We start from the raw sequence: 55,632 nt of genomic DNA on the forward strand, positions 1-55,632 counted from the left end.
GCAGCTAAAACAAAGTGTCTTGTGGCCGATTGTGATTCTAGGTGCTGGCCTGCACATTCAAGGTCTACGGGATATCATATTATGGTATTCCAAACTTTTGGCAAGAGGCGAAGGCGACCGGCCATCACTCCACCTCTGCAAACATCCCAACGCTGTTGGGTGTAGGGGCGGTGTCAGCCTTCCACACCGGGTTCGAAGGGGATGCTCTGCACCACTTCCAGCTCATACCCCGCCAGCCCGGCGTACTTCAGCGGCGGCCCCAGATGGCGCAGCTTGCCCACGCCCAGATCCTGCAGAATCTGCGCCCCGGTACCGACCTCCGAATACACCTTGGACTGCCCGCGCTGGTAAGGCCGCACCGGTTGGGTCAGTTGCGGCACGCGTTCGAGCAACGCCTGCGAGGATTCATGGTTGGCCAGGATCACCACCACGCCGGTGCCTTCCTCGGCCACCTTCTGCAGCGCCGCCCACAGCGTCCAGTTGGCCGGGCCTGCATATTCGGCGCCCACCAGGTCGCGCAGCGGGTCGATCACATGCACGCGCACCAGGGTGGGCTGTTCGCGGCGGATATCGCCCATCACCATGGCCATGTGCACACCGCCTTCGATGCGGTCTTCATAGGTGACCAGGCGGAAGGTGCCGTGCACCGTGGGCAGTTCGCGTTCGCCGATGCGCTTGATGGTCTGCTCGGTGCTCAGGCGGTAGTGGATCAGGTCGGCGATGGTGCCGATCTTGATGCCGTGCCGTGCTGCGAACACTTCCAGGTCCGGGCGGCGGGCCATGGTGCCGTCGTCGTTGAGCACTTCGACGATTACCGAAGCGGCGCTGAAACCGGCCAGGCGGGCCAGATCGCAGCCGGCTTCGGTGTGGCCGGCGCGGGTCAGCACACCGCCTTCGCGGGCACGCAGGGGGAAGATATGCCCAGGCTGCACCAGGTCTTCGGGGCGTGCGCTCGGCGCCATGGCCGCAGCCACGGTGCGTGCGCGGTCAGCCGCGGAAATACCGGTGGTAACGCCTGTAGCGGCTTCGATCGACACCGTGAAGGCAGTGCTGAACACGCTGCCGTTGGCCGGCACCATCTGCTCCAGGCCCAGGCGCTGGCAGTGCTCGTCGGTCAAGGTCAGGCAGATCAGGCCACGGGCTTCGCGGGCCATGAAGTTGATGGCCTGGGCGTCACAGCGCTCGGCGGCGATCAGCAGGTCGCCTTCGTTTTCTCGATCCTCGTCGTCCACCAGCAGTACCATTTTGCCTTGCCGGTAGTCTTCGAGGAGTTCTTCGATGGTGTTGAAAGCCATGTTGCACGCTCGCTGTGATGGGGTGATTATTATGGTATACCATCATACACAAATAGATTTGCAACAGGAGATCAGCGGATGAAAGCGTATTGGATCGCCCACGTGGACGTGACCGACCCTGGGCAGTACCAGCAGTACACCCAGCGTGCGCCTGCCGCCTTTGCGGCTTTCGGCGGGCGGTTCCTGGCCCGGGGTGGGCGCAGCGAGGCGATGGAAGGCAGGCAGACGCCGCAGCGCAGTGTGGTGATCGAGTTCGAATCGTATGAGCAGGCGCTGGCCTGTTACCGGTCCGAGCTGTACCAGGACGCCTGCGGCCATCGCCGAGGTGTGGCGAAAGCTGAGGTCATCATTGTCGAAGGGTTCGAGCCCTGAGCGGATGAGCGCTGGCGTTCTTGTAAGGGAATTCTGATTTTCCTCGAACCAGGTCTGTACATGTTTTTCCAGTGCTAGCTTCCAGCTTTCTACGGCCGGAGGCTATTCATGACGCGCATATCGATACATGGAAAAGGGCAAGCGCTGGATGGCGATATCACCACCACAGGCGCGGTTTGCATTGCCAGCAGTACGAACTTCCGGGGGCACAACCGACGTGCACTGCGCCTGGGCGATGCCACGACCGAGTGCCCGAACTGCAAGAAGACCGGGGTCATTGTAGAAGGGGTGAATTCTTTCGTCATCGGAGGTAAACCGGCTGTTGTCGATGGGGCGCTGGTCGAGTGTGATTGCCCAAATGGCAGCAACCGGGTCATCGCGCAGTCAGCCATACACAGAGCAGGTAGCCATTCTGCTCAGGCTACATCGCCTGCCTCTTCCGGCCGTCACTCGGCTTCTACATCAGGGCAAAGTCCTGCACAGGCGTACCCCGCATTTCCCGTCGGCTCATCGTCTGTACTTGAGCCTGGCTTCCATATTGTGCAACGCAGCATGTCGTTCGAGCAGGTGCTTCAGAGCCTTGGCGCGACGCACAGCCCTTTGCCAGTGGCGTTATTGCAGCGCTTGAATCCTACGTACCCAGAGGGTTTCAAGGCGGGTGAAATTTTTGTGCTCGGCAGCCCCCACAGCGGGTTTTCCTGCAGTGCAGCGGAGGCCGAATTGATTATGGTGGCGGAGGAGGCAAGAGCGTCGCTGGCGATCCTTTCCGAGGAGGAGGCAAACTTCATGATGAAGCACATCGGTGAGATTGCCGGGGTGCTCAATGGGGCAAGTCAGTCAATGGGGGTGGGTAAGGACATGCTGGAGCGGGGGCTGTCGCAGGTGAAGGATACGTTGAAAGGCATCGAAGCCTTACACCAACGCCAATTTGCGCTCCATGGTCATCTAAATAGCCCTGAGTTTTTTGCGTTGCGCAAGGAGCTCCACAAGCAACTGGATGGCCAATTGCGCACGGCGTTTTTGAACAAATCGCTAGGTTTGGGAAGCTACGATAATTTACGACGTGATCTCGGGATCTCTACCAAGAGTGTGGTGCATCACTGGAAGAAAGCGGGTGTACCAGGGCAGATCCCGGGTTACGTGACGCATCTGGACGAAGTGGCAAAGGTCTCAAAGTATCTGAAGTATGGCGGTTGGGTTGGGATCGGACTTGGCGCCGGTGCTTCCTACCTGAAAGTACATGAAGCTTGCCGTGCAGGTGAGACCGATGAGTGTAAGAAAGTACGTTTTACGGAGACCGGCAGTTTCTCAGGTGGGCTTGCCGGTGGGGCGTTGGGCGCGGGGGCTGGAAGAGCAGCTGCTGTAGCCGTGTGCCAATTTGGAGTTTGGGGTAAAGCTGCCTGCGGCATAGTCACAGTTGGCGCCACAGCCTTTGGCGTATCTCAAGGTGTAGAGGTAATCGGCGAAAAGGCGGGGGAGCAAATTTATGAGTTTATATATAACTAGGTTGGAGGATTGGTCGATTTATGCTCGTTTGGCCTTCTTGTGCTCCCCTCTGGTTATGATTTTTATAGGGTTAGCGATTGATTTCTACATTGCAGGTTCGCGGCATTTCATGGTGATGTGTCACGCGTTCAGGCGCAGTTCGTTACTGGTAGAGGAGACTCAGTTTTCAGGAACACTGAGCCTACGTGCGAGGTTCATGGTTGTAGCAGGGATGAGCAGTGCAGTTCTTTGGCCTAACCTCTTCATCCGCCGGGGCCAGTTACATCCTGAGGATAATGACCAATTCCCCGAATATTTGCGGCGGCGAATGAGCGTAGCAATGGCACTGATGGTTGCTGGTGCAATATGGTCAGTGCTTGGTGTTATTTTCGTAGAAATGTAAAGCATTATGCAGCTGCACTGAGGGTAGAAAACCGCTATAAAGCGGCGGACTGTCATCAAGAGCGAGACAATGAACCCCTACGAAGACATGCGTATCTTTGCCCAGGTCATGGAAGCCGGCAGCTTCACCGCTGCCGCCGACCGCCTGGGCATGTCCAAGCAATCGGTCAGCCGGCGCCTGATGCAGCTCGAAGAACGCCTGGGCGTGCGCCTGCTCAACCGCTCCACCCGGCGCCTGGACGCCACGCCGCTCGGCCAGCACTACTACCAGTCGGCGCTGCGCCTGCTGGGCGAAGTGCAACAGGTGGAGCACGACATCAGCGGCCAGGCACAGGCCCTGCGCGGCACCTTGCGTCTGAGTGCGCCGCTGTCGTTTGCCATGTCGCACCTGGGCTGCCTGCTGACCGAGTTCCTGCGCTTGCACCCGCAGCTGGATGTGGAGGTGGACCTCAGCGACCGTGCGGTGGACCTGATCGGCGAAGGCTACGACCTGGCCCTGCGCATCGGCGCGCTGGAGGACTCCAGCCTGATCGCGCGGCGGATTGCCAGCGTCGAGCGGGTGTATTGCGCCAGCCCGGCGTATCTGGAAGCGCGGGGCGTGCCGCAGCGGCCCGAAGCGCTGGCCGAGCATGACTGCCTGCCCTATGGGCATTCTCGGCAGGTGCAATGGCAGTTCACCCAAGGTGGCAAGGCTCAGGCCATCGCGGTGACCGGTCGGATGCGGGCCAACAATGGCGAGCTGCTGAGAGACGCGGCGATTGCCGGGATGGGGGTGACGTATCTGCCGACCTTCATTGTCGGGCAGGCGTTGGCCGATGGGCGGTTGGTAAGCCTGCTGCAAGGCTGGACACCGCCGGCGTTGCAGTTGTCGGCGGTGTATCCGCAGCACCGGCAGGTGGCCAGGCCGGTGCAGGGGTTTGTCGAGTTTCTACGGGAGCGATTGGCGCAACTTCAAGTGCTGAACGGCCTGTATTGATCGTGTGGACTTGTTTGGGGATTCATCCGACAAGCCGCCCATCGAACTCCGCCATGGCATCCAGCATCGCCTCGCGGAAATAGGCCAGCGAAGGCCGATCAAACAGGATCTGCAACCGCGGCACCCCCTCACTGGCCACGTTCACCACAATCACGTTGATCCGCGCCGCCGATGACTGCGCCACGGCACCGACCGGAAACGCCTCTGCACGCAGGTCAACGCCACACAGCTTGGCCATTACCGCGCTGCAATGCTGCCCCGACAACTGCAGCCAGGCATGGCTGTCCTGGCGCGGCAGCAGGTAGTTGCGCTGGGCGTCCTGCACCCAGTCGGCCTCTTGCGCGGCCACCCTCGCGCCCTGGTCGCTGAGGCTGCCCAACAGCAGGTACTCACTGGCCGACAGGCGCGCCACCCAGCCACCGTCGTCCTGGCGCAGCGCCTGGTTAGGGAGCGATGGCAAATGGTAACCGTGCGCTTGCAGGTAGCCCGCGCTGTCGCTGCCCCGAAAACCGACCCGCGGCAAATCGGTGAGGTCGGTCAACGCGCAGGTCTGCGGGCCGTTTGAGAGGAATGCTTGCGTGTTCAGGTTGGTCATGGCTCAGCGTTCCTGGCGCAGGTTGTCGGGGTCGTGGAAGGGCAGTTGCACCACCTTGGCATTGACCATTACCCCGTCCTCGACGCGGATCGGGATGTGCATGCCAGGCGTCGCCTGATGGGCGCCGGCGTAGGCCAGGCCGATGATCTGCCCGAGGGTTTGCGAGTACTCGCAGGAGGTGACGTTGCCGCTGATGTCCGGGCCGTCCAGCACCAGGTGGCCTTCCAACGGCTGCGGGCTGCCCTTGGGCAGGGTGAAGCCGACCAGCTTGCGCTTGAGCGGCTGCGCTTCGAGGATCTCGATCGAACGTTTGCCGACGAAAAACGGCTTCTTGCGACCGATTGCCCATTGCATGTCGATCTCGGCCGGGTGGGTCATGCCGTCGGTGTCCTGGCTGATGATCACATGGCCCTTTTCCAGGCGCAGCAGGCGCTGTGCCTCGACGCCGAAGGGGCGGATACCCAGCCCGGCGCCGGCCTGCATCAAGGCGTCCCACAGGCGTTCGGCATGGCGCGTCGGCACATGCACCTCATAGCCCAGCTCGCCAACGAAACCGACCCGCAAGATGCGCGCCGCGATGCCGGCCACCTTGCCCAGGCGCACGCCCAGGTAAGGGAAGGCCTCGGCCGAAAGATCCACACCCTCGCACACCGTGGCCAGTACCTGACGCGACAGCGGGCCTGCCAGGTTGACGGCGGCCAGGGCGGCGGTGACGTTGGTGATGTCCACGTCCAGCCGCCACTGCGCGTTCCACTTGAGCATCTGCTGGTAGATGCGGTCGACGCCACTGGTGGTGGCGGTGACGTAGAAATGCTGCTCGCTCAGGCGGGCGCAGACGCCATCGTCGATCACCACGCCATGCTCGTTGGTCATCAGCGCATAGCGAGTGCGGCCGATGGCCAGCTTGGCAAAGCCGAAGGTGTACAGGCGTTCGAGCAGTTCGGCGGCGTCGGGGCCGCGCACGTCGAGGCCGCCCAGGGTGGAGACGTCGATCAGGCCGACCTTTTCGCGCACATGGCGGGCTTCTTCCTGCATGCAGCGTTCGCGCTCAACGGGTTTGCCATAGTACGCAGGGCGCTGCCAGGTGCCGGCGGGCATCATTTTTGCGCCCGCCGCCACATGGCGGCGGTGCATCGGCGTCTGCCGGTACGGGTCGAAGGCACGGCCAGCGACATGCGCCAGCTTCTCGGCCTGAAAGGGTGGCCGGGCGGTGGTCACGCCGGTTTCGCTGATGCTGCGCCCGGTGGCCTGGGCCACCAGGCGCGCGGTGGGTAGCGCCGAATGCCGGCCCTGGGACGGGCCCATGCCCACCGTGGAGAAACGCTTGACCAGTTGCACGTCGCGGTAGCCACTGCGGGTGGCGTTGACGATGTCGCGCACCTGCAAGTCTTCATCGAAATCGACGAAGTCCTTGCCCTTGGGGTGCGGGAAGATCGGCCAGGGGAAGTTGACCTTGGCCTCGGGGCCGAAAGCCGTCAGCGCGGGCGCTGGCAGGCCCAGCGCCGTGACCGCCTCGGCAGCGGCGCGGGTCGCGTCGGCGAGCACGTTGTCCAGGTGATGCCGGCCATTCACCGAACCTGCGATAGCCAGACCGACTGGCAAGTTGCTGAGGCTGAACGCATCACGGTCGACGTCGTAGGCCAGCTTGCCGCCTGCCTGGCACAGCAGTTGATACACCGGCATGTAGCCGGCCGACATGCACAGCAGGTCGCAGGCCAGGCGCAGGCCTTGCGTACCCACCTTGCCCTGGCCGGTGATGGGGCGGATGTCGACGCCGCTGACATGGCGCATGCCCTTGTCGTGCAGGGCTTCATAAACGGTGCTGCCCAGGTGCAGAGGGATGTCGCGGCGCTTGAGCTCGCTGGCCAATGCGGCGTCTGCCGGCGCCCCGCGCATGTCCACCAGAGCGGCGACGGCCACGCCTTGATCTTGCAGGTCGAGGGCGGCCAGGTAGCCGTCGTCGTGGCCGGTGAGGACCACCGCACGCTGCCCCGGCTTGACCGCGTACAACTTCATCAGCCGTTGCGCGGCGCTGGTCAGCATGATCCCGGGCAGGTCGTTGTTGCGGAACACCACCGGCTGGTCGAACGCACCGGCCGTGACCAGGCAGCGAGTGGCACGCACCTTGTACAGGCGTGTGTGCTGGATCACCGGCAGGTAGTTGTCGGTGAACCAGCCATTACAGGTGGCCTGCAGCAGCACCTGGATGTTCGGGTGGGCCTCGACGGCATCGAGCAATGCCTGGCGCAGGTGGTTGGCGCGGGTGCCGGCAATGTCGAAGCGGGCGTAGGTGAGCGAACCGCCCAGCACGGGCTGCTGCTCGATCAGCAGCACCTTGGCCCCGGCAGCGGCCGCGTCCAGCGCCGCGCGCAGGCCAGCAGGGCCGCCGCCAATCACGGCCACGTCGACAAACAGGTAAGCCTTGTCGTGGTACTGCGGCTTGAAGCCCAGGTCGAGCACGCCAAGGCCGGCTTTCTTGCGGATCAGCGGCTCCCAGACCTTCCACATGCCTTTGGGCTTGTAGAACGACCGGTAATAGAAGCCAACCGGCATGAACCGCGAGAACTTGCCCAGGTAGGCATCACGGTCGTGCTCCAGGCTACCGTTGAAGTTCTGGCCTTCGACCACCTGGCCATCACGGGCCGCCTCCATATCGGCCAGCACGTTGGGTTCGTCGGGCAGTTGCACCAGGGTGTTGGCATCTTGCCCGGCCAGGCTCAGCGGGCCACGCGGGCGGTGGTACTTGAACGAGCGCGACAGCAGCCAGCGGCCACTGCCGAGCAGGGCGCTGGCGATGCTGTCGCCCGCAAAGCCCTGGCAGGCCTGGCCATCGAAGATAAAGCGCAGCGGCCGCTCGCGGTCGATCAAAAGGCCCATGGGGGCGGGGAGGCGAGTGAGGCTGTTCATCCGGCAATCTCCGGGTTGGCGGCTGGGGTGAACTCGACACGGCGGTCGAAGATTTCGTTTGGGTCGAAGGTGCGCAGCACCTGGTCGCTGACCGTGTGGCGCTCGGCCAGGAACCAGTAGCTGGAGGCGTTGTGCAGCCACCATTCGGTGACCACACCGGCAAGGTTGTCGCTGTTGAACACGTAGTCGGCCCATTCGACGTCGCTGCAACGGGCCGGGTCGGGCATTAGCTTGAACTCACCGCCGTAGGTGAATTCGCTGATGTTGCGCGGGCCGTTCAAGGGGCAGGTGAGAATCTTCATCGTGCTTTCCTCTAGTGGCTGGCCGCCGTGGCGCCCATCTCGTTGACTTGCTGGAAGCGGCTGAAGCGCTCCAGGGCGAACGGCGCGATCATCTCTGGCACCTTGCCGCCACTGGCGACCAGCTCGGCCATGGTCTTGCCGCAGATGGGCGTGGCCTTGAAGCCCCAGGTACCCCAGCCGGCGTCCAGGTAGTAGTTGTCGACCGGCGACAGTCCCATGATCGGGCTGTAGTCCGGGGTCATGTCGGTGCTCCCGGCCCATTGGCGCATCAGCTTGGCGTTGGCCATGAACGGGAACATCTCGATGGCGTGGGCCAACAGGCTTTCCTTGAGGTCGAGGGTGGAGCGGGTGTTGTACAGCGGGTACGGGTCGGAGCCGCCGCCGAAGACGATTTCGCCACGGCTGGTCTGCTGCACGTAGCAGTGCAGCGCCGACGAGCTGACCAGCGGATCGAGAAACGGCTTGAACGGCTGGGTGACCATGGCCTGCAGCGGGTAGGTGTGGATCGGCGCGCGGATGCCGGCCTTGGCCATCAACAGCGAACTGGCCCCGGCCACCGCCTGCACCACGCAACCGCACTGCACGGTGCCGCGGTTGGTCTTGACCGCCTCGATGCGCCCGTTGCGGATCAGCAGTTCCTGCACTTCGGTCAGCTGGTGGATCTGCACACCGCGCTTGGCCGCCTGCTTGGCATAGCCCCAGGCCACGGCGTCGTGGCGCGCGGTGGCGCCGTCGATATGCCACAGCCCAGCCAGCACCGGCAGGTGGCCGGGGTCGAGGTTGAGGCTTGGCACCAGCTCGCGAATCTGCTGGCGGTCGATCATCTCGGTGCGCCCGCCGAAGTGCTTGTTGACCTCGGCCCGCTGGCGGAAGGCCCGCACGGTGGCGTCGGTGTGCGCCAGGGTGAGTTGGCCGCGCTCGGAGTACATGATGTTGAAGTCGAATTCGTTGGACAGGTTCTGGAACATCCGCACGGATTCTGCGTAGAAGCGCACGCCCTCGCTGGTGAGGTAGTTGGAGCGGATCACCGCCGTGTTGCGTGCGGTGTTGCCGCCGCCCAGGTAGGCCTTTTCCAGCACCGCAACGTTGGTGATGCCGTGGTACTTGGCCAGGTAATAGGCGATGGCCAGCCCGTGGCCGCCGCCACCGATGATCACCACGTCGTAGTGGGGCTTGAGTTCGCAAGGGGGTGGCAGGTCCACCTCCACCGGGTAGTCGGCGCTCAGGCCGTATTTCAGCAGGGCGAAAGGCATGCGGTGCGCTCCTGTTGGGCGGCCTGTTGTTGCAGGTCGAGGGCGAGCAGGGTGTTTTTCATCAGGTAGGCGATGGTCATCGGGCCGACGCCGCCGGGCACCGGGGTGATGCCGGCGACCTGGGGCAAGGCGGCGGCAAAGTCGACATCGCCGACCAGGCGGCTGCGGCCGTGTTCATCGATGCGGTTGATGCCCACGTCGATCACCACCGCGCCGGGCTTGAGCCAGTCGGCACCGATCAACCGTGGCTTGCCGACCGCCGCGACGAGGATGTCGGCCTGGCGGCACAACGTTGGCAGGTCGTGGCTGCGCGAGTGCACCACGGTCACCGTGCAGTCGGCCTGCAACAGCAACGCGGCCATGGGTTTGCCGACGATGTTCGAGCGGCCGACCACCACCGCATGCTTGCCGCGCAACTCACCGCAGGCATCGCGCAGCAGGCGCATGCAGCCACTGGGCGTGCAAGGGGTGAGCACATCGCGGCCCTGGGCCAGGCCGCCGACGTTTTCACTGTGAAAGCCATCCACGTCCTTGAGCGGGTTGATGGCCTGCAGTACGCGGTGTTCGTCGATATGCGCCGGCAGTGGCAACTGCACGAGGATGCCGTTGACTGCGCTGTCGCGGTTGAGCCGGTCTATGAGGGTCAGCAGGTGCGCCTGGGAGGTGTCGGCGGGCAGGCGATGTTCCAGCGAGTGGATGCCCACTTCCTCGGCACGCAGCACCTTGTTGCGCACATACACCTGGCTGGCGGCATCTGCCCCCACCAGCACAACGGCCAGGCCCGGTTGCACGCCGCCCTGACGCAAGGTCTGCACCTGCTCTCGGACTTCAGCCAATACCCGCGCGGCGGTGGCCCTGCCGTCGATCAGTTTGACGCTGGGGCTCGTGTTCATTTGAAGATCACCGTGCGGTCGTGGTTGAGAAACACCCGGTGCTCCAGGTGGTACTTCACCGCACGGGACAACGCGATGGTCTCGGTGTCACGACCGATCGCCACCAGGTTTTCGGGGGCGTAGGCGTGGTCCACGCGCTGCACTTCCTGCTCGATGATCGGGCCTTCGTCAAGGTCGCTGGTGACGTAGTGGGCGGTGGCACCGATCAGCTTGACGCCCCGCTGATAGGCCTGGTGATAGGGCTTGGCACCCTTGAAGCCGGGCAGGAACGAGTGGTGGATGTTGATTGCCCGGCCGGACAGCTGGCGGCACAGGTCGTCGGAGAGGATTTGCATGTAGCGCGCCAGTACCACCAGCTCGGTGCCGCTGTCTTCGACGATGCGCATCAGCGCGGCCTCCTGCTCGGCCTTGGTCTCCCTGGTCACCGGCAGGTAGACGAACCGGATGCCCTGGCGCTCGGCCATGGGGCGCAGGTCGAGGTGGTTGGAGACCACCGCGGTGATGTGCATGTCCAGCTCGCCCTTGGCGTGGCGGTAGAGCAGGTCGGACAGGCAGTGGTCGAATTTGCTGACCATCAGCAGCACGCGCATCGGGCGGGCGCTGCTGTGCAGGCTCCAGTCCATGTCGAAGCGCTGGGCAACGTCGGTGAAGCCCGCTTCCAGTTGCGCTGTGTCGCCGCTCACGCCGGTGTTGTAGCGGAACACGGCGCGCATGAAGAAGCGGCCATTGTCCTCGTCGTCGAACTGCGCCATCTCGCTGATGTAACAACCGTGCTCGGCCAGGTAGGTGGTCACTGCGGCGACGATGCCGGACACGGCCGGGCAGCTGACGCGCAAGATGAAATGATCGGGAGCGGGGTGCATGTCGGGGCCTCGTGGTGGAGTGGGGCAGGTCGGCACAAGGGCAAAGAGGTTCGCGGGGCGGCGAATATTGTTTCTTAGTAGGAATATTAATTTCCTTTGGGCGATTTATAGGCGAAGAGGTGGGTCGCGGTCTAGGGGTTTGTGAAACTTTTTATCCTGGCAGGAAAGTTTTTAAGGCTGCGCCCTCCCTGTCAGGGTGGGTGTACCCGCGAAGAGGCCGGCACGCGCTATGCTTGGCCCATGAGCACAGCATCCAGCCTTCGCCAACCTTGCCCCCCTGGTGCCTGTAACTGCGGCCGCGAGCACCTGGCCGAGCACCCGCCGGCGGCGCAGCGCATCCTCCTGCTTACCCGGCAGGAAGAAAAACGCCTGATCGAGCGGTTGGAAAACCTCAAGGACCTGGATGACTTGCAGCGGCTGCAGCAACGGATGTACGAGAACCTGGGTATTCGTGTGCGCATTGCGCCTGGGTTCAACGAAGTGCGGACCATGCGCGGGATCGTGATCGAGCTGGATGAGCAACCGGGGTTGTGCCGCAAGACCCGGCAGTTGATACCGGCAGCGATTCGGCGGGGGTTGGAGCGTAATCCGCAGGTGGCTTATCGGTTGCTTGATGACCATGACCTGCTGCGGGGGGCTTGAAGCGGGATCGGTGAATTGGCTCACAGGCGCTGTAAGGCCCCCGTCATGCACCCCAAATCCCCTCTAATTTTTCCGCATCGCCCTACGTCTACCTAAGAGCCGCCCTACGCCATACGCGTATCGGCATCTATCACTCAAGGAGACAGGCAATGACTTCCGTTTTCGACCGCGACGATATCCAGTTCCAGGTAGTGGTCAACCACGAAGAGCAATACTCGATCTGGCCCGACTACAAGGCCATCCCCACTGGCTGGCGTGCAGTGGGCAAGAGCGGCCTGAAAAAAGACTGCCTGGCCTACATCGACGAAGTCTGGACCGACATGCGCCCGCTGAGCCTGCGCCAGAAGATGGCCGAAGCCGCAGCGCAGTGACCACGCTGAACCTGCTGTGCCTGCCGTACTCCGGGGCCAGCGCCATGGTCTACAGCCGCTGGCGGCGCAAGCTGCCAGCCTGGCTGCAGGTGCGGCCGGTGGAGTTGCCTGGGCGCGGCGCGCGCATGGGGGAAGCGCTGCAAACCGACATGCAGGCGCTTGCCCGGCAATTGGCAGCCGAACAGCGTTTGGCGGCCAGCGCGCCCTACGCACTGCTTGGCCATAGCCTGGGAGCGTTGCTGGCCTTCGAGCTCGCCCACGAGCTGCAGGCGCTGGGTTGTGCGCCGCCGTTGGCGTTGTTTGCCTGCGGCACCGCCGCCCCTACCCGGCGTGAAGACTATGACGGCAAGAACTGGCGCGACCCTAAAAGCGACGATGAGCTGATCAGCGAGTTGCGCGAGCTGAACGGTACGCCAGAGGAAGTACTCGGCAACGCCGAGCTGATGAGCCTGACCTTGCCGATTCTGCGTGCCGATTTCTTGCTCTGCGGCCGTTATGCCTATCGTCAGCGGCCTGCGTTGCAGTGCCCGCTGCACGTGCTGGGTGGCGAGGATGACCGAGCCAGCGAGGAGCAACTGCTGGCCTGGCGCAAGGAAACCTTGGGGGACTTTTCGTTGGAAGTGTTCCCGGGCAGCCACTTCTTCATCCACGAACACGAAGACCGCGTACTCGGCGTGCTGGCTGCGTCGCTTGAGCCGCATCGCCTTTCTGCCTGATTGACGTCACCGCTTGCCTGGGGGAGGCTAGGCCTTTTCCCAGGCAAGGGGCAGACAATGCTGATCGATCCACACAAGGCCACGCTGCTGGTCGTCGACATCCAGGAAAAACTCATCGGCGCCATGAGCGACCCTGAAGGCACCCACGCGCGGGCGCGCTGGTTGTTGGCGGCGACTGCCGAGCTGGAGCTGCCCACCGTGGTTTCCGAGCAGTACCCCAAAGGGCTTGGCCATACGTTGGCAGAGCTGATTGCGGCGGCGCCCGCTGCCGAGGTAGTGGAAAAAAGCCATTTTTCCTGTGTGGCCGCCGAGTGCCTGCCGGCCAGCCTGATGGCGCGTGAGCAGGTGATCGTCTGCGGCATGGAAACCCACGTTTGCGTGTTGCAGACCGTGTTCGGCTTGTTGGCGTTGGGCAAGCAGGTGTTCGTGGTCGAGGATGTCTGTGACAGCCGCACGGCCGCCAGCAAGGCTGCAGGCCTGGCGCGCATGCGCGCAGCCGGGGCGCACATCGTGACCCGCGAGATGGTGCTGTTCGAGCTGATGGGCAGTGCCAGCCATCCGCTGTTCCGCCATATCAGCAAGACCTACCTGGTCGGTGAGCAGCCCTGAACGCGCGGTTACTGGCGGCGGGGCTGATGGCCCTGGCGCTGCTGCAAGGCTGTGCCGGGCGCCGTGAAGAAGAACCAGAAGCAGACCCGGCCAAGGTGCGTGCGCAGTTGCTGCGGCTTTTACCCGCTCAGGCCAAGGACCGTGAGGGCTGGGCCAAGGACATTCAGCAGGCCTTCGAAGCCCAGCGCATTGCCCCCAGCAAGCGCAACTTGTGCGCGGTACTGGCGGTGACCGAGCAAGAGTCGACCTTCAATGCCGACCCGCAGGTGCCCAACCTGGGGCGTATCGCCCGTGACGAGATCGACCGCCGCGCCGCGCGCCTGCACATCCCGCGCTTGCTGGTCGACGGTGCGCTGAAAACGCCGTCCGGCAACGGCCAGACCTACCAGCAGCGGCTGCTCGCGGTACGCAGCGAGAAGCAGCTGAGTGCACTGTTCGACGAGGTCATCGACCGCCTGCCATTGGGCAAGACCTTGCTTGGCGGGCTCAACCCGGTGCACACCGGTGGGCCGATGCAGGTGAGCATCGATTTTGCCGAACAGCATGCCAGGGACTACCCCTACACCTATGACGGCACGGTACGCCAGGAAGTGTTCAGCCGGCGGGGGGGCATGTATTTCGGTATTGCCCACCTGCTCGGCTACCCGGTGCATTACGACCGCCAGCTGTACCGTTTCGCGGATTTCAACGCAGGCTGGTACGCCAGCCGCAATGCGGCGTTCCAGGCTGCGCTGAGCAAGGTGGCGGGTGCCAACCTGGCCTTGGATGGGGACTTGATTGCCCCAGGCGCGATCATGCCAGGGAGCACCGAGCAGGCCGCGCGCAAGTTGGGGGTGAAGCTGGGGTTGCGCAACCCGCAGATTCGCAGCCAGCTGGAATTGGGCGACAGCCTGGCCTTCGAAGACAGCAAGCTGTACAGCGGGGTATTCGCCTTGGCGGATGCTGCGGCGGGCAAGCCGCTGCCGCGTGCGGTACTGCCTGGGATTCAGCTGAAGAGCCCGAAAATTACCCGCAAACTGACCACCGCGTGGTTCGCCGGCAGGGTGGATGAGCGTTATCAGCGGTGCATGAAGCGCTAGCACTAAAACCTTGGGTAGGAGCGCCCGGCAAGGGCGCTTCTACCACCAGGCGTCAGCTTTCGGTCAATGCTCCAACCACCTGCTCGACACTGGCCTTCAACCCTGCCACAGCATCATCGGCATCACTCTCCACCACCAACAGCGTCGCCCCAGAGGCCTTGATCACCTCGGCCACCGCGGCATCCGGCTGGCGGTGGTCGAGCACCAGCGCCACATCCTGATGCTTCAGGTTGTCCCCCAGCGCCTTGAGCGCCGTTTCATCCCACTTGCCCTCGGCCGGTAGCGCCTGCTCCACCACATCCAGGTTCAACCCGCTGGCCAGGTACCCCAGGCGCTCGGACAGGCTCACCACCGTAAGGTTGTCGACCTCGGCCAGCTGGGTCTGGCTGTTGGCCGTCAACTCCAGCAACTGACGCTTGAGGCCTGCCAGGTTGCCCTGGATCTTCGCCTTGTCAGCCGGCGACAAGCGCTCCAGGTCATTGGCCACCACATCGGCCATGCGCCCGAGGTTGGTCGGGTTGAGCCAGGGGTACGCGCCGTAGGCATCGTCACCGGTCACTGCAATCCCCGGCAGGGCACCGTCCACCGGCCGCGCCGCATCGATTTCGACGATGCGGATGTTGCTGCGCCGGGCCATCGGGTACAGCGGGTCGTCACGCCAGATCGAGCGCACGCCAATGACGGCGTCTGCCTGTTGCGCAGCCTTCTCCAGGGTGGCGCCGCCGCGGCCACTGAAGTAGGACGGCTGGCGGCTGGCCGGCAGGTTGGCGGGTGCGGCGCGCTTGAGTTGCACCGAGGTGCCGTCGAGCAGCGCCGTGGCCAGGCTGTGGGTGACGGGCAGGGTGGTCAGCACTTGCGTGGCGAAAGAGAGCGAGGGCAGGCCCGCCAGGGCCAGTGCCAAGGTCAGCTGTTTCAGGTTCATGCCGGGTTTCCTTGCAGGCGTGGAACGAGGGCGCGGGCCAGCGCGGCCAAGGCGAAGCAGATACCGGCCACCAGGATGATCGCGGCGCCCGAAGGCACCGGCAGGTCGTAGACGATGGGCAGCAGAATGCCGAACAGGGTGCTCAGCGTGGCGATCAGCACCGAAATGAAGAAAAAGCCCTTCAGTGACTGGCTGACCAAGCGTGCGGCCGCCGCCGGTATCACCAGCAGCGCGCCGACCAGAATCGCCCCGATCACCTTCACCGAAGCCACGGTGACCAGCGTTACCAGTACCACGAACAGGTAGTCCAGGGTCTTTACCGCTACCCCGCGCACCGCCGCCAGTTGCGGGTTGAAACTGGCCAGCATGATGCGGTTGTACAGGGGCAAGGCCAGGGCCAGTACCAGCACGGCGACGATACCCAGCACCATAAGGTCCTGGGCACTGACGGTCAGTACCGAGCCGAACAGCACGTTCTCAAGGATGTGCACGTTGATCTTGCCCGCCAGCATCAGCAGCAGGCTAGCGCCCAGGGCCAGGGACACCGACAGGAACACGCCGATCAGCGTATCCGGCGACAGCCCGGTGCGGTTGCGCAGGAAGTTGAGCAGGATGCCGAACAGCAGGCAGTAGCCGAACAGGCTGCCGTAGGGGCCGGTATACGGCTCGCCCAACAGGATGCCGATGGCCACGCCGGTGAGCGCGGCATGGCCGACCGCCTCGGAGAAGAAGGCAAAGCGCTTGACCACCACCAGGGTGCCCAGGCCGCCCAGCACCGGGCCGATCATCAGGCCGGCCAGCAGGGCATTGACCACGAAGCCGTAGGCCAGTGCCTCGGGCAGGTAGCCGGCGTTGGCCCATTCCTGGACCAGTTGGCGAAATGCTTCAAAACTCATCAGGCAAGGCTCTCGCTGCGCGGGTGAACGGAGAACAGGCTGAGCAGGCGCTCCGGGGTCAGGGCCTGTGCCGGTGGAGCGTCGAACAGTACCTGGCGGCTCAGGCCGGTGACCCGGTCGGCCAGGCGCAGCACGGCTTCCAGGTCGTGCTCGATCCACAGCACGGTGGTGCCGGACTGGCGCCAACTGTGCAGCAGTTGTTCGAAGACCTGGATGCCCGCTTCATCGAGGGCCGACATGGGTTCATCCAGCACCAGCAGTTGCGGCTCGGGGATCAGGCCCTGGGCCAGCAGCACCCGCTGACGCTCACCGCCAGACAACGCGCCCATGCGCCGTTTACGCTTGTCGAGCATGCCGACCCGCGCCAAGGCGGCATCGATGGCCGGTTGCACGCGGCGCGACAGCCCCAGAAAGGCCGGCCGGCGCTGGCACATGGCGGCCATGAAATCGTCCACGGTCATCGGCAGGCCACGGTCGAACTCCAACGCCTGGGGTACATAGCCGATCACCTCAAGGGCGCTGGGCCAGTGCAAGGTCAATTGGCCCTGGTGGGGCATCTGCCCGAGCAGGGTCTTGATCAGCGAACTCTTGCCGCCGCCGTTAGGGCCGACGATCGCATGCACGCTGCCAGCCGCCACGTTGAAGCTGACCTGCTCAAGAATGCGGGTACGCCCGAGGGTCAGGTCGATGCCGGCGAATTCGATGCGCGGGCCACTGGGCGCGTCGAGGTGGGCGGCGGCGGTCATGCGCGGTTCTCCTGGATGGCGCGGACCACGGTGTCGAGGTTGCGCTTCATCTCTACCTCGTACTTCTCCTTGGTGTAGTCGCCGTAGGAAATGTGCGTCAGCGGGTACAGGCGCACGCCCGACTCGCGCTGGATGGTTTCGACATAGGCGGACGGGAAGTCCATTTCCGAGAAGATCACCTTGACGTCCAGCGCCTTGAGCTGGTCGATGGTCTTTTTCAGCTGGGCCGGGCTGGGTTCGATGCCATGGGCCGGCTCGACCACCGCCGTGACCTCCAGGCCGAAGTCACGCACCAGGTAGTCGTAGGCTGCATGGATGGTTGCCACGCGGAAGGTGGCGCTGGGTGCTTCGGTGACCTTGGCCAGGGCTTCGGCACGCAGGGCACGCAGGCGCTTGGCATAGGCGCGGGCATTCTGTGTGTAGAGCTTGGCGTTGTCGGGGTCGAGCTTGCCCAGTTCTCGGGCAATGTTGTTGACCTGGGCGATGGTGGTGCTGATCGACAGGAACGTGTGCGGGTTGACCACCTTGCCGGCACCGCGGGCGGCGATACCGGTGGCGGCTAGCAAAGGCACGTTCTGGTTGGCTTCAATGGTGGCGATGCCGGGCTTTTCGCTGGCAGCGATCATGCGGTCGGCGAAATCGTCATGGCCGACACCGTTGAGTACCACCACATCCAGCGTACCGATGCGTTTGATGTCTTCGGCCCGTGGCTCGTAGGCATGCGGGTTGAACCCCGCCGGAATCAGCGGCACCACTTCGGCCTTGTCGCCGACAATGTTGCTCACGTAGCTGTAATACGGGTGCAAGGTAATGCCGATGCGCAACGGCTTGCCGTTATCGGCCAGGGCCATTGCCGGCAGGGCAAGGGCCAGAAGCAGGGCGAGGGCGGAGCGGAACATGGGGAAGTCCTTGGGTTCAGTGACGGTGTTCGCGGGTAACCCCGGCGTCGTAGTGGCTGACTATCTGTTGCCAGCCGGCGGCGATCAGGGCGGCGTGGCCCAGGTCATCCGGCGTGACGGCGGCGCTGTCGCGGCGTAGCCAGACATCAGCCTGGCCGCTGCTGTCGCCCGGCAGGATCAGCAGCAGGCTGCCCGCTACCTGCGGGGCCTGGCTGCGGCCCAGGTAGGCGCCGGTTTCCAGCCATGACCACTGGTGGCTACCGCGGCTCTGGCTGCCTGCGTCGACCACGAAGGGTGGCAGGCCTTCGTCGGCCAGGGCTTGCACACTGGGCACGGCGGCGGTTTCTTCACGCAGCAGCTGGATCTCGTCGAAGGCCACGCGCAGGTCGGTGTAAAGCCCCTGTTCAGCGGCGGTGAGGTCGCGGCGGGCGTCGATCTGGTGGCTGGCGATGGCCTGCTCGTCCTCGCGTTCGCCGCGCAGCATCACCACGGTAGCGGCAAGAATCACGATCAGCAGGCTGACCAGCAGCACGTACAGGGTTTCGTGCCCAGCACCAGCCGGGCGTACGACCTGGGCACGGCTCATGGTAGGCGTGCTCATGGTTGGCCAATGTCGGCGTAGTCGACTTCCACAACATGCCCAGGGCCGGCATCGAACAGCACGTAGAATTCACCGTCGGGGCGCTTGAAGGTGAGGGTCGAGTCGTCGCCGAGCTTGCCGCCAACCAGCACCTGCTCGTCGTAGCCGATCACATCCAGGGTTACCCCAGGGGCGCCGCTGCCATCCGAGAAGCCGCCGGTGCATTTGACCTGGCCGCTGGCGACCTCTTCGCATTCGCACATCGGGTTGTGTGCCAGGGCGGGGCCGGCGGCCAGCACCAGCAAGGGCAGGGCGAGCTTGCGCATCAGGTGTTTCATTTCTTGCCTCCTTGTTTTTCGAGCCACGCCACGGTGGCGGGCGAAGCCTTGGCCAGTGGCACTGAAGCCTGGTGCATGCTGCCGTCCCAGCCTTCGAGGGTGATCCAGACTTGGGCATCAGGCTGAGTGCGTGGCGGTATCGGCAGGTTGGTGCCCATGCGATACGGTGCGCCGAAGAAGATGGTGCCGGCGGCGCGCAGGCTGCGCGGTTTGCCAATGCGCAGGTAGACCGCCTTGACGTCATTGATGCACGCCTTGCACAGCGAGGCATTGAACGACTTGAAGTGGCCCGCCGGGCCGTCGGCGCGTGGCGCCTCGTCGCGCATTTCGGCCAGGTCGAGGCTGTAGGGGCCGACCTGGATGTCGCTGATCACGTTCACCCCAAGCCCCGCGTCGCCGCGAAACAGCTTGGCGTCGGCGAAGTACTTGGGCATGAAGCCCAGCGGGATGAGGATCAGCAGGATGTTCAGGTGGAAGCGCCACTTCAGCCACCACTGTTTGAGCGGGCTGGCGGGCAGGGTCTGGGCCTGGCTCATGGGCGGATCTCCACGGTGGTTTCACGGCTTGCCACGCGTGGCGCACGCTCGCTGCGCTTGAGGGCGGCGGCGGTCGCCTGGGCGGTGCGTTTGGTCCAGATCAACAGGCCGCTGAATACCATCAGGGTGAGGACCAGGCCGAAAAAGAACCAGATCAGCTTGATCGGCAGGCCGCCAAAGTCGCCGGTGTGCAGGGGGCGCATGGACTCGGTGACAAACTCCAGGGCAGAGCGGTCGCTGATCAAGAACTGGCTGTCGACGGTGCGGGTGTAGGGGTTGACGGCGGCGGACTGGAACATCAGCGGGTACCAGCCGCGGCCACCCAGGGTGACATGGCTGTAGGCAGTAGCAGGCAGTGAGACGGAACTGATCTCCAGGCCCGGGATCGCCAAACCGGCGATGCGCGCCGCTTCATCCACATCAATGCGCGGTGCCTGGCTACCATCGGCTGTTTGCGGCACATCCTCACGGGCGATGACCGGCACGATAGGTCGGCTGGAGATGCTGATGTTGTTGTCGAACAGGAGCGCCTGGATCAGGAACCAGGTACCGGTAATGGAAATGACCGCGATGAACCAGATCGACCAGACCCCGGCCAGCCGGTGCAGGTCACCCCAGAAGATCCGCGAACCATGGCCGGTGCGCACTGGCTTGAAGAAGCCCTTCCAGAATTTCTTGTAGACCACCAGGCCCGTGACCAGCGAGGCCAGCATCGGCAGGCCAAGGATCGAGACGAGGTACCAACCCCAACTGAAACCACTGGTGAAGGGCACCAGCCACCAGCCATGCAAGGCGCGGGTGAAACCTTCGAAGTTGAAGTCCGGGCTCTTGCCCTGGATGGCCCCGGTGTACGGGTTGACGTAGAGCGTTGGACTGGTGCCGTCAGGGAAGGTCACGTCGGCGGTCAGCGCGAAGTGCGAGCCATCCGGCTGCCTGAGCGACTCCACGGCCATGTCCGGCTCGGCCTTGTGCAAAGCGTCGAGCACCTGCTGATAACTCAAGCGCTCGGCATCGCCGTCAGGCTTGCTGGCGCGCACGTCCGGGTTGGCCAGCCAGACGATCTCCTGGCTGACCACGGCGAGCATGCCGGTAAAGCAGACGATCAGCACAAAGAACCAGATCGGTAGGGCGAGCCAGCTGTGGACCAGGAACCACAGCTTGGATTTGGATTTTTTCGGTGATTTGGCCATCTGATCGTCTTCTGAAATGTGTAGTCGAGCTTATGCCCAACCTAGAGGGCTGCACCTATAAAGACGAATGAGAATGGAAATCCTGCCGTTTAAAATGAAAGCAAATGTTTCAGAAAACGCAAACCGGCCTGCGCGCGAGGCGTCAGGCCGGCTTGAAGAGGCGGGCAATCAGGCGCGGGTCAAGGCGACAGCCGGTTGCGTACGGCCGTTCAGGCGCGCCAGGTCCTGGTACAGCGACTGGCCGATTTCGGCGGCGCGGGAGGGCAGCACCGAGAGCAAGGTATCGCTCAGGCCATGGCTGTTTTCGCAGAAGCCTTGCAGGTAAACCGAGGCCTGCAGGTCTGGGCTGGCCAGTACCCGGTAGTTGCGGTCTACGCTGAAGTCGTCCAGGTAGCCTGCCAGCGGCGCCAGCAGGTCGCGGTGCGAGCGGCGCTCGTAGCCGGTGGCCAGGATCACCGCGTCATAACGGTGGGTCTGCTGCTGGCCGGTGGCCAGGTCGCGCAGGGTCAGTTCCAGGCCTTCACGGGTGGCCACCACCGCTTCTACCTGGCGTCGGCACAGCACGTTGTGGCGGAACTGGTGCGCGACCTTCTGGCGATAGAGGATGCCGTAGATGCGCTCGATCAGGTTCAGGTCGACTACCGAGTAGTTGGTGTTGTGGTACTCGCCCAACAGCTTGCTGCGTTGATCGGCCGGCTCGTTGTAGACCAGGTCGGTGTAGCCCGGCGAGAAGATCTCGTTGACGAACGGGCTGTCGTCGGCCGGCTTGAGGGCCGAGCCACGCAAAATCATATCGACCTTGACCGACGGGTAGCTGTCGTTGAGGTCGATGAACGCCTCGGCGGCGCTCTGGCCAGAGCCGATCACCGCGATGCGCATCGGCTTGCCTTCGGTGCACGGCAGCTTGTTCAGGCTGCTCAGGTATTGGGAGTGGTGGAAGACGCGCGGGTCGTCCTTGAACGCGCCGAATTTTTCCGGGATTTTCGGCGTGCCGCCACTGCCGACCACCACCGAGCGGGTGCGGCGGCTGTATTCGCGGCCCTGTTGATCACGCGATACCAGGCGCAGGTGCTCGACCCGGCCGGCATTCACCTCGGGTTCGATGCGCACCACTTCCTCGCCATACACTGCCTGGGTGGCAAAGTGTTCGGCGGCCCAGCGCAGGTAGTCGTTGTACTCCAGGCGGCAGGGGTAGAAGGTGCCGAGGTTGATGAAGTCAGCCAGGCGCTGCTTCTGGTGCAGGTAGTTGACGAAGCTGTAGGGGCTGGTCGGGTTGCGCAGGGAGACCAGGTCCTTGAGGAACGAAATCTGCAGCTCGCTCTGGGTGGCCAGGGTTTCGCCGTGCCAGCGGTAGTCTTTCTGCTTGTCGATGAACAGCGCGTCCAGGGCGTGGCCCTGGGTCTGAGCGAGTTCTTCCAGGGCGATGGCCAAGGCCAGGTTGGAAGGGCCGAAGCCCACGCCGATCAGATCTTTGATTGTTTCCTGGTGTGAGGACTGGCTCATGGCTGCGATTCCCTGAATGGTCGAATGTGGACGCCCGCCGGGGCTCCGGCTCCTGCGCAAGTACATTTCTTGGAACGAGCCAGGCAGGGGGGAATTTAAGCGGGCTAAAGAACTGCATGGGGCGGCCGATAGGGGGTTACGGTAAGGACCTATCTTTCAGGCAGGGAATCGACATGAGCGGGATATCGGCAAGCAACCTTATGATCAACGGCGTCTCGGCGCAGACGCTGAGCGCCAATGCAGCCACCGAACGCGCGCAGGCACAAGAGGCCGGTGAGGCACTGGGGCCCTTGAGCATCAGTAGCGACAGCATGAAGATTGCCGGGGCTGGGCAGGCGCAATCCACGGAGGCTGACAACGGCGACTCGGACACCGTGAAGGAGTTGCGTCAGCTGATCAAGGACCTGCAAAAGCAACTGGTCGAGGAACAGAAGCAGCTGGCCGCGCTGCAGAACAGCAAGATGGACGAGGCTGCCAAGGCGGCTGCTGTGGGCGCCAAGCAGGCAAGCATCGCCACCCTCAACGGGCAGATCATGGCTGCCACGGCGCAGTTGCTGGAGCTGCTACAGCAAGAGGGTGGCAGCAGCGCGGGCGGCATGGTCAGCGGCACGGCCTAGCAGGCCGTGCAGCCTTGGGTTATGGCTGTTACTCGGACGCCAGGCGGCCCTTGACCTGCCGATCGGCCTTGTACTGCATGGCCACTGCCGGCGCTGGCTTGGCTGCCCCGGTTTCCAGCCACTGACGCATGCGGCTGGCATCGGCGAAGTGGGTGTATTTGCCGAACGCATCGAGGATGACCATGGCCACCGGGCGGTTGTCCATTCGGGTCAGCAGCACCAGGCAATGGCCAGCTTCATTGGTGAAGCCGGTCTTGGTCAGCTTGATGTCCCAGTTGCTCTTGTTCACCAGGTGGTCGGTGTTACGGAAGCCCAGGGTGTAATTAGGCTTGCGGAACGCCACGGTCTTCTCGCGGGTGGTCGACAGCTCGCTCAGCATCGGATACTTGCGCGACGCCATCAGCAGCTTGGAGAGGTCGCGGGCAGTGGACACGTTCAGCGTCGACAGGCCAGTCGGCTCGACATAGCGGGTGTGCGCCATGCCCAGGCTACGCGCCTTGGCGTTCATGGCCTTGATGAACGCCGGGTAACCGCCCGGGTAATGGTTGGCCAGGGTGTTGGCGGCGCGGTTCTCCGAAGACATCAACGTGATCAGCAACGTTTCATGGCGGTCCAGTTGGCTCCCCAGGCGCACGCGCGAATACACGCCCTTCATCTCCGGGTTGTTGGCGATGGTCATGGTGAGCATCTCATTCATAGGCAGCTTGGCGTCCAGCACCACCATCGCCGTCATCAGTTTGGTGACCGAAGCGATAGGGACCACACGATCGGCATGGCTCGAATACAGTTCCTGATTGGTATTCAGGTCGATCAGCAGTGCGCTGCCAGAGGCCAGGTGCAATTTGGCCGGGTCGCGTTGCACCTGGGCCGGGGGTTGTGCAGCAGCAGTCGACGGGAGGGTCGCGGTACCTGTGAGCAACAGCAGCAGGCTGAGGATAGACAGGGATGTTTTCACGTTGAGGCTCACTAAAGGTTGGTATGTCGTTGGCTGTGCAAGGGTTTTCCCCCAAAAACCGCTGCATTCTGGAGTATGGCTGAATTGCTGTCGAATGCCTTATGACTAAAGGGCGCAACGTGAACGAAATTTAATCCTGTACCCATCCTGTACCCATTACCTTCGTTTCAAGCGTGGCCAACTCGGACCCATTACCGGTCGTATTCCGACACTTCGCAGAGGTGGGATGGAGATGATCCGCGCGTCAACGCAGAGGGCAGTGTCCAGTCAGCCCTGTCCCGTTGCTGCAACAGCCGGAAGTTGGCCGAAATGCTTTCGATCAGGTCCGCATCACTGACCGGGTCCAGACCCAGGTAAGGCTTGCCGTGATAGTCCCCGTCATGGGTCAACACCGCTTCGACACGTTCGTCACTGGCCTTGTACAGCGCCTTCATCAACTGGGCTTCCCGGTCCTTGCTGGCGTTGCCGTGCAGCGCATAGTGAATGGCCAACGCCGCCCCAAACGCCAGCGCAGGCGTCTGAATGCCATGCTTGCGCGCCAGGTCGATGCTGCTGAGGATGCGCTCGTTACGCTGCAATTTACGCATCGGGTCGCGCCCGACCCGCACGCAAGGGTCCTTGAACGACGTTTTGCACCGTGCGAGAAACGCATTGGCAAAGCTGCTGACAACCTCTGACATCTGCGGGTATTCGGCCATCAATGCCGGCGCCACTTCCTGGTGAATGAGACGCTCTGCCAGCGCACTGACACGGGCGTCCCCCATCCCCTGGCCAACCCAGGTATGCCCCAGCAGGCTGGCATACCAGGCGATGATGGCATGCGGCCCATTCCACAAACGGTTCTTGATGATCTGGATCTGGGTAATGTCCGCGACCGTTTTCACCTGGCGCAGCCGCTCCAGCAAATCACTGCCACGCTCCACGTACAGCGGCATGTCGGGCTCGCTGTTGAACAGGATCAGGTGCAACTGGCTCATGGCGCTGCTGGACTGCGCAAAAGGCCTGAAGTGCCCGATCAGCCGTTCGTACTCAGGGGCCGGCGTGGCGGGTTTGCGGGTGACCGTCGGCTCGTCCTCCAGGCTGTTCTTGAAGATCTGCGACTTGATGCGCAACTGCCGAACCAGCGCGTCATTGCTGATCTTGGAAACGATGCGGCTGACTACCGTTTCGGCGAAGTGGGTCTTTTCCAGCACCTGCTTGCACACCTGTGGCGTGCACAGCAATGCCAATTGCGCTTGCACCTGGCGCCGGACGAACGCCGCACCGCCGATCTTGTTCAACACGATCAGCAGGGTCAGCTCGCGCCCCCTGCGTTCGAAGCGTCGCAGCAAGCCCTTGGCAATGACCCTGGCCTGATGATGGATTGCCTGTTCGGGCAGACTCATGCCGACCACTTCGGCGGCGTTGTACATCTCGATCACCGCCTCCTCGTCGTCCATGTCGATCATGCGCACATTGTCGATGGTCTGGTCGAACGCGCTGGCGCCGTAGCGCACGCTGTAGCGGCCGAACGCAGCGACTGATTCCCGGAGCATGCGTGAACGGGTCGCGGCAATGATTTCACAGGGGCGCGTGTAGCCGTCCCAATGGGACAACACCTGGGTCAGGTAGCCCCCACCGATAGCGCCGAAGCCGTGGATGCCGACACGGAACTGGTTCAGTGAAGCAGGGAACGAATCGTCGAGCGCCGGCATGCCCAGGTCGGGCACGCACTCGCTCAAGTCGGCGAGGAAGGCGTGCATGCCAGGGTAGGCTTTGAGCGCGCCGGCCTTGACCTCGGGCGCGGGCGGCTTGATGTCTTCGATCAGGATTGCCTGGCCCTCGGCGCGGATCGCCGAGAGCAAGCCGTTTTCCGAGTCCTCGACCATGAAGCACTGGCCGGGTTGGCAATTGAGCGCGCGGGCGGCGCGCAGGAAGATTTCCGGGTGGGGTTTGCCTTGGCTGACTTCGTCGCCGCAGACGGTGATGTCGAAGTACTTGAGCACGTTGGCATTGATCAGGTACTCCTCGGCGATGGCACGGCGGCTGGAAGTGGCGACCGCCAGGGTCAGGCCGGACTTGCGAAGGCGCTCCAGCACCTCGAGCAGGCCGGCCTTGATCGGCACGCCATGGTTGCGCACGTGCTCCAGTTCGAGCTCGTCGGCGCGCTTGCGGATCTGCGCATAAGGGAAGTCATTGCCGTTGTGGGCCTTGGCGAGGGCCTCGGCCCTTTTCGCGCTCAGGCCCAGCGACCCGATCAGTGTCTGCTCGCTCAAGGCTTTGCCGAAGATTTCCAGCGAAGCCTGTTTCAGCGTCCTGAAACGCAGGCGCTCGGTGTCGAACATCGTGCCATCCATATCGAAGATCGCACTGTGAATTTTCTTGCCCTGAAACATGATCATTGGGTGTTGCCCCTTTTCTTGCGTGAAACATCCCGCCTTCAGTCACTGAATGGCGAGTGCGGTGCGATGACAGCGCGTGGGCGGTCAGGTAGGGGGCAGGCGATCAACAGGGGCGCGCTCGGGGTCGACCCAGAGGTAGGGCGGGACGGCGCGGGGTGTGCAGAGGAGGGCGGTAAGCTTTGCGGCCAGGCGGGCGCCTGGTTTGCCGTTGACGTCACGCCCACTGGCTGCAGCTTGGCTTGCAGGCAATGGGCGCACGTAGCGATGGATACGTGTGATTCCAAGCATAAGGTGCTTATCTTCCTTTTTGGTGGCTGACGTTCCTTTTTTACCCTTGCACGTATGCGCTGGCACATGCAAGGCGTCGGCAACAATCGTTCGGTTACCGCACACGGTGATGTCGGCTAGGTGCCTGTCTTGGATTTGAGGGTGGGGCGGACATCGAGCGCCGCCCGCGCGGCGCATCGCGAGCGAAGCTCGCTCCTACATCTGTTTCGGGCCAGTCACGCCTGTGCCAGCGCGCGCGACCGCCTTGTTTGTCCGACACAATATTAAGGCGGACGCCAAGGGGCCGCGCGCCAATGCCTCAGGAATAACTGGCCCGAAACAGATGTAGGAGCGAGCTTCGCTCGCGATGCGCCGCGCGGGCGGCGCTCGATGTCCGCCCCACCTCCAAATCCAAGACAGGCAGCTAGCCGCCATCACCCTTTCTCCCGACAAGCACATAGCAGACCCACTTCCCCAACATTCCGTGAAGAAAAAAAGGCCCGCCAAAAGGCGGGCCGCAAAAGGGAGAGGGAGCAACGCACAACACGTTCAGGTCAAGCGACCAGGGTACCTGGCTGCAACTGCTCAGCCAGGGCTTGGGCCGAGGCGCGGGTCAGCAGGGGGCCGCTCACGGGCTCGCCGTTGCGCACCAGGTACCAGCACGCCAGTTGGCCCTGCTGACGCAGTGAAGGGGGGACGGCGCTGCCAACAACGGACATGATCTGGATAGTGGCCATGGGGACCTCCTGTGGAACATGGCCCTACCTTACGCAGCAGCCTCGGTGGTTTGAAATCAACTTGCTCGATAGTGGTCATTAGTTTTATCAACGATCACCAGCGTGGCGGGCCTCACGCCCGCCATAAGCAGTTGTGTAAGGGACGACAAGCGGCTGCGTCTGATACGCTGAACAAACGATTCAGTTCTGAAAAAGGAGCAGGTTATGTCGACAACTCCCAGCAGAGACACGCAGCTGTGCATCTCCCTGGCCGGCCGGCCCGGTACCTTCGGCGTGCGTTTCCATAACCACCTGTATCAGCAGTTGGGCCTGGACTTCTACTACAAGGCCATGAGCACCGACGACCTGCCGGCGGCTGTGGCGGGCATTCGTGCTCTAGGGATTCGCGGGTGTGGGGTGTCGATGCCCTACAAGGAGGCCTGCATGGCCCTGGTCGACGAGGTTGACCCGTCCGCCGCTGCCATCGAGTCGGTCAACACGCTGGTCAATACCGGCGGCCATCTGAAGGCGTACAACACCGATTACCTGGCGGTGCGTCAGTTGCTGGAGCAGCATAAGGTCGACCCGGCCACCGCCTTTGCCCTGCGCGGCAGCGGCGGCATGGCCAAGGCGGTGGCCAGCGCCCTGCGTGATGCGGGCTTCAACGAGGGCGTGATCGTGGCGCGCAACGAGCAGGCTGGGCGGCAACTGGCGGATGTCTGTGGTTATCGGTGGGTTGCCGAACTCGGTGACCTGTGCCCGCCGATGCTGGTTAACGTGACACCCATTGGCATGGCCGGTGGGCCGGAGGCCGACGTGCTGGCGTTTTCCGAGAACGCCATTGCAGCGGCAGAGCGGGTATTCGATGTGGTGGCAATGCCGGTGCAGACGCCCCTGATCAAGCGGGCGCAGGCGTTCGGCAAGCCGGTGATCACAGGTCTGGAGGTGATTGCATTGCAGGCACTGGAGCAGTTCGTGCTGTATACCGGTGTGCGGCCGACACGTGAGCAGGTTGAAGCTGCTGTGGTGTATGCCAGGGATACCTAGGTCGTCTTGACCAGGTTCTTCTTTACCGGCCTCTTCGCGGGTAGCCGCGAAGGGGCCAGCACCGGTTGGCAATCAGAACGCCTTGTGGCCCTTGTCCAACTGCTGATCCACCAAGGCACGCCCATGCGCCAGTGATACATGCTGGGCGTTCTCAAGGTCTGAGAAGAACTTCATCGGCATGGGGATGCGCTTGCTGGTATGCCCTTCAGGGTCGGTGATCAGGCACCCGGCGGCGTAGGGCAGGGGGGAGTCGGGGTGGGGCATCACGCTGGCGGTGATGGTGTACTTGCGGTGTTCACAGTGAAGAGATTGCATCGTCCTTACCTCGCTGTGCTTATGAAACCGTTACTTTCATATACCACAGCAAGGGGCCGGGAGTTCCCGGCCCGACGAGCGAATAGCCTTGAGGCTCAGCCCTTGAGTTCGGTCGGCTGAATCACTTCGACCCAGTAACCATCCGGGTCCTTGACGAAGGCCAGGTGGTTCATGCGCCCATCCGTCAGGCGTTTCTGGAAGGGGACCTCGAGTGCTTCGAAGCGCGCGCAGGCTTCGCGCACGTCCGGCACCGAAATGCAGATGTGGCCGAAACCGCGTGGGTCGGTGTTGCCGTTGTGGTAGGCAAAGTCGGCGTCGTGCTCGGTGCCGTGGTTGTGGGTCAGCTCCAGAACACCTGGGATCGACTTCATCCACTGGTGGCGCGCGGCGTCATCGGCAGGGATCTGCGCCGGGTCGACCAGGGCCAGGAAGTACAGGCTGAAGGCGGCTTCGGGGAAGTCGCGTTTGTCCACCAGGCGGAAGCCCAGGACGCGGGTGTAGAAGTCCAGCGACTTCTCGATGTCCTTGACCCGCAGCATGGTGTGGTTGAAGACGAATTTGGCGGTGGCGGTATCCGGCTGCGCGGTGACGCCAGGCAGGGTTTGCAGATCGTGCAGGCTCATGGGAACTCCTGAGACGGGGCCGGGCGCGAGGCACCGGCAAAACAGACAGGCTGGCCATGATACGGCAGTGAAGCGATTGCGCAAATGAAAGCGCCCTGCACGAGGCAGGGCGCTGGAAGAGAGGCCCGCATGTGCGGGCGCGTGGGGTCGCTAGTCCTTTAGCTGTCTCGATAGTGAGCCAGCCCGTGTGAAAAAAGTGTGAAGTGCATGTGGACGTTTCATCAGCGTACCCAACTTTCTACCGTGGCGGCGCCGTACTCTTCTTTCCAGGCCTTCAGCCCGCGATGGTTACCCCCTTTGGTTTCAATCAGCTCGCCGGTGTGGGGGTTCTCGTACACCTTGACCACGCGCGGGCGGCGCTGTTGTTTGGGGGCAGTACTGGTGGCCCGGGTTGCCGCCTTGGGGTCGAGGATGGCGATGATATCGCGCAGACCCTTGTCATAGCTTTTCATCAGGCCGACTAGTTTCTGCTCGAATTCGATTTCGCGTTTGAGGCCGGCATCCTTTTTCAGCGCTTCCAGTTGAGCCATTTGTTCCTGAAGCGCTTTTTCGGCAGCACGAAACTCTGCAAGTCTGGACACTGTAATCACTCCTGTACGTCTTTCGTGGCAGGGCGTGACGAACATTGAAGTAGTACAAAACGCCGGCCACGGGGTGGGTTCCGCTGTTCGCTGACATCGAGTGTAGTCATTCATCGCTACTGGGTAAACTGCAAACTTTTTATAAGTAAGCACGGAACTTTAAAGGTTTTCCGGGCGCTATTTCGTGAGGGGTTCGAGGGCCATCGCGAACGGTTCTAGACCAAGGTCCAATGGCCTGAGCCAGAGCCTTTGCGCGATCATTTCAGATGATGCCCGGCGACTGTTCGGGCGTGTCGCAGTACCGCAGCAGGTGTTTGCTGCAGGTTGTTTTTTGCCTTTCTTTCTGGATGTTTCCACGCATGTTTGCCCCCCTCCCTCACGCCCCTGGGCGCCGTGTTGCCGGCTTGTTCCTTTTGTGTGCCGGCGTCAATGCCCAGGCCGCCGGTTTTCTTGAAGACAGCAGCGCCAAGGTCGAAGCGCGGAATGTCTACTTCAACCGCGACTTCCGTGATGGCCACAGCAGTTCCAGCCAGGGCGCCTCCAAGCGCGAAGAGTGGGCCCAAGGCTTTATCCTCAATGTGCAGTCCGGTTTTACCCAGGGGCCGGTAGGCGTTGGCGTTGATGCTATCGGCCTGTTCGGGGTAAAGCTCGATTCCAGCCCGGCGGACAGTAACAGCGGCCTGCTGCCGTCCTCTGGCCACGACCCGCGGCATTCGGCGGATCAATACGCGAAGATGGGCTTGGCGGCCAAGGTCAAAGTGTCCAACACAGTCTTCAAGTACGGCTCGATGATGCCGGACATGCCGCTGATCAAATACAACGATGGCCGCCTGCTGCCCACCCTGTTCCATGGGGCGTTGTTGACCTCGGAAGAAATACACGACCTGAAGTTCACCCTGGCGCGCCTGAACAAGTACACCGCACGGGACTCCACCGACCGCCAGGACATTCGCGTGCACTGCAAGAACAAGCGCTATGCCTGCGATATCGAAGCCGACCACTTCGACCTGGCGGGCCTCGACTACCGTTTCAGCGACCGTGTCAGTGCCCAGTACCAGGTGGCCAAACTGGAGAACATCTATCGCCAGCACTTTCTCGGCCTGGTGGCGAGCCAGCCGCTGGCGGTGGGCAGCCTGTCGGCCGACCTGCGCCTGATCAAGAGCGACGACATCGGCAATGCCCGCGCAGGCGCCATCGACCACCGTGCCTTCAGCGGCATGCTCGGCTACAGCCTGGGGGGCCACAAGGTCAGTGCCGGCTGGCAGCGCATGTACGGTGACAGCGCCATGCCGTACCTGGATGGCAGCAACCCTTATCTGGTCAACTACGCCCAAGTCAACGACTTCGCCGCCGCCCAGGAACGTTCCTGGCAACTGCGTTATGACTATGACTTCAAAGCGCTGGGCGTTCCTGGCCTGACGTTCCTCACCCGTTACATCAATGGCGACCATATCAAGGTCCCGGGCAGCACGGGCGAAGGCAAGGAATGGGAACGCGACACCGAGTTCAAGTACCAGGTGCAAAGTGGCACATTCAAGGATGTCAGCGTGCGTCTGCGCAACTCCACTTACCGCAGCAACTATGAGAAGTGGGCACGTGACATGGACGAGACTCGCGTCATCGTCAGTTACAACTTCTCCATCTTCTAACCGGTGGCTTTGCCAAAGACCCATGGCTGGCCGAGAATGGCCACGGGTAGTGGCAAAGGGCAGGGCAATGAAAGACCTGTTGTTGATTGGCATCGGCCCGGGTGATCCGCGTCAGATCACCTATGAAGCCGTCGATGCGCTACGTCGCGCCAGCGTGTTCTTCGTGCTCGACAAGGGCACGCAAAAGGACGAACTGGTGCGCTTGCGCAAGGTGATTCTCGAGCGCTATCGACCGGAGGGTGGCTACCGGCTGGTGCAGGTGGCCGACCCTTCGCGCGACGGCCAGGCGGCGGATTATGTGGGCGCGGTGCAGGACTGGCACCGCCAGCGCGCCGCGCTGTATGCCCGCTTGATCGAAGACGAGGTGGCTGTCGGCGAAACCGGTGCCTTTCTGTTATGGGGTGAACCTGGCCTGTACGACAGCACCCTGCGCATTCTCGACCTTGTCCGCGAAGGCGGGTTGGCAGTGCGCCTGCAGGTGATCCCCGGCATCAGTAGCGTCCAGGCCCTGGCCGCTCGGCATCAGGTGCCGCTCAACCGAATCGGTGAACCGCTGACCGTGCTGCCAGGGCGCCGCCTGGCCGAGCAGGCGCGCATCGACAATGTGGTGGTGATGCTCGACGGGCAGGGCGCGTTTGCCGCGCTCGATGACCCCGAACTGATGATTTACTGGGGAGCCTACCTGGGGACCGCGGACGAGGTGCTGATTGCCGGGCCGTTGCGGGCGGTGAAGGCGAGGATTTTGCAGGTGCGGGCGCAGGAGAGGTTGCGCAAGGGGTGGATCATGGACACCTACCTGTTGCGCCGAACGCTGTAATCGATTGCGGGGGAATGGGCCTCTTCGCGGGTGGCCCGCGAAGAGCGCGCGCAGGGTTCAGGGGGTGCTCAGTATCTGCATGACCTTGTCGCGCAACTGGTCAATGCCGAACGGCTTGCTGATCATGTGCATGCCCTCTGGTACGTTGACGTTCTCGGCGTAGCCACTGGCAAACAGTACCGGCAGCAACGGGCGCAGTGCGCGTGCATGGTGCGCCAGCTCTTCGCCGCGCATGTCCGGCAGGCCCACGTCCGTCATCATCAGCGCCAAGGCCTGCGAAGCATCTTCGAGCACCTGCAAGGCGGTGGTGGCGTCTTGCGCTTCGATGACTTCGTAGCCCAAGTCGCCGAGCACTTCGACCATCAGCATGCGTACGATGTCGTCGTCTTCGACTACCAGAAGGTGCATGGTTGGGTTCCTGTGCAAATGAATGTCTTTAATCTGTACGCTGCACGCCGGCAGAAGTTCCCGAGGATACCGATCCTTGCAATCAGATGGAACGATTGGCAAACCCAGCCTTCAAATACTGGCTAAATGCCCTGCCAGGCTCGGCAAAGCTGGTTAGACTCGCTGTTATCAGTGAGCACAGTGGCAGGCAATAATAACGGTCTTTTCGCCACACTTCTTAATGGACTTTTTCGCTCGGGCGTCATCACATGATTCAAGCAGCCTCGATAGACCAGCAAAGCTTCCGCAAGCTGTTGAGCCGCAACGTCGGCCTGCCCCTTGGGGTGGGGCTTCTGGGGGCCGTGGCGTTTGTCGCGGTGATCAACTACCTGCTCTCGGCCATGCAATGGGTCGAGCATACCGATCGGGTGATCGGCAATGCCAACGAGACGGTCAAACTGTCGATCGACATGGAAACCGGCATGCGCGGCTTCCTGATCACCGGCGACGAACGCTTTCTCGACCCCTACGAGGTGGCCAAGCCTAAAATTCTCGGCAGCCTGCAAAGCTTGCGCAGCATGGTCGAGGACAACCCGCAGCAGGTTGACCGTATCGACCGGTTGATGGCCTTGCAGCAGGCCTGGAACGACTTCGGCACCCAGATGATTACCCTGCGCCGCGACCAGGGCGACTACAAGGCATCGATCGGCAACGGGCGGGGCAAGCGCATCACCGACGAAATCCGCAAGGAATTCGACGGCCTGATCAGCACCGAGCAGCAACTGCGCATGGCCCGTAACGAGAAAGTCAGCTCGGTCACCGTGACCGCGATCTCGGCCTTCGTGCTGCTCATCGTCGGCCTCAGTGCCTTGCTGGCCTACCTCGGGCGCCGCGACCTCATGGCGCTGTCGAGCAGCTACGCGGAAAACCTCGAGGCCCAGCGGCGCGCCGCCGAGCGTCTGGAACACCAGGCCTGGCTGCGCAACGGCCAGACCCAGCTGGCCCAGCAGGTGCTGGGGCAACTGACCCTGCCGATGCTCGGCGACAACATCCTGCGCTTCTTCGCGACGGCCCTGGGCAGCGTGGTCGGCGCGGTATATGTACGCGACGAGCACGGCAGCCTGGTGCGTGTGGCCAGCTATGGCCTGAGTGCCGAAGAGCAGGCCCGCGAGCAGATCAAGGGCGACCACGATGGCTTGTTGGCCCAGGCCGTGCGTGAAGGCCGGCTGTTGCGCCTGGAGGACCTGCCCGACGACTATTACCGCCTGAGTTCCGGCCTTGGCAATGGCCTGCCGCGCAGCGCACTGCTGATGCCAGCCACCGATGATGGGCAGATCAACGGCGTGATCGAACTGGGGTTCCTGCGCCCGTTGCAGGCGCGCGATGAAGAGCTGATGGAGCGGGTTGGCGGCAACCTTGGCATGTCCATCGAAAGTGCGCGTTATCGCCAGCGTCTGCAGGAAGTGCTGGCCGAGACCCAGCAGTTGAACGAAGAGCTGCAAGTGCAGCAAGAAGAGCTGAAAACCGCCAACGAAGAGCTCGAAGAACAGTCCCGCGTGCTCAAGGAGTCCCAGGCCCACCTGGAGACCCAGCAGGCCGAACTGGAGCAGACCAACGAGCAGTTGTCCGAACGCACCGATGCCCTGGACCGCAAGAACGACGAGCTCAGCCAGGCCCAGCAAGAGCTGCAGGCCCGTGCTGACGACCTGCAGCGTTCAAGCAAGTACAAGTCCGAATTCCTTGCCAACATGTCCCACGAGCTGCGCACGCCGCTCAACAGCTCGCTGATCCTGGCCAAGCTGCTGGCGGAAAACGGCGAGGGCAACCTCAGCGGGGAGCAGATCAAGTTCGCCGAATCCATCTATTCGGCCGGCAACGACCTGCTCAACCTGATCAACGATATCCTCGACATCGCCAAGGTCGAGGCCGGCAAGCTTGAAGTGCGACCAGAAACCACCCAGCTGGTGCGCCTGGTCGAAGGCCTGCGCGGCATGTTCCTGCCATTGGCCGAGCAAAAGGGGCTGGTCTTCGAGGTCAAGCTCGAACCCCAAGTGCCGGTGACACTGTTCACCGACCGGCAACGGCTGGAGCAGATTCTCAAGAACTTGTTGTCCAACGCCATCAAGTTCACCGACCACGGCCAGGTCGACATGACCATCAGCTACCAGGCCGGCACCGGCATCGTGTTCGCCGTCCGAGACTCTGGCATCGGGATCGCCGCCGACCAGCAACAGGCGATCTTCGGCGCTTTCCACCAGGTCGACGGCAGCAGCAACCGCCGCTATGGCGGCACTGGGCTGGGCCTGTCGATTTCCCGCGACCTGGCGCATTTGCTGGGTGGGCAGATCAGCGTCGACAGCAGCCCGGGCCAAGGCAGCGTGTTCAGCCTGATCGTGCCGGAGCGCTACGAGGTTGAAAGCGAGGAGGTCGAGGCGCTCAGCCTGCGGCCTGCGGTCGACACACTGCCGCCGGCACCCAAGGTTTCCACCGCCACGGCACCGAAACTGCCGGCGCTTGCCTTCGCCGATGACCGCGACCGGGCGCCGTTCGACAACCGCTGCATCCTGGTGATCGAGGATGAGCCGAACTTCGCCCGGATCCTCTTCGACCTGGCCCACGAACTGGGTTACAGCTGCCTGGTGGCCCAGGGCGCCGACGAAGGCTTCGAGCTGGCCGCGCGCTACATTCCCGACGCCGTGCTGCTGGACATGCGCCTGCCCGACCACTCCGGCCTTACCGTGCTGCAGCGTCTCAAGGAGCTGGCCGGCACCCGGCACATTCCGGTGCACATCATTTCGGTCGAAGACCGCGTCGAGGCGGCCATGCACATGGGCGCGGTGGGTTACGCGGTCAAGCCGACCAGCCGCGAAGAGCTCAAGGAAGTGTTCGCCCGCCTGGAAGCCAAACTGACCCAGAAGCTCAAGCACATCCTGCTGGTGGAAGATGACGACCTGCAGCGTGAAAGCATCGCCCGCCTGATCGGCGACGACGATGTCGAGATCACCGCCGTGGCCATGGCCCAGGACGCCCTGGCGCTGCTGCGCGAGAACATCTACGACTGCATGATCATCGACCTCAAACTGCCCGACATGCTTGGCAACGAGCTGCTCAAGCGCATGACCGCAGAGGACATCCGTTCATTCCCACCGGTGATCGTCTACACCGGCCGCAACCTCACCCGCGAAGAAGAGGCCGACCTGCTCAAGTATTCGCGCTCGATCATCATCAAGGGCGCTCGCTCGCCTGAGCGTTTGCTCGACGAAGTGACGTTGTTCCTGCACAAAGTCGAATCGCAGCTGTCCCATGAACGCCAGCGCATGCTCAAGACCGCGCGCAGCCGCGACAAGGTCTTCGAGGGCCGCAAGGTGCTGTTGGTGGATGACGATGTGCGTAATATATTCGCCCTCACCAGTGCCCTGGAGCACAAGGGCGCCATCGTCGAGATCGGCCGCAACGGGCGCGAGGCCATCGAACGCCTGGAACAGCATGACGACATCGACCTGGTGCTGATGGATGTGATGATGCCGGAAATGGACGGCTTCGAGGCGACCCGGCTGATCCGCCAGCAAGCGCGCTGGCGCAAGCTGCCGATCATCGCCGTGACCGCCAAGGCGATGAAGGATGACCAGCAGCGTTGCCTGCAGGCTGGCGCCAATGATTACCTGGCCAAACCGATCGACCTGGACCGCCTGTTCTCGTTGATCCGGGTGTGGCTGCCGCAACTGGAGCGAATTTGACTAGCGAGCGCAACACCGACATCGAGATCCGGCTGCTGATCGAGGCGATCTACCTCAAGTACAGCTACGATTTCCGCAACTATTCCGGCGCTTCGATCAAGCGCCGGGTCCTTCATGCCCTGCGCCAGTTCGACTGCCTGACAGTCTCGGCGCTGCAGGAGCGGGTGCTGCACGACCCGGGCATGTTCATGCAGTTGCTGCAGTTCCTGACGATCCCGGTCAGCGAGATGTTCCGTGACCCAAGCCACTTCCTGGCGCTGCGCAACGAAGTGGTGCCGCTGCTGCGCACATGGCCGTCGATCAAGATCTGGGTCGCCGGCTGCAGCACCGGTGAAGAGGTGTACTCGATGGCCATCCTGCTGCGAGAGGAAGGCCTGCTCGAGCGCACCATCCTCTATGCCACCGACATCAACCCGCATTCGCTGGACAAGGCCAAGCAAGGTATCTACTCGATGCAGAGCATGCGCGAGTATGAAGAAAACTACCGCCTGGCCGGTGGCCGCCGCGACTTCGCCGAGTACTACACTGCGGCCTATGGCAACGCCATCATGGACAGCAGCCTGCGCGACAATGTGACCTTCGCCGACCACAGCCTGGCCACCGACAGCGTGTTCTCCGAAACCCAGCTGGTGTCGTGCCGCAATGTGCTGATCTACTTCAACAAGGACCTGCAGGACCGGGCCCTGGGGCTGTTCCATGAGTCGCTCTGCCACCGGGGGTTCCTGGTGCTGGGCAGCAAGGAGTCGGTAGATTTTTCGGCCTACAGCGAGCGCTTCGAGCCGCTGGTCAAGCCTGAACGGATCTACCGCAAATCATGAACGGCATACGTGCAGTGGTGATTGGCGCCTCGGCGGGCGGGGTGGCGGCACTGTTCGAGGTGCTCGGCGCGCTGCCTCCGGCGTTCACCCTCCCGGTGCTGTGCGTGCTGCACCTGCCGGACGACCGCCACAGCCAACTGGCCGAAGTGCTGCAGCGGCGCTTGCACCGGCCGGTGCGCGAGGCGTGCGACAAGGAACGGATCAGTGCCGGGCAGGTCTACGTGGCGGGGCCAAGCTATCACTTGTCGGTGGAGCACGACCTGACGCTGTCGCTGAGCCAGGAAGCACCTGTGCATTTCTCGCGCCCGGCGATCGATTTCCTGTTCATTTCGGCGGCCGATGCCTATGGCGACGGCTTGCTTGGCGTGCTGCTCACCGGTGCCAACGAAGACGGCGCCAAGGGCCTTGCCTACATCAAGAACAATGGGGGCCGCACAATTGTCCAGGACCCTCGCGACGCACAGGTCGCCCTGATGCCGGAGGCCGCGCTGGCCCTGCATCAGCCTGACCATATCCTTAATCTGAGCGGTATCGGGCAACTGCTCGCGACCCTGGAAATTCGCGCATGCTAAGCCACACCATCGCCAAACTGCTGATCGTCGACGATCTGCCGGAAAACCTGCTGGCGCTCGATGCCCTGATCCAGGGCGAAGACCGCGAGGTGCACCAGGCCCAGTCTGCCGAAGCTGCGTTGTCGCTGCTGCTGGAGCACGAATTCGCGCTGGCCATTCTCGATGTGCAGATGCCGGGCATGAACGGCTTCGAGCTGGCCGAACTGATGCGCGGCACCGACAAGACCAAGAACATCCCGATCGTGTTCGTCAGTGCGGCGGGGCGCGAGATGAATTACGCCTTCAAGGGCTACGAGAGCGGGGCGGTGGACTTTCTGCACAAGCCGCTCGACACCCTGGCGGTAAAAAGCAAGGTCTCGGTGTTCGTCGACCTGTTCCGCCAGCGCAAGGTGCTAGGTCGGCAGCTCGAAGCCCTGGAGCGCAGCCGCCAGGAGCAGGAGATATTGCTGAACCAGCTGCAACTGGCGCGGGGCGAGCTGGAGCATGCAGTGCGCATGCGCGACGACTTCATGTCGATCGTCTCGCACGAGGTGCGTACGCCGCTCAATGGCCTGATCCTGGAAACCCAGCTGCGCAAGATGCACCTGGCACGGGGCAACCTGGAGGCTTTCAGCGCCGACAAGCTGCAGGCTATGGTCGAACGTGACGAACGGCAGATCAACAGCCTGATCCGCTTGATCGAGGACATGCTCGACGTCTCGCGCATCCGTACCGGCAAGTTGTCGTTGCGGCCCAAGGTGTTTGACATCGGCCAGCTGGTGCGTGGCCTGGTGGAAAACTTCACGGCCCAGGCCACGGCGCTGGAAACGCACATTGCGCTGCAGTGCTGCGAAACGTTGCAGGGCGAGTGGGACGAGTTTCGGATTGAACAAGTGGTGGCCAACCTGTTGTCCAATGCCATGCGTTACGGCGAACGCAAGCCGGTGGAAGTTCGCGTGTTCGAACAGGATGGCATGGCCTGGGTTCAGGTGCAGGATCACGGCATCGGTATCAGCGCCGCCAACCAGCAGCGGATCTTCCAGCAGTTCGAGCGGGTCGCTGCGCAGCAGGCCAGTGGTGGGCTGGGGTTGGGGCTGTTTATCTCCGAGCAGATCGTCCAGGCCCACGGTGGGCGGATTCTGGTTGACAGCGAGGAAGGCCAGGGCGCCACATTCACCCTGCAATTGCCGCTGGCAACGTTCCAACAACAAAACGACCAGGCGCGGGCAACCTCTGCGTAAGCCTGGGGTCAGATGGCCAACTGTAAGAATTTCAAGGCGTTATCATGAGTGAAGATGCACAAGATGTGGTGCTGGTGGTCGAGGATGAACCGGCCATTCGCATGATTTTGCGTGATTACCTGGCAGGCGAGGGTTATCACGTACTGGTGGCCGAAGACGGTGAGCAGGCCTTCAAGATCCTGGCGAGCAAGCCGCACCTGGATTTGATGGTCACTGATTTTCGATTGCCAGGGGGCATCTCGGGGGTGGAGATCGCCGAGCCTGCGGTAAAACTTCGACCGGAGCTCAAGGTGATTTTCATCAGTGGCTACCCGGCGGAGATTCTCGAATCGGGCAGCCCGATCACGCGCAAGGCGCCGATCCTGGCCAAGCCGTTCGACCTGGATACCCTGCACGAACAGATTCAGGCGCTGTTGCGCTGAGGCAGCTGGCCTTCGCGGCGGTGCGGCGATCCGCTTTGCCCCGCGAAGAGGCCCTGGCAGGCTATCGCAGCGTCCGCTCGATCCCACCGACCAGCAAGTTCTCCATCAGCTCCAAGCCTTGCGCTTGAGGCAATGACTTGAGCAACCCCGGCAGTTGGTTAAGCAACGTCGCCAGCACATGCGCAGTAGCCTCCAGCGCTTGCCCTGGCAGTTTCGCCTGCGGTGCAATCAAACGCAGCAACCCTGCCTCATAGCGCTTGCGCAACGACGCCAGGTGAGTCTGTTGCGCCTCGCTCAAACAACATAAATCCCGCTCTGCCAGGCGAAACTGCAAGGGCCGCTCGGCATGCAACTGCCAATGCGCTGCGATCAGGCACGACAACGCCGATGCCCCCCGGGCCATGGCGCGGCGGCCTTGGTCCAGGGTGGCCTGCAGCTCCTCGTACAACTCTTCGATCAAGTCGTACAGCAGGTCCTGCTTGCTCGGGAAGTGGTGATACAGCGAACCGGCGGTCAACCCCACGTGGGCTGCCAGTTCACGCATGCTGACCTGGCCAAAACCCTTTTCGGCAAACAGCGCCATGGCCTGGTCACGTCGCTCTTCAAAGCTGGCACAGCGCATCGCAGCGTTGACCGGGGGCATGGCACTCGCTCCTCAATAGGTGAAGAAACCGCGGCCGCTTTTGCGCCCCAGCCAACCGGCCGCGACCATTTCCTTGAGCAACGGGGCAGGGCGGTACTTGCTGTCATTGAAGCCCTCATGGAAGGCCTCCATGATCGCCAGCAGGGTATCCAGGCCAATCAGGTCGGCCAGTGCCAAGGGGCCGATCGGCTGGTTGCAGCCCAGGCGCATGCCGGTGTCGATGTCCTCGGCACTGGCCAGGCCTTCCTGGCGCACGAAGATCGCTTCGTTGATCATCGGCACCAGGATGCGGTTGACCACGAAGCCTGGGCGGTTGCCGGCGGTAATCGGGGTCTTGCCGACCTTTTCGGTCACCAGCAAGGCCTGCGCGTAGGTGCTGTCGCTGGTCTGCAGGCCACGGATGATCTCGACCAGGGCCATCATCGGCACCGGGTTGAAGAAGTGCACACCGATGAAGCGCTCCGGGTGCTCGATGCTCGCGGCCAGTTGCGTGACCGACAGCGACGAGGTGTTGGTGGCAATCAGGCAGTCGGCGGCAACGTTGGCGGCCACTTGCTGCAGAATGCGCTGCTTGAGCTGCAGGTTTTCGGTGGCCGCCTCGATCACCAACTGCGCGCCACTGAGCTGGGCATAGTCGGTGCTGGTGCGGATGCGGGTTCTCGCCCCCTCGGCTTTGTCGGCGTTGAGCGTGCCTTTGCTGACCTGGCGCTCCAGGTTTTTGCTCAAGGTTGCCACGCCACGCTCCAGCGCGGCATCGGACACGTCCACCAGCAGCACCTGGTAGCCCGCCACCGCGCACACTTGAGCGATACCGTTGCCCATGGTGCCTGCGCCGATCACGGCAATTTGTTCAATGTTCATGGGGCAGTTTCCCTCAGACGCGCTCGAAGACCACGGCGATGCCTTGGCCGCCGCCGATGCACATGGTGGCCAGGGCGTAGCGGCCCTGAATGCGGTGCAGCTCATGAATGGCCTTGGTGGCGATGATCGCTCCGGTGGCGCCGACCGGGTGGCCAAGGGAGATACCCGAACCGTTCGGGTTGACCTTTTCCGGGTCGAAGTCCAGCGCACGGGCTACGGCGCAGGCCTGGGCGGCGAAGGCCTCGTTGGACTCGATCACGTCCAGGTCCTGCACACGCAGGCCGGTTTTTTCCAGCACCTTGCGGGTCGCCGGGATCGGGCCCAGGCCCATCAGCTCGGGCTCGACGCCGGCATGGGCGTAAGCCACCAGGCGTGCCAGCGGCTTCAGGCCCAGACGGCGCACGGCGTCACCGCTGGCCAGCACCAGGCCGGCAGCGCCGTCGTTGATGCCACTGGCATTGCCGGCGGTGACGGTGCCGTCTTTCTTGAACACAGTCTTCATGGCGGCCAGCTGTTCTGCGGTGACATCGCCACGCACATGCTCATCGACGCTGAACTGCACGCTGCCTTTGCGGGTTTTCAGTTCCAGCGGGACGATCTGGCTGTTGAAACGGCCTTCAGCGATGGCGCGTGCGGCGCGGCGCTGGCTGGTCAGGGCCAGCGCGTCCTGCATTTCACGGGTGATGCCATGCTTGGCCGAAACGTTCTCGGCGGTGATGCCCATGTGGAAGTGTTCGAAGGGGTCCTGCAGCACGCCGACGGTGTAGTCGATGCCTTGCAAGTCGCCCATGCGCGCGCCCCAACGTGCCTGCGGCAGCAAGTACGGGCCGCGGCTCATGGACTCGGCGCCCGCCGCCAGGGCCACGTCGGTGTCGCCCAGCAGCAGGCACTGCGCTGCCGAAACAATGGCTTGCAAGCCCGAGCCGCACAGGCGGTTGACGTTGAAGGCCGGGGTTTCCTTGGGGATGCCAGCGTTCATCGCCGCCACCCGGGCCAGGTAGGCATCACGCGGTTCGGTGGGGATCACGCTGCCCATCACCATGTGGCCGATCTGCCCGGCATCCACGCCGGCACGCTCGATGGCGGCGCGGGTCACGGCGGTGGCGAGGTCTGCCAGCGGCAGGTCCTTGAGAGAACCGCCAAAGCCACCAATGGCTGAACGGACGGCACTGACGACGTAGATTTCTGCGCTGCTCATAAGGGCTCCGATTGCGAAGGCATGGCGGGACCGGGCCTGGCTCTGCGAGAATGGCCGGCGATCCCTTTGTTCACCCGAGTCTAGGCAAAGGCTCTGCCAGAGCCTATGCCGGATCTGTTCATTCAACCTGGCAGTTTTTGCCACTCAGCATAGACAGCGAAACCCGCCATGCGCGATAGCGATACGGTCGCCGTGTACTTCCTCAAGGCCATGCTGCACGCCCTGCGCGACCGCCCGGACGTGCGCGATGCACACCTGCGTGCGGTCGGCATCGATCCACAGTGGCTCGACCAGCCTCAGGCCCGGGTGCCGGCCAAGGCATTCGCGCAGCTGTGGCTGGCGCTGATTCAACGGTTGGACGACGAGTTCTTCCGCCTCGACAGCCACGGCATGCCGCTGGGCAGCTTTGCCTTGATCTGCCGCGGCCTGATTCTGGAGCCGAACCTGGAAAAAGCCCTGCGTCAGTGCATGGGCGGTTTTGGCTTGTTCCTGCGTGACCTGCGCGGCAGCCTCACGGTGCGCGCGGGCAGGGCAGTGATCAGCGTGCAGTCGAGCATCGCCGACCCGCTGACCCGGGTATACGCCGAGGAAACCTACCTGGTGCTGATGATCGGCCTGCTGTGCTGGCTGGCGGGGCGGCGCATCGGCATCGACCGCACCGAACTGGCGGTGTCGCGCCCTGCCCAGGACGACGACCTGCTGCTGTGGGGGCCTGACCTGCGCCTGGGCAGTGGGCGTACCGAAGTGGAGTTCGACAGCGCTTACTTGCGCCTGCCCGTGGTGCAGAATCTGCAGGCTTTGAAGGGCTTCTTGCGTAGCGCGCCCCAAGGCCTGGTGATTCGCTTTCGCAACCAGAATGGCCTGGTGGCCGAGGTCTATCGCCACCTGCGCGCGCGGCGCTATGGGCAGTGGCCGACCTTGGCGGCTTTGGCGCAGCAGCAGGGAACCAGCGCCAGCACCTTCCGCCGGCAGTTGGAGCGGGAGGGGCGTTCGTACCAGCAGATCAAGGACGAAGTGCGCCGGGCGATGGCGTTTGAACACCTGCGCGAAGGGGTACTGAGCATCGCCGAAGTGGCTGAGCTGGCGGGGTTTCAGGAACCCAGCGCGTTTCACCGGGCGTTCAAGAAATGGACCGGGCAGAGCCCGGGCAGCTATCGCGCCAGGTTGGTTGCGCGGTAAGTGTGCCCGTACCGGCCGCAAACAGGCCGGTACGGGCAATCAGCAATCGATCACGCCGGAACCATGGCAAACCCGACGCCGAAGCGGTTCCAGGCATTGATGGTGGCGATGGCCAGTGTCAGGTTGACCACTTCCTGCGGCTCGAAATGGGCTTGCAGCGCCTCGTACTCAGGCTGTGGCGCACCGCGCTCAGGCAGGCGGGTCAGGTTTTCTACCCAGGCCAGCGCGGCGCGCTCGCGCGGGGTGAAATAGGCGGTTTCCTGCCACACACTCAGCGTCTGCAGGCGGGCTTCGGTTTCGCCTGCTTTACGTGCGTCATTGGCATGCATGTTGATGCAATAGGCGCAGCCGTTGATCTGCGAAGCGCGCAGGCGCACCAGTTCGAGCAACGAGTTTTCCAGGCCGCTCTTGGCCAGCGCCTGTTCCAGGCCAACCATGGCTTTGTAGGCTTCCGGTGCGTGCTTGGCCCATTCGATACGCGTGTTCATGGTGTTCTCCAGAAGGTGTGGGGTGGACATGGCGCTACCTTAGCGCTGTGCGTCGATCGGCCCGATAGCCAATCGCAGCGTTTGCCGGGAGGCCAATCGGTGCATTCAGGTGGCCACTGAGGTGCATCCAATCTCTTCATTTCTGCCAAGGCCTGCAAGCCGGGATAATGGCCAGGTCTTGCAACAGGAGAACCGATTCATGTCCGAAGCACGCTACATGCGCGAAGCACTCGATCTGGCCCGTGCCAACATCAAAGCCGGTGGCCGGCCTTTTGGCGCCGTGCTGGTGTATCAGGGGCGCGTGGTGGCACGCGCGGTCAACGAGATCCACAGCAGCCAGGACCCGACCGCCCATGCCGAACTGCTGGCCATTCGCAAGGCCGCCCATGCCCTGGGCCAGGCGCGCCTGGACGGCGCCGAGATCTATGCCAGCGGCCACCCGTGCCCGATGTGCCTGGCGGCCATGCACCTGTGCGGCATCGAACGGGCCTGGTTCGCCTATGGCAACGATGAGGGCGAGCCCTATGGGTTGTCCACGGCCGCAGTCTACGCGCAGATGACGCGCCCACCGCAGCAGCAGAGCCTGCCATTGCGGGCGCTGAAACCGAGTGGTGAAGCCGACCTGTACCTTGAGTGGCAACAGGCCAACGCGCAATGAGAGCGGCCTTGAACCTGTTGCTGGTGATGCTGCTGGCACTGAACCTGCGGCCGATCCTTACCAGCATCGGGCCACTGCTCGAACCCATGCGCGCCAGCACGGGCCTGGGTTACCAGCAGGCGGCGCTGCTGACCGCGCTGCCGGTGCTGTGCATGGGCCTGGTGCCGTTGTTGCAACCCTGGCTGCGGCGCTGGATCAGCGAGCATGGCGGCATGCTCGCCGGCCTTGCGGCGATCGCGCTGGCCTGCCTGTGGCGCCTGCAACTGGGCAGCGCCTGGGCGCTCATTGCCAGCGCAGTGGTCGCCGGCCTCGGCGTCGCGGTGGTCCAAGGCATGATGCCGGGGCTGGTCAACCGCTGGTTCCCGGGTCGCCTGGCAGGCGCCATGGGCATGTATTCCGCGGCGCTGATGAGTGGTGGTGGCCTGGCGGCGGTGCTTGGGCCGCATATCAGTGGCTACTTTGGCCACTGGCAGGCCGGGCTGGGCCTGTGGGCCATCCCGGCACTGCTGGCGATGCTGGCCTGGACGCTGCTGCGGCCACGCCAGGATGCGCCCAAGCTGGCGGGTGCCGCTGGCGGGCACTGGTTCGGTACGCGACGTGCCTGGTTGCTGGCGTTGTATTTCGGCCTGATCAATGGCGGTTACACCAGCATGGTCGCCTGGCTGCCGGCTTATCACCTGGAGCATGGCGGCACCGCCCAGGGCGGCGGCGACCTGGTGGGCCTGATGACGATCTTCCAGGTTGCCGGCGCGCTGGGCCTGCCGTTGTTGCTGCGCCGTTGGGTGGATCGTCGGCCGGGGTTGTGGCTGGCGCTGTCGATCCAGCTGGCAGGTTTCCTTGGCCTGTTGCTGGCGCCAACGCTGTCGATGGGCCTGTGGGTGGCGATGATCGGCTTCGGCCTCGGGGCCTGTTTCAGCCAGAGCCTGACACTGACCCTGGAACACCTGAAAACGCCCGCCGAGGCTGGCGGCCTGGCGGCCTTTGTCCAGGGTATCGGCTTCATCATCACCGGCATCGTGCCGTACATCACCGGTTGGCTGCGCGACGTCAGTGGTGACTTTCAGGCGTCATGGACGCTGTTGACCGTCACGGTATTGGCAATGCTGCTGGTGACAGCGTGTTTCGCGCCACGCGGTTATGCCGCCGCCATCGCGCGGCCGGCGGCCAATGGCCAGGCAGCGCCGGTCAACTGAGGCGTTGCAGGGTATCGCGGACGCGGTCGAGTGCGGTGTCGATGTCGAGCAGCTCGATGGCGCCAAAGCCTAGCACCAGCCCGGAACGCACCGGCACCTCGCTGAAAAACGGTGCCAGCGAATAGAGGCCGACCTCCACCTTGCGTGCGAGGTTGGCCAGCAGCTCGACATCCACCCCAGGCTTGGCCAGCGCACTCAGGTGGAAACCGGCGCTGGCCGGCACGGCGCTGAACCAGGGCGACAGATCGCCCTCCAGGCGTGCGAGGATGCGTTCGCGGCGTGCACTGTAGACGTCGTGACAGCGGCGGATGTGCCTGTTCAGGTGGCCTTCGCTGATGAAGCGCGCCAGGGCCCATTGCAGCAGGGTCGGGCTGTGCCAGTCGCTGAGGTGCTTGGCCACGCAGGCGGCCTGCAGCACGGCGGGCGGCAGCACGGCATAGCCCAGGCGCAACTCCTGCAGCAGGGTCTTGGAGAAGGTCCCGACGTAGGCGACCAGGCCATGTCGGTCAAGGCGCTGCAGGGCGTCGGCGGCCGGCCCTTGGTAGCGGAACTCGCAGTCGTAGTCGTCCTCGATGATCAATGCGCCAAGCTCGGCGGCGCGTGCCAACAAGGCCCGCCTGCGCGGTTCGCTCATCGGCATACCCAATGGGAACTGGTGCGAAGGGGTCACGTAGATCAGCCGTGTGCCATCGGCGATCTGTTCGACGCACATCCCTTCATCATCCACCGCTACTGACTGCAGGCGTGCGCCCAAGGCCAGAAACAGTTGCCGTGCTGGCGGGTAACCGGGGTCCTCCATGGCCACCGGGCAACCGGGTTCGATCAGCACCCGCGCGATCAGGTCGAGCGCCTGTTGCGCACCATTGCACACCAGCACGTCCGCGGCGCTGCAGTGCACGCCGCGGGCGTAGGCGATGTGGTGGGCGATGGCTTCGCGCAGTTCGGGCAGGCCCTGGGCAGTGAACTGCCGCTCTGGATGGCGCTGGCTGCGGCGCAGGGCGTAGTTGAGGCAGCTGCGCCACTGGTCGAAGGGGAACTGCGCCTTGCTCGAGGTGCCGCCGACGAAGTCATAGCGCGACGGTGCTTGCAGTTGCCGCCTGCCCAGCACGGTAGCGCGTTGTTGCCAACGCTCGAGGGATGCGGCACCCGCCAGTGGAATAGCGGCCACTTCGTTGGTGCGCAAAGGCAGTTGCGGAGTAATGAAGGAGCCACGGCCGACCACGCCACTGAGCAGGTTGTCGTAGGTCAGCCGCGAGTAGGCTTCGGCCACGGTCTTGCGAGACACGCCCAGTTGTTCAGCGAGCAGACGGGTAGGTGGCAGTTGGGTGCCAGCGGCCAGGTGGCCGCTGTCGATGCCCGCGCGCAGTTGCTGGTAGAGCTGGTCGGCCAGGCCTTTGCGGCCTTCCAGGCGGATGTGCAGTTCCATGAAACGGTCCGGAGCAGGGGAATGCTGAGGATAGCGGATCGCAATTCATCGCACAGTGCGAATGTGGCGCTTTTACAAGCGTGCCGTACTCACGGTGATGTAGCCTTTTTCGGGTAATGCGATGCGTATCACCGTCTCATCGGCTGGCGCCTTGTGCTTCTGCTTGATACGCACCCCGTCAACCGCAATAGCCTGCATTCTGTGGCTAATGGCACGCCCACTGACGTCGAAGAACACCTCGCTGGCCAGCAGCTCGATGCGTTCGATCAACTCACGGGTGCGCTCGTCGGTGGCGCAGAAAAACAGCACCCCCGACAGGTGCGGGTCATCGTCCGGGTTACTTATTTCGTGTGCGATCAATTCACGCAGGGCGCTGCGTAGTTCGGCGGTTGTGCGGTTCTGTGGGTGCATGCGCAGCCTCCTCTGGATCGAGAATGCTGATCATGTTTTTACTGGCGGAAAGCCACAAGTAAGCCGATTCCGAATAGCTTGTAAGAAAGGTCTGAGTTGGCCAATGGGCAGGCTACGTCTGTGCGCTGTAGCCTGCCTTTTAGTGCACGTAGATGCATGCCTGGATCAGTTGCAGCTTGCGCCAAGGGTGGTCACTTGTCCTTGCCGCTATCCCCGGCGTGGCGCAATGCATTGAACTTACGCAGTGCGATAAAAGGCAGAGGCAGCACGATGTAGGCATACGTCAATCGCCTGTAGTCCTCGACTGCAGCGATGATTGCATAATCGTTTGATGACTCAGAGGGTGTGTAGATGTTCTGGTTCAGTTGTCCGCTCCCCTTGACCAGGTACCAGAAGGCATCTTCCGGTGGGATCTCTTCAGCGCCTCCAATTGCGTCCACCCACATTGACAGTTTTACACCCTGCGGATGTGCTTCCACCTCGAACCATGCATTGGGATTGCTCCAGGGGACCAACAGGTCAATGGTCCGTGCGTTCCCGGAAACGTTCCGTGCCACAACCTGATCCAGATGTAGCGCTTGCTCCACATCCCCCTGTCCACCAGAAGGGTCATGGTCCGGGCTGACGTAGATGCAGACGTCCTGGCCCTCCGGGATGTCCAGATCAGAATCTAAACCTTCAGGGTCAGGACGACGCAGGGTACCCTTGCCACCGGGCGCCATTTCCCAATCCAGTTCCTGTCCATTGCCGTCCCCACCTACCAGCACATAACGTGCGCCGCCGAACTGCGCCACCTGCAGGTGGGGGTAAACAGAGATATCGCTGACCGTAATGCTGACCAGCGCCTGGCTGAACTTGTCGCCATCGCGAGCCGTGATCAGGATGCGGCGCGAGGTTTCGCCTTCAAAGCTACTTGCAGGGGGCGCGATGTAGAGCCCATCGTCCTCACCGATTGCGCCTTTGTCACCCGTTTCACCCGGTAAATTGTCGACAGACCATTTGACTTGCGCGTTGCTGGGCGTGATCGAGAAGGGCTGAACGCCACCCGCAGCGACGACCGGTTCCAATGGCGAGATTGCGAAGTGCAAGCGGTCGGGTGCCAAGGTGCCCAGCAAGGTCAGGTCACAGGGGGTATACACGTTGCGCGGTTCGGCCGCTTGTTGGCTGCGGAATAGCAAATGGTTGAGGTGCATGGCATTGATTGTCACTTCGGCACCTGTGATGACAGCTACAAACCGGTTGAATGTTTCGAGCATTGCTCTGTGCCAAGCTGCGGTTATACTACTGTGGAACTGATTGAGTACATCAAAATCCCCGGTTGCATCTTCTATGGCCATGGTGAAGTGGTCTTCAAGTTCGCCAACTTGTTCTAATCTGAGTTTCCCTTTGTCCGGGCCTTCTGTGAGGATGACAAACGCGTACTTAACGCTAAAGCGGGTGTCTATAGTGGCCGGGTAAGTTTTTGAGGCGTCACCGTTTCTATCGTTGATATGGAATTTCACGTGGCGGACTGTATTGGGGCTTTGCCACATGAGCTGGATGGTGTCATCGATAACCTTGAATTCAATGGCGCCGCCAATGTCAATCGACGCAGGTAGGACCTCATAGATATACAGTGAGTAAGCGCGCGTCCGCCTGTACCACCTAAAATTCTCTGGGAGTCTATAAGAAAAGGTCTCCGGCATGATTTCACCGGCCCTGGCGGCGACCCCTGTTACCTTACCGGTCGGGGTGGTAGGGTAATTGAGGACAATAGCCCGGATGGCCTCCAGATTCTGCAGTGCCTGGCCCAAGGAGATCGCTATCCACTGCTGATTGGACAGCAAGATGTTCATTGAATAGGGTTCTTCGTTTGGGCCTACCATCGGTAGCAAGTAGGGCATGTCCCTGTCATTGATCGGGAACATGCCATTGCCCATGCCTTTTAGCGCGACGCCAATCAACACGGCGCCTTCTTCCTGGTCTTCTTCCAGGCTGACGGATGCGCTGCCCGCACGCGCTGCGGAGTGGGTTCTAACCGCGAATGAGTGGGGCTGCAGGTCATCGTCGCCCGCCACGATACGGCTGAGTTCAAAAACCTTTCGCGAATCATCCCAACTGCGAAATTCTTGTTCCAGTGCCAACCCCAGTTTTCTATTACGGTCTTCCGAACTGGAAAGATGGAAGGTGTAGCTTTCACCCCTGGACAAGTCGAGGAGCACGCGTCCCTCGTCGGTGATAGTGCCTCCATTGCTTTCTTCAAGGCGGATGTCCATGTGCAGCGAGGGGGCATTCAGCGGGTCCATCAGCGCGATACTGGTAATATCCAGTAATCGGTTGCCGACGGGCTTGACCAAGGTGACGTATTTACCACCGACAACTTTCATGCTCAAACGCGCGCGTGAACTGGCTATGTTGGAGTTGGTGAATGAAAGGCGAGGTCTGTCGAGGATGAAGTCTTGCATGTCGGACCAGGCGTTCTGATCGGTTTCTTCGGACTCGTTGAACGGCGGAAAGTACTGATCTTTATCGAAGCGCTCTATGTACTCCTGTGCCAGCAACGCGTTTGTCTTGGCACGGTCATAAATCAGAAGTGCACCCCACCCCATCGTGCGAGTCTCAGTGCCAAGGTAAGTGAGGTACTGTGTAAGAGTAAGCTTTGCCATGGTGAGGTGCTCCTGCTCAGGGAAAGGGTGCGGCTGCCCATTAGTAAGGGGCTGGCATTTCCTAGGCAACTGGCAAATTTACCAGGTCTACAGGCGGGACGAGATGTGGTTATGGCATAGATGTCATGGCGATTTTCGAGCAGAGGCCGCCATCGTCGAACACGCGGGCGAAGTGTGCCTGGCCGACCACGGGCTTGCTATGCCTGGCTGTTCTCCTGGTTCAAAGCTGCATCGACGACTTCGATCCAGTGCCTAACTGGTGTGCGCCCGGCCCCGTCGAGATGGGTTTGGCAGCCAATGTTGGCGGTGACGATGATAGATGGCTTGCCGCTTTCCAAGGCGTCGAGGCGGTTGTCGCGCAATTGCCGTGACAGTTCAGGCTGGGTCAGCGAGTAGGTCCCGGCCGAGCCGCAGCACAAATGGCCGTCTGGCACCGGGGTCAGGCTAAAACCCAATCGGATCAACAAGCTTTCAACCGCACCGCCCAACTTCAGAGCGTGTTGCAGGGTGCAGGGGCAATGGAAGGCCAGGCGTTGTTCGGCGCACAGGCCAAGTTGCTCGACCGGCTCTTCTCGCAGCACTTCCACCAGGTCACGGGACAGGGCGCTGACCCGTGCAGCCTTGGCGGCGTACTGCGTGTCCTTCTCCAGCAGGTGGGCATAATCGCGCACAAACGCGCCGCAGCCGCTTGCCGTCTGCACGATGGCTTCGGCACCTGCCTCGATGGCCGGCCACCAAGCGTCGATATTGCGCCGGGCGCGCTGCAAACCCTGGGCCTGGGCGTTGAGGTGGTAATCCACCGCGCCACAGCAACCGGCCTCGCGGATCGGTTCGACGCTGATGCCGAGGCGGTCCAGCAGGCGTGCGGCGGCGGCGTTGGTATTGGGCGACAGTGCAGGCTGCACGCACCCTTCGAGCAACAGCACCCGGCGCGCATGGCGCGGCGCCGGTCGTTGCCCGGGTGCGGCGACCTGGGCCGGCAACTTGCTTTTGAGTGCCGCTGGCAACAGCGGGCGCAGCGCCTGGCCAGTGAAGCTCAGGGCCTTGAACAGTGCGGGGCGCGGCACCACGGCCCGCAGGCCCTGGCGCAGCAGGCGCTGGCCAAGCGGGCGCGGTACTTGCTGTTCGACCACGGCGCGGCCGATGTCCAGCAAGTCGTGGTACTTCACGCCGGAAGGGCAGGTGGTTTCGCAGTTGCGGCAGCTCAGGCAGCGGTCCAGGTGCAGTTGCGTGCTGGCGGTGACCGGCGCGCCTTCGAGCACCTGCTTGATCAGGTAGATGCGCCCGCGTGGCCCGTCCAGTTCGTCGCCGAGCAACTGGTAGGTGGGGCAGGTGGCCGTACAGAACCCACAGTGCACGCAGCTGCGCAGAATGCTTTCGGCCTCTTCGGCGCGGGCCAGGCGTTTGGCGGCTTCGCTCAGATTGGTTTGCATGGCAGGGCCTCACAGGTCCGGGTACAGGCGGCCAGGGTTGAAAATGCCCTGGGGGTCGAGCTGTTGTTTGAGTGCGCGGTGGTAGCGCAAGAGGGCCGCAGGCAGTGGTGCGCTGCTGTCCTCACCCGGCGCGTAGCCGGTGGCATGGCCGCCGACCTGGGCGACGGCTGCGCGAATCGACTGGGCCGATGCGCTCGACTTCAGCCAGCGCTGCGCACCGCCCCAGTCGATGAGCTGGCGCCCAGGCAAGTTCAGCGCCCCGCTGGCGATGGGCACGGACAACCGCCACAACGGCGCCGGGTCGTCGAAAAAGGCCAGGCGTTGTTCGCGCAGGTCGTGCCAGAACCCGCTGTCGAGCTCGTCGCCCCCCAGGCGTTGGCGTGCCGACTGCACCGAGCCTTCACCGCCTTCCAGGCGCAGGTAAAGTGCCTCGCCGTCATGGCAGGCGGCGCTGATCGGCAGCGGCTGCTGGCCCCATTCGGCCAGTGCCGCGAGCGCCTGCTGGTGGCCCATCGGCAGGCACAGGCTCAGGCATTGGCGCGGCCGCGGCAATACCTTCAGCGACACCTCGGTGAGCAGGCCAAGGCACCCGAAACTACCGGCCATCAGCCGCGAAAAATCGTACCCCGCAACGTTCTTCATGACTTCGCCACCAAAGCGCAGCAGCTTGCCGTGGCCGGTGATGACACGTGTGCCGAGCACGTAATCGCGCACCGCCCCGGCCCATGGCCGCCGTGGCCCGGACAAGCCCGCAGCGACCACGCCGCCGAGGGTGGCTTCGGCGCCCAGGTGTGGGGGTTCGCAGGGCAGCATCTGGCCGCCTTCGTGCAGCGCCGCTTCGATCTCCAGCAGCGGCGTGCCGGCGCGTGCGGTAATCACCAGCTCGGTCGGGTCATAGCTGACAATGCCGCGATGGCTGCGGGTATCTACGAGCTCCCCGGTCACCGGGCGGCCCAGCATGGCCTTGCTGTTGCCGCCCTGGATACGCAGCGCGGTGCCCAGCCTCAGTGCCTGGTTTACCTGGTCCAGCAGGGCCTGGCTCATGTCGCGGTCCTTGCTCATCAGAAGCGCTCCAGCTCGGGGAAGGGCAGCTGCCCGTGGTGCACGTGCAGCGCGCCGAACTCGGCGCAGCGGTGCAGGGTAGGGATGTTCTTGCCGGGGTTGAGCAAACCCTGCGGATCGAAAGCGGCCTTGACTGCGTGGAACAAAGTGATTTCGTCGCGGTTGAACTGCGCGCACATCTGGTTGATCTTCTCCCGCCCGACGCCGTGCTCGCCGGTGATGCTGCCGCCCACGGCCACGCACAGTTCGAGGATCTTGCCGCCGATGGCCTCGGCGCGTTCCAGTTCGCCTGGCCGGTTGGCATCGAACAGGATCAACGGGTGCATGTTGCCGTCGCCGGCATGAAACACGTTGGCCACACGCAGGCCGTAGTGCTCGGAGAGTTCGCTGATGCCCTTGAGCACCCGGGGCAGCTCACGGCGGGGGATGGTGCCGTCCATGCAGTAGTAGTCCGGCGAGATGCGCCCCACCGCCGGGAACGCGTTCTTGCGCCCGGCCCAGAAGCGCGCGCGTTCGGCCTCGTCGCAGGCCAGCCGCACCTCGCGCGCGCCTGCCTGGGTCAGCACCGCTGCGACCCGCTGGCAGTCGTCATGCACGTCTGCCTCGACACCATCAAGCTCGCACAGCAGGATCGCCGCCGCGTCCACCGGGTAGCCGGCGTGGATGAAGTCCTCGGCGGCGCGAATCGCCAGGTTGTCCATCATCTCCAGCCCGCCAGGGATGATCCCGGCGGCGATGATCTCGGCCACGGCCCTGCCTGCATCCTCCACGCAGTCGAAACTGGCCAGCAGCACCCGCGCCACCTGGGGCTTGGGCAGCAGCTTGACGGTTACCTCGGTGATGATGCCGAGCATGCCTTCGGAGCCAGTGAACAGTGCCAGCAGGTCGAAACCGGGGCTGTCGAGGGCGTCGCTGCCCAGTGTCAGGCGTTCGCCCTCGACCGTGAGCATCTCCACCTTGAGCAGGTTGTGCACGGTCAAACCGTACTTCAGGCAATGCACGCCGCCGGCATTTTCCGCCACATTGCCGCCGATGGTGCAGGCAATCTGTGATGAGGGATCGGGGGCGTAGTACAGGCCATGGGGCGCGGCAGCCTGGGAGATGGCCAGGTTGCGTACCCCGGGCTGAACACGGGCAAAGCGGCCCTGGGCGTTGATTTCGAGAATGCGATTGAAGCGCGCCATCACCAGCAGGATGCCTTTGGCAAGTGGCAAGGCGCCGCCAGAGAGACCGGTGCCGGCACCGCGCGCTACCACCGGCACACCGCGCTGGTGGCAGAGTTGCAGCAAGGTCTGCACTTGCTCCAGGCGCTCGGGCAGCACCACCAGCAGCGGCACTGTGCGGTAGGCCGAGAGGCCGTCGCATTCATAGGGTTTGAGGTCTTCGGCGCGGTGCAGAATCGCCAGGTCCGGCAACGCTTGATGCAGGGCCTGCAGCAGGGCGGGCAGGTCCACGGCAGGCAGCGCCCCATCGACCCGCTCGTCGTAGAGGATGTTCATCGGCTCACTCGGCGGCAATTGTTATTGTTGCTGGAAGCCTATCACCCCTTCAGCCGGCTGCGAGTCCTGTCGGAATCTTTGACGCACAAACCCGCACCTGCTCATGCTGCTAAAAGGGTAGGTGCGGGTTTGCTCGAGGCGGGGTGATCAATGGTCGGCGACAGGGTCGTCCTGCGACAGTATGGCCCGGGCCAGTTCTTCATCGTTGGCCTGCAGGCCGGGATGGTCCTTGCGCGCCTGTTCCAGCGCCGACTCCACATAGGCGCCGCGGATCGCACCACCGCTGGCGACGAACGCAGACAGCTCGTCACGGGCCGGGATGATCCGTTTGTCGTCCTTGAAGGTCGAATACAACGAAGCGGAAACACCGGCCGAGGTGGCCACGTCGCCCGCGTCGACGCGGGCCAGGGCAGCACCGGCAGGCAGCAGGAGCAGCAGCGCGGGGGCGAGGAATAGGTGGCGCATAGCGTATTCTCCAGTAGCGTGAAGCCCAAGGAAATAAACCACTCAGTGTTTAAGAGCACCCCAACGTGCGAGTAGTTCAATTCCTGGGTTGCCGCCGCATGGCGCCTCCAGCGCCGTTTACGCCAATTGGTAAGTGGTCTTCACCCGGGTAAAGAACTGCCGCGCATGGGTCCCTTGCTCCCGCGAGCCCAGGCTCGAAGCGCCGTTGCCGCCAAACGGCACGTGATAATCCACCCCCGCCGTGGGCAGGTTGACCATCACCATCCCCGCTGAACTGTGCCGTTTGAAATGCTCGGCATGGCGCAGCGAAGTGGTCACGATCCCGGCCGAAAGGCCAAATGCAGTGTCCTCGGCAGCCGCAAACGCCGCGTCGTAATCACTCACCTTGAGCACACTCAGCACCGGCCCGAAGATCTCCTCGCGGTAGATGCGCATCTGCGGCGTTACCTCGGTGAACAGGGCAGGGGTGAACAGGTAGGCACCTGCCTGGTTGTCGATACGCTCCCCGCCACACACCAGCTTCGCGCCTTGTTCAAGGCCAGAGGCCACGTATGACAGGTTCTGCTCCAGCTGCCGGCTGTCGATCACGGGGCCGATGTCGGTAGCCGCTTGCAACGCATCGCCCACCTTAAGCGCGCGGGTGCGCTCCGCCAGGCGCGCCACGAAGGCGTCATGAATACCTTTGGTGACGATCACCCGAGAACTTGCCGTGCAGCGTTGGCCGGTGCTGTAGAACGAGCCGTTCAGTGCCACCTCCACTGCCTGTTCAAGGTCCGCATCGTCCAGCACGATCAACGGGTTTTTGCCCCCCATCTCCAGTTGCACTTTCTTCATACCTTCGGCGGCCAGCCTGGCGATCTGCCGGCCGGTGTGCTCGGAGCCTGTGAAGCTGATGCCATCGACCAGCGGCGAGCGGATCAAAGTGTCGCCCACGCTGCGCCCTGGACCGATCAGCAGGTTGAACACCCCGGCGGGCA

55 protein-coding genes (1 of these 55 only partly in view) are annotated in these 55,632 nt (G+C 63.1%); 20 read left to right on the forward strand and 35 right to left on the reverse strand.

Annotation, left to right across the window (positions count from 1 at the left end):
• Positions 1-173: 173 nt before the first annotated feature.
• Positions 174-1,295: a bifunctional 3,4-dihydroxy-2-butanone-4-phosphate synthase/GTP cyclohydrolase II gene (ribBA, locus tag DJ563_RS03785; RefSeq protein WP_434518847.1), complete on the reverse strand. Its 1,122-nt coding sequence runs from the start codon at positions 1,293-1,295 to the stop codon at positions 174-176.
• Positions 1,296-1,373: 78 nt separating this feature from the next.
• On the opposite strand from ribBA, the gene DJ563_RS03790 reads away from it, so the two are divergent.
• The 3 genes from DJ563_RS03790 (at position 1,374) to DJ563_RS03800 (ending at position 4,530) form a co-directional block, all read left to right on the forward strand.
• Positions 1,374-1,667, forward strand: a complete 294-nt coding sequence (locus tag DJ563_RS03790; protein WP_227696215.1) for a DUF1330 domain-containing protein — start codon at positions 1,374-1,376, stop codon at positions 1,665-1,667.
• A 108-nt stretch (positions 1,668-1,775) separates the two neighbouring features.
• Positions 1,776-3,173, forward strand: coding sequence for a PAAR domain-containing protein (locus DJ563_RS03795; RefSeq protein ID WP_434518848.1), 1,398 nt, complete (start codon positions 1,776-1,778; stop codon positions 3,171-3,173).
• A gap of 451 nt (positions 3,174-3,624) precedes the next feature.
• Positions 3,625-4,530: a LysR family transcriptional regulator gene (locus tag DJ563_RS03800; RefSeq protein WP_274098987.1), complete on the forward strand. Its 906-nt coding sequence runs from the start codon at positions 3,625-3,627 to the stop codon at positions 4,528-4,530.
• 22 nt (positions 4,531-4,552) lie between these two features.
• Here the strand turns inward: DJ563_RS03800 and DJ563_RS03805 are convergent, their stop codons facing one another.
• From DJ563_RS03805 to purU, 6 genes are read right to left on the reverse strand one after another with little or no spacing between them, the layout of a single operon-like run.
• Entirely contained in the window at positions 4,553-5,125 is a 573-nt protein-coding gene (locus DJ563_RS03805; protein ID WP_434518849.1) for a sarcosine oxidase, read from the reverse strand.
• 3 nt (positions 5,126-5,128) lie between these two features.
• Positions 5,129-8,032: an FAD-dependent oxidoreductase gene (locus DJ563_RS03810; RefSeq protein ID WP_434518850.1), complete on the reverse strand. Its 2,904-nt coding sequence runs from the start codon at positions 8,030-8,032 to the stop codon at positions 5,129-5,131.
• Positions 8,029-8,334 (reverse strand): sarcosine oxidase subunit delta, encoded by a 306-nt coding sequence (locus DJ563_RS03815; protein ID WP_033698890.1) that lies wholly within the window; start codon positions 8,332-8,334, stop codon positions 8,029-8,031. The genes DJ563_RS03810 and DJ563_RS03815 overlap by 4 nt, the downstream gene beginning before the upstream one ends.
• 11 nt (positions 8,335-8,345) lie before the next feature.
• On the reverse strand, positions 8,346-9,587 hold the full coding sequence (locus DJ563_RS03820) for an FAD-dependent oxidoreductase (protein WP_434518851.1): 1,242 nt from the start codon (positions 9,585-9,587) through the stop codon (positions 8,346-8,348).
• Positions 9,569-10,480 (reverse strand): bifunctional methylenetetrahydrofolate dehydrogenase/methenyltetrahydrofolate cyclohydrolase FolD, encoded by a 912-nt coding sequence (gene folD / locus DJ563_RS03825; RefSeq protein ID WP_274099100.1) that lies wholly within the window; start codon positions 10,478-10,480, stop codon positions 9,569-9,571. The genes DJ563_RS03820 and folD overlap by 19 nt, the downstream gene beginning before the upstream one ends.
• Positions 10,477-11,343 (reverse strand): formyltetrahydrofolate deformylase, encoded by an 867-nt coding sequence (purU, locus tag DJ563_RS03830; RefSeq protein ID WP_033698887.1) that lies wholly within the window; start codon positions 11,341-11,343, stop codon positions 10,477-10,479. The genes folD and purU overlap by 4 nt, the downstream gene beginning before the upstream one ends.
• Positions 11,344-11,583: 240 nt before the next feature.
• On the opposite strand from purU, the gene DJ563_RS03835 reads away from it, so the two are divergent.
• The 5 genes from DJ563_RS03835 to DJ563_RS03855 all read left to right on the forward strand — a co-directional run bounded on the left by DJ563_RS03835 (position 11,584) and on the right by DJ563_RS03855 (position 14,760).
• Positions 11,584-11,985: a hypothetical protein gene (locus DJ563_RS03835; RefSeq protein WP_274099101.1), complete on the forward strand. Its 402-nt coding sequence runs from the start codon at positions 11,584-11,586 to the stop codon at positions 11,983-11,985.
• A 149-nt stretch (positions 11,986-12,134) separates the two neighbouring features.
• Positions 12,135-12,356 (forward strand): MbtH family protein, encoded by a 222-nt coding sequence (locus DJ563_RS03840; RefSeq protein WP_033698884.1) that lies wholly within the window; start codon positions 12,135-12,137, stop codon positions 12,354-12,356.
• Complete coding sequence (locus DJ563_RS03845) at positions 12,353-13,072, forward strand: thioesterase II family protein (RefSeq protein WP_274099102.1); 720 nt, start codon at positions 12,353-12,355, stop codon at positions 13,070-13,072. Before DJ563_RS03840 ends, DJ563_RS03845 begins: the two co-directional genes overlap by 4 nt.
• Before the next feature lie 57 nt (positions 13,073-13,129).
• Positions 13,130-13,681 (forward strand): hydrolase, encoded by a 552-nt coding sequence (locus tag DJ563_RS03850; protein WP_434518852.1) that lies wholly within the window; start codon positions 13,130-13,132, stop codon positions 13,679-13,681.
• 26 nt (positions 13,682-13,707) lie between these two features.
• The gene (locus tag DJ563_RS03855; protein WP_434518853.1) at positions 13,708-14,760 is read left to right on the forward strand and encodes a DUF1615 domain-containing protein; all 1,053 of its coding nucleotides are present in this window, start codon (positions 13,708-13,710) and stop codon (positions 14,758-14,760) included.
• A 52-nt stretch (positions 14,761-14,812) separates the two neighbouring features.
• Here DJ563_RS03855 and DJ563_RS03860 read toward each other — a convergent pair whose 3' ends face one another.
• From DJ563_RS03860 to DJ563_RS03900, 9 genes are all read right to left on the reverse strand, one after another.
• On the reverse strand, positions 14,813-15,682 hold the full coding sequence (locus tag DJ563_RS03860; protein WP_274099105.1) for a metal ABC transporter solute-binding protein, Zn/Mn family: 870 nt from the start codon (positions 15,680-15,682) through the stop codon (positions 14,813-14,815).
• Positions 15,679-16,578: a metal ABC transporter permease gene (locus DJ563_RS03865; RefSeq protein WP_434518854.1), complete on the reverse strand. Its 900-nt coding sequence runs from the start codon at positions 16,576-16,578 to the stop codon at positions 15,679-15,681. The genes DJ563_RS03860 and DJ563_RS03865 overlap by 4 nt, the downstream gene beginning before the upstream one ends.
• The gene (locus tag DJ563_RS03870; protein WP_434518855.1) at positions 16,578-17,324 is read right to left on the reverse strand and encodes a metal ABC transporter ATP-binding protein; all 747 of its coding nucleotides are present in this window, start codon (positions 17,322-17,324) and stop codon (positions 16,578-16,580) included. The genes DJ563_RS03865 and DJ563_RS03870 overlap by 1 nt, the downstream gene beginning before the upstream one ends.
• Positions 17,321-18,223 (reverse strand): metal ABC transporter substrate-binding protein, encoded by a 903-nt coding sequence (locus DJ563_RS03875; protein WP_033698871.1) that lies wholly within the window; start codon positions 18,221-18,223, stop codon positions 17,321-17,323. The genes DJ563_RS03870 and DJ563_RS03875 overlap by 4 nt, the downstream gene beginning before the upstream one ends.
• Before the next feature lie 16 nt (positions 18,224-18,239).
• Positions 18,240-18,809, reverse strand: coding sequence for a DUF6162 family protein (locus DJ563_RS03880; protein WP_274099107.1), 570 nt, complete (start codon positions 18,807-18,809; stop codon positions 18,240-18,242).
• Positions 18,810-18,820: 11 nt separating this feature from the next.
• Complete coding sequence (locus tag DJ563_RS03885; protein WP_033698867.1) at positions 18,821-19,141, reverse strand: hypothetical protein; 321 nt, start codon at positions 19,139-19,141, stop codon at positions 18,821-18,823.
• The gene (locus tag DJ563_RS03890; RefSeq protein ID WP_274099108.1) at positions 19,138-19,677 is read right to left on the reverse strand and encodes a thiamine pyrophosphate-binding protein; all 540 of its coding nucleotides are present in this window, start codon (positions 19,675-19,677) and stop codon (positions 19,138-19,140) included. Before DJ563_RS03890 ends, DJ563_RS03885 begins: the two co-directional genes overlap by 4 nt.
• A complete protein-coding gene (locus tag DJ563_RS03895) occupies positions 19,674-20,867 on the reverse strand; it encodes a PepSY-associated TM helix domain-containing protein (RefSeq protein WP_274099109.1) in 1,194 nt (397 codons plus the stop codon). Before DJ563_RS03895 ends, DJ563_RS03890 begins: the two co-directional genes overlap by 4 nt.
• Positions 20,868-21,035: 168 nt before the next feature.
• Positions 21,036-22,370, reverse strand: a complete 1,335-nt coding sequence (locus tag DJ563_RS03900) for a lysine N(6)-hydroxylase/L-ornithine N(5)-oxygenase family protein (RefSeq protein ID WP_274099110.1) — start codon at positions 22,368-22,370, stop codon at positions 21,036-21,038.
• 173 nt (positions 22,371-22,543) lie between these two features.
• Between DJ563_RS03900 and DJ563_RS03905 the strand changes: the two genes are divergently transcribed.
• Entirely contained in the window at positions 22,544-22,987 is a 444-nt protein-coding gene (locus DJ563_RS03905; protein WP_274099111.1) for a hypothetical protein, read from the forward strand.
• A gap of 28 nt (positions 22,988-23,015) precedes the next feature.
• Here DJ563_RS03905 and pbpG read toward each other — a convergent pair whose 3' ends face one another.
• The 3 genes from pbpG to DJ563_RS03920 form a co-directional block, all read right to left on the reverse strand.
• The gene (pbpG, locus tag DJ563_RS03910) at positions 23,016-23,942 is read right to left on the reverse strand and encodes a D-alanyl-D-alanine endopeptidase (protein ID WP_274099112.1); all 927 of its coding nucleotides are present in this window, start codon (positions 23,940-23,942) and stop codon (positions 23,016-23,018) included.
• Positions 23,943-24,133: 191 nt separating this feature from the next.
• The gene (gene mtlD / locus DJ563_RS03915; RefSeq protein ID WP_274099113.1) at positions 24,134-26,323 is read right to left on the reverse strand and encodes a bifunctional mannitol-1-phosphate dehydrogenase/phosphatase; all 2,190 of its coding nucleotides are present in this window, start codon (positions 26,321-26,323) and stop codon (positions 24,134-24,136) included.
• Positions 26,324-27,144: 821 nt separating this feature from the next.
• Positions 27,145-27,327: a hypothetical protein gene (locus DJ563_RS03920; protein ID WP_033698857.1), complete on the reverse strand. Its 183-nt coding sequence runs from the start codon at positions 27,325-27,327 to the stop codon at positions 27,145-27,147.
• A gap of 204 nt (positions 27,328-27,531) precedes the next feature.
• Here DJ563_RS03920 and DJ563_RS03925 point away from each other — a divergent pair, with 204 nt between their 5' ends.
• Entirely contained in the window at positions 27,532-28,353 is an 822-nt protein-coding gene (locus DJ563_RS03925) for a shikimate 5-dehydrogenase (protein ID WP_274099114.1), read from the forward strand.
• Between the two features lie 72 nt (positions 28,354-28,425).
• On the opposite strand, the gene DJ563_RS03930 is transcribed toward DJ563_RS03925, so the two are convergent.
• The 3 genes from DJ563_RS03930 to DJ563_RS03940 form a co-directional block, all read right to left on the reverse strand.
• Positions 28,426-28,668 carry a hypothetical protein gene (locus tag DJ563_RS03930; RefSeq protein WP_033698855.1) on the reverse strand — a complete coding sequence of 81 codons (243 nt, stop codon included), beginning with the start codon at positions 28,666-28,668 and terminating at the stop codon, positions 28,426-28,428.
• A 95-nt stretch (positions 28,669-28,763) separates the two neighbouring features.
• On the reverse strand, positions 28,764-29,291 hold the full coding sequence (gloA, locus tag DJ563_RS03935) for a lactoylglutathione lyase (protein WP_274099115.1): 528 nt from the start codon (positions 29,289-29,291) through the stop codon (positions 28,764-28,766).
• A 221-nt stretch (positions 29,292-29,512) separates the two neighbouring features.
• A complete protein-coding gene (locus DJ563_RS03940; RefSeq protein WP_033698852.1) occupies positions 29,513-29,872 on the reverse strand; it encodes a histone-like nucleoid-structuring protein, MvaT/MvaU family in 360 nt (119 codons plus the stop codon).
• A 359-nt stretch (positions 29,873-30,231) separates the two neighbouring features.
• Between DJ563_RS03940 and DJ563_RS03945 the strand changes: the two genes are divergently transcribed.
• Both DJ563_RS03945 and cobF read left to right on the forward strand, forming a co-directional pair.
• Complete coding sequence (locus tag DJ563_RS03945) at positions 30,232-31,521, forward strand: OprD family porin (protein ID WP_274099116.1); 1,290 nt, start codon at positions 30,232-30,234, stop codon at positions 31,519-31,521.
• A gap of 67 nt (positions 31,522-31,588) precedes the next feature.
• Positions 31,589-32,338 (forward strand): precorrin-6A synthase (deacetylating), encoded by a 750-nt coding sequence (gene cobF / locus DJ563_RS03950; protein ID WP_434518856.1) that lies wholly within the window; start codon positions 31,589-31,591, stop codon positions 32,336-32,338.
• Between the two features lie 57 nt (positions 32,339-32,395).
• Here cobF and DJ563_RS03955 read toward each other — a convergent pair whose 3' ends face one another.
• On the reverse strand, positions 32,396-32,746 hold the full coding sequence (locus DJ563_RS03955) for a response regulator (protein WP_274099118.1): 351 nt from the start codon (positions 32,744-32,746) through the stop codon (positions 32,396-32,398).
• Positions 32,747-32,994: 248 nt separating this feature from the next.
• On the opposite strand from DJ563_RS03955, the gene DJ563_RS03960 reads away from it, so the two are divergent.
• From DJ563_RS03960 to DJ563_RS03980, 5 genes are read left to right on the forward strand one after another with little or no spacing between them, the layout of a single operon-like run.
• Positions 32,995-36,462: a response regulator gene (locus tag DJ563_RS03960; RefSeq protein WP_434518857.1), complete on the forward strand. Its 3,468-nt coding sequence runs from the start codon at positions 32,995-32,997 to the stop codon at positions 36,460-36,462.
• A complete protein-coding gene (locus tag DJ563_RS03965; RefSeq protein WP_274099270.1) occupies positions 36,459-37,280 on the forward strand; it encodes a CheR family methyltransferase in 822 nt (273 codons plus the stop codon). The genes DJ563_RS03960 and DJ563_RS03965 overlap by 4 nt, the downstream gene beginning before the upstream one ends.
• Positions 37,277-37,852 carry a chemotaxis protein CheB gene (locus DJ563_RS03970; RefSeq protein WP_434518858.1) on the forward strand — a complete coding sequence of 192 codons (576 nt, stop codon included), beginning with the start codon at positions 37,277-37,279 and terminating at the stop codon, positions 37,850-37,852. The genes DJ563_RS03965 and DJ563_RS03970 overlap by 4 nt, the downstream gene beginning before the upstream one ends.
• Positions 37,846-39,072 carry a hybrid sensor histidine kinase/response regulator gene (locus DJ563_RS03975; RefSeq protein ID WP_274099272.1) on the forward strand — a complete coding sequence of 409 codons (1,227 nt, stop codon included), beginning with the start codon at positions 37,846-37,848 and terminating at the stop codon, positions 39,070-39,072. The genes DJ563_RS03970 and DJ563_RS03975 overlap by 7 nt, the downstream gene beginning before the upstream one ends.
• A gap of 44 nt (positions 39,073-39,116) precedes the next feature.
• The gene (locus tag DJ563_RS03980) at positions 39,117-39,494 is read left to right on the forward strand and encodes a response regulator (protein WP_186661272.1); all 378 of its coding nucleotides are present in this window, start codon (positions 39,117-39,119) and stop codon (positions 39,492-39,494) included.
• A gap of 61 nt (positions 39,495-39,555) precedes the next feature.
• Here the strand turns inward: DJ563_RS03980 and DJ563_RS03985 are convergent, their stop codons facing one another.
• From DJ563_RS03985 to DJ563_RS03995, 3 genes are read right to left on the reverse strand one after another with little or no spacing between them, the layout of a single operon-like run.
• Positions 39,556-40,137, reverse strand: a complete 582-nt coding sequence (locus DJ563_RS03985; protein WP_274099273.1) for a TetR/AcrR family transcriptional regulator — start codon at positions 40,135-40,137, stop codon at positions 39,556-39,558.
• A 12-nt stretch (positions 40,138-40,149) separates the two neighbouring features.
• Complete coding sequence (locus DJ563_RS03990; RefSeq protein WP_274099274.1) at positions 40,150-40,998, reverse strand: 3-hydroxybutyryl-CoA dehydrogenase; 849 nt, start codon at positions 40,996-40,998, stop codon at positions 40,150-40,152.
• Positions 40,999-41,011: 13 nt separating this feature from the next.
• A complete protein-coding gene (locus DJ563_RS03995) occupies positions 41,012-42,196 on the reverse strand; it encodes an acetyl-CoA C-acyltransferase family protein (RefSeq protein WP_434518859.1) in 1,185 nt (394 codons plus the stop codon).
• A 168-nt stretch (positions 42,197-42,364) separates the two neighbouring features.
• Here DJ563_RS03995 and DJ563_RS04000 point away from each other — a divergent pair, with 168 nt between their 5' ends.
• Positions 42,365-43,375 (forward strand): AraC family transcriptional regulator, encoded by a 1,011-nt coding sequence (locus DJ563_RS04000; RefSeq protein WP_274099276.1) that lies wholly within the window; start codon positions 42,365-42,367, stop codon positions 43,373-43,375.
• 50 nt (positions 43,376-43,425) lie between these two features.
• Here the strand turns inward: DJ563_RS04000 and DJ563_RS04005 are convergent, their stop codons facing one another.
• Positions 43,426-43,863, reverse strand: coding sequence for a carboxymuconolactone decarboxylase family protein (locus tag DJ563_RS04005; protein ID WP_274099287.1), 438 nt, complete (start codon positions 43,861-43,863; stop codon positions 43,426-43,428).
• A gap of 199 nt (positions 43,864-44,062) precedes the next feature.
• Between DJ563_RS04005 and DJ563_RS04010 the strand changes: the two genes are divergently transcribed.
• Both DJ563_RS04010 and DJ563_RS04015 read left to right on the forward strand, forming a co-directional pair.
• Positions 44,063-44,521, forward strand: coding sequence for a nucleoside deaminase (locus tag DJ563_RS04010; RefSeq protein ID WP_274099277.1), 459 nt, complete (start codon positions 44,063-44,065; stop codon positions 44,519-44,521).
• A complete protein-coding gene (locus tag DJ563_RS04015) occupies positions 44,518-45,714 on the forward strand; it encodes a cyanate transporter (protein ID WP_274099278.1) in 1,197 nt (398 codons plus the stop codon). Before DJ563_RS04010 ends, DJ563_RS04015 begins: the two co-directional genes overlap by 4 nt.
• On the opposite strand, the gene DJ563_RS04020 is transcribed toward DJ563_RS04015, so the two are convergent.
• From DJ563_RS04020 to DJ563_RS04055, 8 genes are all read right to left on the reverse strand, one after another.
• A complete protein-coding gene (locus tag DJ563_RS04020) occupies positions 45,707-47,140 on the reverse strand; it encodes a PLP-dependent aminotransferase family protein (RefSeq protein ID WP_434518860.1) in 1,434 nt (477 codons plus the stop codon). The genes DJ563_RS04015 and DJ563_RS04020 overlap by 8 nt on opposite strands.
• A 72-nt stretch (positions 47,141-47,212) precedes the next feature.
• Positions 47,213-47,551 (reverse strand): hypothetical protein, encoded by a 339-nt coding sequence (locus DJ563_RS04025; protein WP_434518861.1) that lies wholly within the window; start codon positions 47,549-47,551, stop codon positions 47,213-47,215.
• Between the two features lie 191 nt (positions 47,552-47,742).
• On the reverse strand, positions 47,743-50,196 hold the full coding sequence (locus DJ563_RS04030) for a hypothetical protein (protein ID WP_434518862.1): 2,454 nt from the start codon (positions 50,194-50,196) through the stop codon (positions 47,743-47,745).
• Between the two features lie 197 nt (positions 50,197-50,393).
• The gene (gene glcF / locus DJ563_RS04035) at positions 50,394-51,629 is read right to left on the reverse strand and encodes a glycolate oxidase subunit GlcF (protein ID WP_274099282.1); all 1,236 of its coding nucleotides are present in this window, start codon (positions 51,627-51,629) and stop codon (positions 50,394-50,396) included.
• Positions 51,630-51,638: 9 nt separating this feature from the next.
• Complete coding sequence (glcE, locus tag DJ563_RS04040) at positions 51,639-52,691, reverse strand: glycolate oxidase subunit GlcE (RefSeq protein ID WP_434518863.1); 1,053 nt, start codon at positions 52,689-52,691, stop codon at positions 51,639-51,641.
• Complete coding sequence (glcD, locus tag DJ563_RS04045; RefSeq protein ID WP_274099284.1) at positions 52,691-54,190, reverse strand: glycolate oxidase subunit GlcD; 1,500 nt, start codon at positions 54,188-54,190, stop codon at positions 52,691-52,693. Before glcD ends, glcE begins: the two co-directional genes overlap by 1 nt.
• A 147-nt stretch (positions 54,191-54,337) precedes the next feature.
• Entirely contained in the window at positions 54,338-54,655 is a 318-nt protein-coding gene (locus DJ563_RS04050) for a DUF2388 domain-containing protein (RefSeq protein ID WP_012271811.1), read from the reverse strand.
• A 117-nt stretch (positions 54,656-54,772) separates the two neighbouring features.
• Positions 54,773-55,632 carry the 3' portion of an aldehyde dehydrogenase family protein gene (locus DJ563_RS04055; RefSeq protein WP_434518864.1) on the reverse strand. It continues 592 nt past the right edge of the window, so 860 of the gene's 1,452 nt are visible here — the last part of the coding sequence; its start codon lies off the right edge, out of view; it ends in the stop codon at positions 54,773-54,775.

It is taken from the genome of Pseudomonas sp. NFX1 (genome assembly GCF_051123555.1).
GTDB classification, from domain to species: Bacteria; Pseudomonadota; Gammaproteobacteria; order Pseudomonadales; family Pseudomonadaceae; genus Aquipseudomonas; species Aquipseudomonas capeferrum.

Coding starts and splice junctions, on each gene's coding strand:
- ribBA (WP_434518847.1), bottom strand. CDS start 1,295: ATGGCTTTCAACACCATCGAAGAACTCCTCGAAGACTACCGGCAAGGC.
- DJ563_RS03790 (WP_227696215.1), top strand. CDS start 1,374: ATGAAAGCGTATTGGATCGCCCACGTGGACGTGACCGACCCTGGGCAG.
- DJ563_RS03795 (WP_434518848.1), top strand. CDS start 1,776: ATGACGCGCATATCGATACATGGAAAAGGGCAAGCGCTGGATGGCGAT.
- DJ563_RS03800 (WP_274098987.1), top strand. CDS start 3,625: ATGAACCCCTACGAAGACATGCGTATCTTTGCCCAGGTCATGGAAGCC.
- DJ563_RS03805 (WP_434518849.1), bottom strand. CDS start 5,125: ATGACCAACCTGAACACGCAAGCATTCCTCTCAAACGGCCCGCAGACC.
- DJ563_RS03810 (WP_434518850.1), bottom strand. CDS start 8,032: ATGAACAGCCTCACTCGCCTCCCCGCCCCCATGGGCCTTTTGATCGAC.
- DJ563_RS03815 (WP_033698890.1), bottom strand. CDS start 8,334: ATGAAGATTCTCACCTGCCCCTTGAACGGCCCGCGCAACATCAGCGAA.
- DJ563_RS03820 (WP_434518851.1), bottom strand. CDS start 9,587: ATGCCTTTCGCCCTGCTGAAATACGGCCTGAGCGCCGACTACCCGGTG.
- folD (WP_274099100.1), bottom strand. CDS start 10,480: ATGAACACGAGCCCCAGCGTCAAACTGATCGACGGCAGGGCCACCGCC.
- purU (WP_033698887.1), bottom strand. CDS start 11,343: ATGCACCCCGCTCCCGATCATTTCATCTTGCGCGTCAGCTGCCCGGCC.
- DJ563_RS03835 (WP_274099101.1), top strand. CDS start 11,584: ATGAGCACAGCATCCAGCCTTCGCCAACCTTGCCCCCCTGGTGCCTGT.
- DJ563_RS03840 (WP_033698884.1), top strand. CDS start 12,135: ATGACTTCCGTTTTCGACCGCGACGATATCCAGTTCCAGGTAGTGGTC.
- DJ563_RS03850 (WP_434518852.1), top strand. CDS start 13,130: ATGCTGATCGATCCACACAAGGCCACGCTGCTGGTCGTCGACATCCAG.
- DJ563_RS03855 (WP_434518853.1), top strand. CDS start 13,708: ATGGCCCTGGCGCTGCTGCAAGGCTGTGCCGGGCGCCGTGAAGAAGAA.
- DJ563_RS03860 (WP_274099105.1), bottom strand. CDS start 15,682: ATGAACCTGAAACAGCTGACCTTGGCACTGGCCCTGGCGGGCCTGCCC.
- DJ563_RS03865 (WP_434518854.1), bottom strand. CDS start 16,578: ATGAGTTTTGAAGCATTTCGCCAACTGGTCCAGGAATGGGCCAACGCC.
- DJ563_RS03870 (WP_434518855.1), bottom strand. CDS start 17,324: ATGACCGCCGCCGCCCACCTCGACGCGCCCAGTGGCCCGCGCATCGAA.
- DJ563_RS03875 (WP_033698871.1), bottom strand. CDS start 18,223: ATGTTCCGCTCCGCCCTCGCCCTGCTTCTGGCCCTTGCCCTGCCGGCA.
- DJ563_RS03880 (WP_274099107.1), bottom strand. CDS start 18,809: ATGAGCCGTGCCCAGGTCGTACGCCCGGCTGGTGCTGGGCACGAAACC.
- DJ563_RS03885 (WP_033698867.1), bottom strand. CDS start 19,141: ATGAAACACCTGATGCGCAAGCTCGCCCTGCCCTTGCTGGTGCTGGCC.
- DJ563_RS03890 (WP_274099108.1), bottom strand. CDS start 19,677: ATGAGCCAGGCCCAGACCCTGCCCGCCAGCCCGCTCAAACAGTGGTGG.
- DJ563_RS03895 (WP_274099109.1), bottom strand. CDS start 20,867: ATGGCCAAATCACCGAAAAAATCCAAATCCAAGCTGTGGTTCCTGGTC.
- DJ563_RS03900 (WP_274099110.1), bottom strand. CDS start 22,370: ATGAGCCAGTCCTCACACCAGGAAACAATCAAAGATCTGATCGGCGTG.
- DJ563_RS03905 (WP_274099111.1), top strand. CDS start 22,544: ATGAGCGGGATATCGGCAAGCAACCTTATGATCAACGGCGTCTCGGCG.
- mtlD (WP_274099113.1), bottom strand. CDS start 26,323: ATGATCATGTTTCAGGGCAAGAAAATTCACAGTGCGATCTTCGATATG.
- DJ563_RS03920 (WP_033698857.1), bottom strand. CDS start 27,327: ATGGCCACTATCCAGATCATGTCCGTTGTTGGCAGCGCCGTCCCCCCT.
- DJ563_RS03925 (WP_274099114.1), top strand. CDS start 27,532: ATGTCGACAACTCCCAGCAGAGACACGCAGCTGTGCATCTCCCTGGCC.
- DJ563_RS03930 (WP_033698855.1), bottom strand. CDS start 28,668: ATGCAATCTCTTCACTGTGAACACCGCAAGTACACCATCACCGCCAGC.
- gloA (WP_274099115.1), bottom strand. CDS start 29,291: ATGAGCCTGCACGATCTGCAAACCCTGCCTGGCGTCACCGCGCAGCCG.
- DJ563_RS03945 (WP_274099116.1), top strand. CDS start 30,232: ATGTTTGCCCCCCTCCCTCACGCCCCTGGGCGCCGTGTTGCCGGCTTG.
- cobF (WP_434518856.1), top strand. CDS start 31,589: ATGAAAGACCTGTTGTTGATTGGCATCGGCCCGGGTGATCCGCGTCAG.
- DJ563_RS03955 (WP_274099118.1), bottom strand. CDS start 32,746: ATGCACCTTCTGGTAGTCGAAGACGACGACATCGTACGCATGCTGATG.
- DJ563_RS03960 (WP_434518857.1), top strand. CDS start 32,995: ATGATTCAAGCAGCCTCGATAGACCAGCAAAGCTTCCGCAAGCTGTTG.
- DJ563_RS03970 (WP_434518858.1), top strand. CDS start 37,277: ATGAACGGCATACGTGCAGTGGTGATTGGCGCCTCGGCGGGCGGGGTG.
- DJ563_RS03975 (WP_274099272.1), top strand. CDS start 37,846: ATGCTAAGCCACACCATCGCCAAACTGCTGATCGTCGACGATCTGCCG.
- DJ563_RS03980 (WP_186661272.1), top strand. CDS start 39,117: ATGAGTGAAGATGCACAAGATGTGGTGCTGGTGGTCGAGGATGAACCG.
- DJ563_RS03985 (WP_274099273.1), bottom strand. CDS start 40,137: ATGCCCCCGGTCAACGCTGCGATGCGCTGTGCCAGCTTTGAAGAGCGA.
- DJ563_RS03990 (WP_274099274.1), bottom strand. CDS start 40,998: ATGAACATTGAACAAATTGCCGTGATCGGCGCAGGCACCATGGGCAAC.
- DJ563_RS03995 (WP_434518859.1), bottom strand. CDS start 42,196: ATGAGCAGCGCAGAAATCTACGTCGTCAGTGCCGTCCGTTCAGCCATT.
- DJ563_RS04000 (WP_274099276.1), top strand. CDS start 42,365: ATGCGCGATAGCGATACGGTCGCCGTGTACTTCCTCAAGGCCATGCTG.
- DJ563_RS04005 (WP_274099287.1), bottom strand. CDS start 43,863: ATGAACACGCGTATCGAATGGGCCAAGCACGCACCGGAAGCCTACAAA.
- DJ563_RS04010 (WP_274099277.1), top strand. CDS start 44,063: ATGTCCGAAGCACGCTACATGCGCGAAGCACTCGATCTGGCCCGTGCC.
- DJ563_RS04015 (WP_274099278.1), top strand. CDS start 44,518: ATGAGAGCGGCCTTGAACCTGTTGCTGGTGATGCTGCTGGCACTGAAC.
- DJ563_RS04020 (WP_434518860.1), bottom strand. CDS start 47,140: ATGGAACTGCACATCCGCCTGGAAGGCCGCAAAGGCCTGGCCGACCAG.
- DJ563_RS04025 (WP_434518861.1), bottom strand. CDS start 47,551: ATGCACCCACAGAACCGCACAACCGCCGAACTACGCAGCGCCCTGCGT.
- DJ563_RS04030 (WP_434518862.1), bottom strand. CDS start 50,196: ATGGCAAAGCTTACTCTTACACAGTACCTCACTTACCTTGGCACTGAG.
- glcF (WP_274099282.1), bottom strand. CDS start 51,629: ATGCAAACCAATCTGAGCGAAGCCGCCAAACGCCTGGCCCGCGCCGAA.
- glcE (WP_434518863.1), bottom strand. CDS start 52,691: ATGAGCAAGGACCGCGACATGAGCCAGGCCCTGCTGGACCAGGTAAAC.
- glcD (WP_274099284.1), bottom strand. CDS start 54,190: ATGAACATCCTCTACGACGAGCGGGTCGATGGGGCGCTGCCTGCCGTG.
- DJ563_RS04050 (WP_012271811.1), bottom strand. CDS start 54,655: ATGCGCCACCTATTCCTCGCCCCCGCGCTGCTGCTCCTGCTGCCTGCC.